This window comes from Spirillospora sp. NPDC052269 (assembly GCF_040679435.1).
Lineage (GTDB): Bacteria > Actinomycetota > Actinomycetes > Streptosporangiales > Streptosporangiaceae > Spirillospora.
This window is the reverse complement of the sequence record NZ_JBFAUU010000002.1, coordinates 284202-341872: the sequence shown is the minus strand read 5'-3', so window position 1 is coordinate 341872 and position 57671 is coordinate 284202. Positions and strand designations below refer to the sequence as shown.

At 71.7% G+C, this 57671-nt stretch carries 48 protein-coding genes (1 of these 48 only partly in view); 26 read left to right on the top strand and 22 right to left on the bottom strand.

The annotated features are described in order from the left end of the window. The 4 genes from AB0L06_RS04930 to tsaD form a co-directional block, all read left to right on the top strand. Positions 1 to 463, top strand: partial view of a hypothetical protein gene (locus AB0L06_RS04930; RefSeq protein ID WP_500229595.1) — the end only. Its footprint begins 788 nt before the window's first position; only the last 463 of its 1251 coding nucleotides appear in the window; its start codon lies beyond the left edge, outside the window; it ends in the stop codon at positions 461 to 463. An 83-nt stretch (positions 464 to 546) separates the two neighbouring features. Beyond that, positions 547 to 1218 (top strand): tRNA (adenosine(37)-N6)-threonylcarbamoyltransferase complex dimerization subunit type 1 TsaB, encoded by a 672-nt coding sequence (gene tsaB / locus AB0L06_RS04925; protein ID WP_500229594.1) that lies wholly within the window; start codon positions 547 to 549, stop codon positions 1216 to 1218. Positions 1219 to 1235: 17 nt separating this feature from the next. After that, positions 1236 to 1706 (top strand): ribosomal protein S18-alanine N-acetyltransferase, encoded by a 471-nt coding sequence (rimI, locus tag AB0L06_RS04920; protein ID WP_500229871.1) that lies wholly within the window; start codon positions 1236 to 1238, stop codon positions 1704 to 1706. Beyond that, a complete protein-coding gene (gene tsaD, locus AB0L06_RS04915) occupies positions 1703 to 2740 on the top strand; it encodes a tRNA (adenosine(37)-N6)-threonylcarbamoyltransferase complex transferase subunit TsaD (protein ID WP_500229593.1) in 1038 nt (345 codons plus the stop codon). The genes rimI and tsaD overlap by 4 nt, the downstream gene beginning before the upstream one ends. A 16-nt stretch (positions 2741 to 2756) precedes the next feature. Here the strand turns inward: tsaD and AB0L06_RS04910 are convergent, their stop codons facing one another. The 3 genes from AB0L06_RS04910 to AB0L06_RS04900 all read right to left on the bottom strand — a co-directional run bounded on the left by AB0L06_RS04910 (position 2757) and on the right by AB0L06_RS04900 (position 7295). Further along, on the bottom strand, positions 2757 to 3728 hold the full coding sequence (locus tag AB0L06_RS04910) for a phosphotransferase family protein (protein WP_500229592.1): 972 nt from the start codon (positions 3726 to 3728) through the stop codon (positions 2757 to 2759). A gap of 118 nt (positions 3729 to 3846) precedes the next feature. Next, a complete protein-coding gene (locus AB0L06_RS04905) occupies positions 3847 to 5466 on the bottom strand; it encodes an apolipoprotein A-IV repeat region-like domain-containing protein (RefSeq protein ID WP_500229591.1) in 1620 nt (539 codons plus the stop codon). 581 nt (positions 5467 to 6047) lie between these two features. Beyond that, positions 6048 to 7295 carry a class I SAM-dependent methyltransferase gene (locus AB0L06_RS04900; RefSeq protein WP_500229590.1) on the bottom strand — a complete coding sequence of 416 codons (1248 nt, stop codon included), beginning with the start codon at positions 7293 to 7295 and terminating at the stop codon, positions 6048 to 6050. 335 nt (positions 7296 to 7630) lie between these two features. Between AB0L06_RS04900 and groES the strand changes: the two genes are divergently transcribed. From groES to AB0L06_RS04880, 4 genes are all read left to right on the top strand, one after another. Continuing rightward, the gene (gene groES, locus AB0L06_RS04895) at positions 7631 to 7939 is read left to right on the top strand and encodes a co-chaperone GroES (protein ID WP_034487853.1); all 309 of its coding nucleotides are present in this window, start codon (positions 7631 to 7633) and stop codon (positions 7937 to 7939) included. Positions 7940 to 8023: 84 nt separating this feature from the next. Beyond that, positions 8024 to 9652: a chaperonin GroEL gene (gene groL, locus AB0L06_RS04890; RefSeq protein ID WP_500229589.1), complete on the top strand. Its 1629-nt coding sequence runs from the start codon at positions 8024 to 8026 to the stop codon at positions 9650 to 9652. A 650-nt stretch (positions 9653 to 10302) separates the two neighbouring features. After that, positions 10303 to 10851 (top strand): sigma-70 family RNA polymerase sigma factor, encoded by a 549-nt coding sequence (locus AB0L06_RS04885; RefSeq protein WP_117355923.1) that lies wholly within the window; start codon positions 10303 to 10305, stop codon positions 10849 to 10851. After that, positions 10848 to 11696: a hypothetical protein gene (locus AB0L06_RS04880; protein ID WP_500229588.1), complete on the top strand. Its 849-nt coding sequence runs from the start codon at positions 10848 to 10850 to the stop codon at positions 11694 to 11696. Before AB0L06_RS04885 ends, AB0L06_RS04880 begins: the two co-directional genes overlap by 4 nt. A gap of 87 nt (positions 11697 to 11783) precedes the next feature. On the opposite strand, the gene AB0L06_RS04875 is transcribed toward AB0L06_RS04880, so the two are convergent. Then, a complete protein-coding gene (locus AB0L06_RS04875; RefSeq protein WP_026415270.1) occupies positions 11784 to 12167 on the bottom strand; it encodes a DUF5319 domain-containing protein in 384 nt (127 codons plus the stop codon). Positions 12168 to 12461: 294 nt separating this feature from the next. Here AB0L06_RS04875 and guaB point away from each other — a divergent pair, with 294 nt between their 5' ends. From guaB to AB0L06_RS04855, 4 genes are all read left to right on the top strand, one after another. Further along, positions 12462 to 13961, top strand: coding sequence for an IMP dehydrogenase (gene guaB / locus AB0L06_RS04870; RefSeq protein ID WP_500229587.1), 1500 nt, complete (start codon positions 12462 to 12464; stop codon positions 13959 to 13961). Between the two features lie 132 nt (positions 13962 to 14093). Continuing rightward, on the top strand, positions 14094 to 15203 hold the full coding sequence (locus tag AB0L06_RS04865; RefSeq protein ID WP_500229870.1) for a GuaB3 family IMP dehydrogenase-related protein: 1110 nt from the start codon (positions 14094 to 14096) through the stop codon (positions 15201 to 15203). A 425-nt stretch (positions 15204 to 15628) separates the two neighbouring features. Continuing rightward, on the top strand, positions 15629 to 17368 hold the full coding sequence (locus tag AB0L06_RS04860; RefSeq protein ID WP_500229586.1) for a glycerol-3-phosphate dehydrogenase/oxidase: 1740 nt from the start codon (positions 15629 to 15631) through the stop codon (positions 17366 to 17368). Between the two features lie 455 nt (positions 17369 to 17823). Further along, on the top strand, positions 17824 to 18951 hold the full coding sequence (locus tag AB0L06_RS04855) for a phospholipase D-like domain-containing protein (protein WP_500229585.1): 1128 nt from the start codon (positions 17824 to 17826) through the stop codon (positions 18949 to 18951). A gap of 64 nt (positions 18952 to 19015) precedes the next feature. On the opposite strand, the gene AB0L06_RS04850 is transcribed toward AB0L06_RS04855, so the two are convergent. After that, positions 19016 to 19570, bottom strand: a complete 555-nt coding sequence (locus AB0L06_RS04850) for a TetR/AcrR family transcriptional regulator (protein WP_500229584.1) — start codon at positions 19568 to 19570, stop codon at positions 19016 to 19018. A gap of 411 nt (positions 19571 to 19981) precedes the next feature. Between AB0L06_RS04850 and AB0L06_RS04845 the strand changes: the two genes are divergently transcribed. The 3 genes from AB0L06_RS04845 (at position 19982) to AB0L06_RS04835 (ending at position 25114) form a co-directional block, all read left to right on the top strand. Further along, positions 19982 to 21565: a succinic semialdehyde dehydrogenase gene (locus AB0L06_RS04845; protein ID WP_500229583.1), complete on the top strand. Its 1584-nt coding sequence runs from the start codon at positions 19982 to 19984 to the stop codon at positions 21563 to 21565. 18 nt (positions 21566 to 21583) lie between these two features. Continuing rightward, positions 21584 to 23437, top strand: a complete 1854-nt coding sequence (locus AB0L06_RS04840; RefSeq protein ID WP_500229582.1) for a GMC oxidoreductase — start codon at positions 21584 to 21586, stop codon at positions 23435 to 23437. A 939-nt stretch (positions 23438 to 24376) separates the two neighbouring features. Beyond that, complete coding sequence (locus tag AB0L06_RS04835) at positions 24377 to 25114, top strand: DNA alkylation repair protein (RefSeq protein ID WP_500229581.1); 738 nt, start codon at positions 24377 to 24379, stop codon at positions 25112 to 25114. Between the two features lie 48 nt (positions 25115 to 25162). Here the strand turns inward: AB0L06_RS04835 and AB0L06_RS04830 are convergent, their stop codons facing one another. Next, positions 25163 to 26023 (bottom strand): zinc metalloprotease, encoded by an 861-nt coding sequence (locus tag AB0L06_RS04830; protein ID WP_500229580.1) that lies wholly within the window; start codon positions 26021 to 26023, stop codon positions 25163 to 25165. A gap of 996 nt (positions 26024 to 27019) precedes the next feature. Here AB0L06_RS04830 and guaA point away from each other — a divergent pair. Then, the gene (gene guaA, locus AB0L06_RS04825; protein ID WP_500229579.1) at positions 27020 to 28585 is read left to right on the top strand and encodes a glutamine-hydrolyzing GMP synthase; all 1566 of its coding nucleotides are present in this window, start codon (positions 27020 to 27022) and stop codon (positions 28583 to 28585) included. Between the two features lie 157 nt (positions 28586 to 28742). Further along, entirely contained in the window at positions 28743 to 30434 is a 1692-nt protein-coding gene (locus tag AB0L06_RS04820; RefSeq protein ID WP_500229578.1) for a cation:proton antiporter, read from the top strand. Positions 30435 to 30619: 185 nt separating this feature from the next. Here the strand turns inward: AB0L06_RS04820 and ahpD are convergent, their stop codons facing one another. Continuing rightward, complete coding sequence (gene ahpD, locus AB0L06_RS04815; protein WP_500229577.1) at positions 30620 to 31162, bottom strand: alkylhydroperoxidase, AhpD family; 543 nt, start codon at positions 31160 to 31162, stop codon at positions 30620 to 30622. Between the two features lie 101 nt (positions 31163 to 31263). Beyond that, on the bottom strand, positions 31264 to 31824 hold the full coding sequence (locus AB0L06_RS04810; protein WP_026415474.1) for a peroxiredoxin: 561 nt from the start codon (positions 31822 to 31824) through the stop codon (positions 31264 to 31266). A gap of 177 nt (positions 31825 to 32001) precedes the next feature. Between AB0L06_RS04810 and AB0L06_RS04805 the strand changes: the two genes are divergently transcribed. The 3 genes from AB0L06_RS04805 (at position 32002) to AB0L06_RS04795 (ending at position 40113) form a co-directional block, all read left to right on the top strand. Next, positions 32002 to 32928, top strand: a complete 927-nt coding sequence (locus AB0L06_RS04805) for a LysR substrate-binding domain-containing protein (protein WP_500229576.1) — start codon at positions 32002 to 32004, stop codon at positions 32926 to 32928. Between the two features lie 161 nt (positions 32929 to 33089). After that, a complete protein-coding gene (locus AB0L06_RS04800) occupies positions 33090 to 36458 on the top strand; it encodes a bifunctional glycosyltransferase/CDP-glycerol:glycerophosphate glycerophosphotransferase (RefSeq protein WP_500229575.1) in 3369 nt (1122 codons plus the stop codon). 145 nt (positions 36459 to 36603) lie between these two features. Beyond that, positions 36604 to 40113 (top strand): bifunctional glycosyltransferase/CDP-glycerol:glycerophosphate glycerophosphotransferase, encoded by a 3510-nt coding sequence (locus tag AB0L06_RS04795; RefSeq protein WP_500229574.1) that lies wholly within the window; start codon positions 36604 to 36606, stop codon positions 40111 to 40113. Positions 40114 to 40182: 69 nt separating this feature from the next. Here AB0L06_RS04795 and AB0L06_RS04790 read toward each other — a convergent pair whose 3' ends face one another. The 8 genes from AB0L06_RS04790 to AB0L06_RS04755 all read right to left on the bottom strand — a co-directional run bounded on the left by AB0L06_RS04790 (position 40183) and on the right by AB0L06_RS04755 (position 48982). Then, the gene (locus AB0L06_RS04790; RefSeq protein WP_500229573.1) at positions 40183 to 40923 is read right to left on the bottom strand and encodes a class I SAM-dependent methyltransferase; all 741 of its coding nucleotides are present in this window, start codon (positions 40921 to 40923) and stop codon (positions 40183 to 40185) included. A gap of 110 nt (positions 40924 to 41033) precedes the next feature. Beyond that, positions 41034 to 41867 (bottom strand): SRPBCC family protein, encoded by an 834-nt coding sequence (locus AB0L06_RS04785; protein WP_500229572.1) that lies wholly within the window; start codon positions 41865 to 41867, stop codon positions 41034 to 41036. A 155-nt stretch (positions 41868 to 42022) separates the two neighbouring features. Continuing rightward, complete coding sequence (locus AB0L06_RS04780) at positions 42023 to 42883, bottom strand: FAD binding domain-containing protein (RefSeq protein WP_500229571.1); 861 nt, start codon at positions 42881 to 42883, stop codon at positions 42023 to 42025. Beyond that, entirely contained in the window at positions 42880 to 45231 is a 2352-nt protein-coding gene (locus AB0L06_RS04775; RefSeq protein ID WP_500229570.1) for a xanthine dehydrogenase family protein molybdopterin-binding subunit, read from the bottom strand. The genes AB0L06_RS04780 and AB0L06_RS04775 overlap by 4 nt, the downstream gene beginning before the upstream one ends. Further along, entirely contained in the window at positions 45228 to 45713 is a 486-nt protein-coding gene (locus AB0L06_RS04770; RefSeq protein WP_500229569.1) for a (2Fe-2S)-binding protein, read from the bottom strand. The genes AB0L06_RS04775 and AB0L06_RS04770 overlap by 4 nt, the downstream gene beginning before the upstream one ends. 226 nt (positions 45714 to 45939) lie before the next feature. Beyond that, on the bottom strand, positions 45940 to 46590 hold the full coding sequence (locus tag AB0L06_RS04765) for a Type 1 glutamine amidotransferase-like domain-containing protein (protein ID WP_500229869.1): 651 nt from the start codon (positions 46588 to 46590) through the stop codon (positions 45940 to 45942). A 2-nt stretch (positions 46591 to 46592) separates the two neighbouring features. Then, on the bottom strand, positions 46593 to 47303 hold the full coding sequence (locus AB0L06_RS04760) for an alpha/beta hydrolase (RefSeq protein WP_500229568.1): 711 nt from the start codon (positions 47301 to 47303) through the stop codon (positions 46593 to 46595). Positions 47304 to 47464: 161 nt separating this feature from the next. Continuing rightward, a complete protein-coding gene (locus tag AB0L06_RS04755; RefSeq protein ID WP_500229567.1) occupies positions 47465 to 48982 on the bottom strand; it encodes an MFS transporter in 1518 nt (505 codons plus the stop codon). A 78-nt stretch (positions 48983 to 49060) separates the two neighbouring features. Here AB0L06_RS04755 and AB0L06_RS04750 point away from each other — a divergent pair, with 78 nt between their 5' ends. Next, positions 49061 to 49717: a TetR/AcrR family transcriptional regulator gene (locus AB0L06_RS04750; RefSeq protein ID WP_500229566.1), complete on the top strand. Its 657-nt coding sequence runs from the start codon at positions 49061 to 49063 to the stop codon at positions 49715 to 49717. A gap of 59 nt (positions 49718 to 49776) precedes the next feature. On the opposite strand, the gene AB0L06_RS04745 is transcribed toward AB0L06_RS04750, so the two are convergent. After that, positions 49777 to 50742 (bottom strand): helix-turn-helix transcriptional regulator, encoded by a 966-nt coding sequence (locus tag AB0L06_RS04745; RefSeq protein ID WP_500229565.1) that lies wholly within the window; start codon positions 50740 to 50742, stop codon positions 49777 to 49779. 80 nt (positions 50743 to 50822) lie between these two features. On the opposite strand from AB0L06_RS04745, the gene AB0L06_RS04740 reads away from it, so the two are divergent. Beyond that, complete coding sequence (locus AB0L06_RS04740; RefSeq protein ID WP_500229564.1) at positions 50823 to 51551, top strand: alpha/beta fold hydrolase; 729 nt, start codon at positions 50823 to 50825, stop codon at positions 51549 to 51551. Positions 51552 to 51657: 106 nt separating this feature from the next. On the opposite strand, the gene AB0L06_RS04735 is transcribed toward AB0L06_RS04740, so the two are convergent. Beyond that, positions 51658 to 52083, bottom strand: a complete 426-nt coding sequence (locus AB0L06_RS04735) for a hypothetical protein (protein ID WP_500229563.1) — start codon at positions 52081 to 52083, stop codon at positions 51658 to 51660. A gap of 194 nt (positions 52084 to 52277) precedes the next feature. Between AB0L06_RS04735 and AB0L06_RS04730 the strand changes: the two genes are divergently transcribed. Both AB0L06_RS04730 and AB0L06_RS04725 read left to right on the top strand, forming a co-directional pair. Beyond that, positions 52278 to 52808 (top strand): VOC family protein, encoded by a 531-nt coding sequence (locus AB0L06_RS04730; protein WP_500229562.1) that lies wholly within the window; start codon positions 52278 to 52280, stop codon positions 52806 to 52808. Continuing rightward, positions 52801 to 53595, top strand: coding sequence for a MerR family transcriptional regulator (locus AB0L06_RS04725; protein ID WP_500229561.1), 795 nt, complete (start codon positions 52801 to 52803; stop codon positions 53593 to 53595). Before AB0L06_RS04730 ends, AB0L06_RS04725 begins: the two co-directional genes overlap by 8 nt. A gap of 11 nt (positions 53596 to 53606) precedes the next feature. On the opposite strand, the gene AB0L06_RS04720 is transcribed toward AB0L06_RS04725, so the two are convergent. Then, the gene (locus tag AB0L06_RS04720) at positions 53607 to 54218 is read right to left on the bottom strand and encodes a dihydrofolate reductase family protein (protein ID WP_500229560.1); all 612 of its coding nucleotides are present in this window, start codon (positions 54216 to 54218) and stop codon (positions 53607 to 53609) included. 29 nt (positions 54219 to 54247) lie between these two features. Then, the gene (locus AB0L06_RS04715; RefSeq protein ID WP_500229559.1) at positions 54248 to 54790 is read right to left on the bottom strand and encodes a pyridoxamine 5'-phosphate oxidase family protein; all 543 of its coding nucleotides are present in this window, start codon (positions 54788 to 54790) and stop codon (positions 54248 to 54250) included. Between the two features lie 78 nt (positions 54791 to 54868). Between AB0L06_RS04715 and AB0L06_RS04710 the strand changes: the two genes are divergently transcribed. Next, on the top strand, positions 54869 to 55525 hold the full coding sequence (locus AB0L06_RS04710; RefSeq protein ID WP_500229558.1) for a winged helix-turn-helix transcriptional regulator: 657 nt from the start codon (positions 54869 to 54871) through the stop codon (positions 55523 to 55525). 190 nt (positions 55526 to 55715) lie between these two features. On the opposite strand, the gene AB0L06_RS04705 is transcribed toward AB0L06_RS04710, so the two are convergent. Together AB0L06_RS04705 and AB0L06_RS04700 are read right to left on the bottom strand one after the other, a co-directional pair. Beyond that, complete coding sequence (locus AB0L06_RS04705) at positions 55716 to 55916, bottom strand: hypothetical protein (RefSeq protein WP_500229557.1); 201 nt, start codon at positions 55914 to 55916, stop codon at positions 55716 to 55718. 199 nt (positions 55917 to 56115) lie between these two features. Further along, positions 56116 to 56355 (bottom strand): hypothetical protein, encoded by a 240-nt coding sequence (locus AB0L06_RS04700; RefSeq protein WP_500229556.1) that lies wholly within the window; start codon positions 56353 to 56355, stop codon positions 56116 to 56118. 857 nt (positions 56356 to 57212) lie between these two features. Here AB0L06_RS04700 and AB0L06_RS04695 point away from each other — a divergent pair. After that, entirely contained in the window at positions 57213 to 57566 is a 354-nt protein-coding gene (locus AB0L06_RS04695; protein WP_500229555.1) for a ClpX C4-type zinc finger protein, read from the top strand. Positions 57567 to 57671 lie beyond the last annotated feature (105 nt).

The following is a 57671-nucleotide window of genomic DNA, read 5'->3' as shown; positions in this document are numbered from 1 at the left end:
CCGGCTCGCGCCGCACGCCGAGCGCGGCCCCGCCGACAACTACGCCTCCAACGACCGCCAGAACCAGTGCGTCTGGGGCGTCTACAGCGGCAAGGACCAGCGGCAGCTCAGCGTCGAGATGCGCGCGATCGCCGGGACGCAGGCGCAGAGCCCGACCGACGCCGCCCGCGCCGCCTTCGTGTCCGAGCGGACCGCCGACGAGTCCGGCAAGGCGCTGCTCGGCGGCCAGGAGATCACCGACAAGAGCCGGGTGAACGGGCTCGGCGACGAGGCGTACGTCGTCTACAGCGTGGACAAGGACCAGGGCTCCGGCGCGGCCGTCACCAACGTCCGGGTCTCGAACGTGCTGGTCACCGTCCACTACTCCGGCTCGGACGGCAGCGACCCGCTCGCCACGGAATCCGCGCTCACCGGCGCCCGGGACGCCGCCCGCAGCGTCGTCGAGGCCCTCAACCAGGGCTGATCCGCCACGGATCCGCCGCCCGAGGCCGTGGCGGGCGGGGAATCAGCCTGACCACAGGTCGCACTCGACTACGCTTACAGTCCGTGCTGGTCCTGGCTTTCGACACCGCAACCGCCGCCGTCACCGTCGCGCTGACCGAGTGGACGCCGGGGGGCGAAGCACGTCCCCGCGCCGCCGTCGAGGCCATGGACGCGCGCAGACACACCGAGGTGCTGACCCCCGAGATCGCGCGGGTCCTCGGCGAGGCGGGCGCGACGCCCGCCGACCTGTCCGCGATCGTCGTGGGCGTCGGCCCCGGCCCCTACACGGGCCTGCGCGTCGGCCTGGTCACGGCGAACGCGATGGGCAAGGCGCTCGGCGTGCCCGTCCACGGCGTCTGCACGCTGGACGCCCTCGCCTGGGAGTCCCGCCGTGAGGAGCCCTTCGCCGTCGCCACCGACGCCCGCCGCCGCGAGGTGTACTGGGCCCACTACGACTCCTACGCCCGCCGCGTGACCGACCCCGCGGTCGGCCCCGCCGCCGACGTCCGCGCGAACGCGCCCGGCCTTCCGGTCATCGGCGAGGGCGCGGGCCTGTACGCCGAGGTCCTCGGCGACGCCGGGGGCCCGCTCGTGCCGTCCGCCGTCGCGATGGCCGAGCTCGCCGTCGAGCGCCTGGCCGGACGCCCCGGCCCCGCGCTGCTCCCGCCCGAGCCGCTCTACCTGCGCCGTCCGGACGCCAAGGAGCCCGGCCCCCGCAAGAAGGTGACCCGGTGAGCGCCGCGCTGCGCGGGATGACCGAGGGCGACCTGACCGCCGTCCACGTGCTCGAGCAGGCGCTGTTCCCCGAGGACGCCTGGAGCGAGGAGATGCTCCGCGAGGAGCTGGCCGACCAGCCGCGCACCCGCCACTACGTGGTCGCCGAGGACTCGGGGGAGATCATCGGCTACGCCGGGCTCGCCGCCGCGGCCGACCAGGCCGACGTGCAGACCATCGGCGTCCGCGAGGACCGGCGCGGTTCCGGCCTCGGCGCGGCGCTGCTCACCGAGCTGCTGGACGAGGCGTCCCGGCGCGGCAGCGGCCAGGTGTTCCTGGAGGTCCGCGCCGACAACGACCCCGCCCGGCGGCTCTACGAGCGGTTCGGGTTCGTCCGCGTGGGGGTGCGCAGGCGCTACTACCAGCCGTCCGGCGTGGACGCGGTCGTGATGTGCCGCGAGATGAGCCCGAAGAGGGGCCCGATCGGCTTCACCAGGGAGGAAGCATGATCCGCGACTCCGAGCCGCTGGTGCTCGGGATCGAGACGTCCTGCGACGAGACCGGGGTCGGGATCGTCCGGGGGCACACGCTGCTGGCCGACTCGATCGCCTCCAGCGTCGAGCAGCACGCCCGCTTCGGCGGGGTCGTGCCCGAGGTCGCCTCGCGCGCGCACCTGGAGGCGATGACCCCGACCGTCGAGCGGGCGCTCGAGGAGGCCGGGGTCACCTTCAAGGACATCGACGCGTTCGCGGTGACGGCCGGGCCGGGACTGCCGGGCGCGCTGATGGTCGGCGTCGCGGCGGCCAAGGCGTACGCGCTGTCGCTCGGCAAGCCGCTGTACGGCGTGAACCACCTCGCCGCGCACGTCTGCGTCGACCAGCTCGAACACGGCCCGCTGCCGAAGCCGTGCGTGGCGATGCTGGTGTCCGGCGGGCACTCGTCGCTGCTGCTCGTCCCGGACGTGTCGTCCGACGTCCGGTCCCTCGGCACCACCGTGGACGACGCGGCGGGCGAGGCGTTCGACAAGGTCGCCCGGGTGCTGGACCTCGGCTTCCCCGGCGGCCCGGTGATCGACCGGATGGCCCGCGAGGGCGACCCGGCGGCGATCGCGTTCCCGCGCGGCAAGTACGCCGACGGCACCTACGACTTCTCGTTCTCCGGCCTGAAGACGGCCGTGGCGCGCTGGGTCGAGGCGAAGGAGCGGGCCGGGGAGCCGGTCCCGGTCGCCGACGTCGCCGCGTCCTTCCAGGAGGCCGTCGTGGACGTGCTGACCCACAAGGCCCTCAAGGTCTGCAAGGACAACGGCGTCAAGGACCTGCTCATCGGCGGTGGCGTGGCGGCGAACTCGCGCCTGCGCGCGCTCGCGCAGGAGCGCTGCGACCGCGCCGGTGTCCGCCTGCGGGTGCCGCGGCCGAAGCTGTGCACCGACAACGGCGCGATGGTCGCCGCGCTCGGCTCCGAGCTGGTCGCGAACGGGCTCGCCCCGTCCGACCTGGGCCTGCCCGCCGACTCCAGCCTCCCGATCGACACCGTCACCCTCTGAACCCGGGCGGGACCCGCTAGAGCAGGGTCGCAAGGTAGGTCTCGGCCCGGATCGCGTCCCCTTCGGACAGGACGCGTCCGGGCTCCTCGGGCAGCAGGTCGAGCACGCAGGCCAGGTCCCAGTACGGGTCCTGGTCGTGGCCGCCCGCGACCTGGTCGAAGCACTCCCGGAAGCGGTCGGCGACGGCCACGCCGTAGCGCAGCGCGAGCCGCAGCCGCATCTGCCCGACGTCCACGCCGGCCGGGCCGGACGACGCGTCCGACCAGTCCACGACGCCGGTGAGCCTGCCGCGCGACCACAGCGTGTTGTCCGGGTGGTAGTCGCGGTGGACGAACCGGGACGGCGCGTCCGGCACGGGCCCGGACGCGACCTCGCACGCCCGCTCCCACAGCTCCGGACGCGTCGCGTGCTTCGGCGGACGCCGCAGGTCGGGCCGGTTGCGCGGGACGTACGGCGGCATCGAGGCCGCGCCGCGCAGCGCGTGCACCGGCAGCAGCGCCGCGGCCAGCTGGATCAGGACCTCCGGCAGGTCGTCCGGGACGGGCCGGGGCGGGTGCCCGGGAAGCCGGGTGAGCAGCAGCGCGGGCGCGTCGCAGTGCGCGCCCGCCGGGTCTGCGGCGACCAGCGACGGCGTCGGGATCTCGCAGGCGGCGAGCAGGGCCAGCGCGGCGATCTCGCGCTCGGGCGAGTACTCGCAGTCGGCGAAGGCCGCGCCGGGCCCGTCGGACGCGAGCGGGTCGCGCGGCAGCCAGCGGCGCAGCACCAGCCGGTGCTCGCTGCCCGAGCCGCTCTCCACCACCAGTGCGTGGTTGGCGTGCGCGGTTCCGCCGGGCAGCGGCCGGATCGCGCGGATCTCGGCGCCCCGGCCGAAGCACTCGCGCACCCAGCCGAGGGTGGCCGTGCTCGGCGGTGCGCCGACGAAGAGGCTGAGGGCCGGGGCGAGGGCCGGGGAGCGGGTCACGAGATCCATGAAAACGGATTCAGGCATGTATCGAGGGTGATTTGACGAAGGCGGAACGTGAGGACGCGCACGTCGCGGGGGCGGGGCGTCGCCGCGCGCGCCGTCCGTCCGCGCGTCCGGGACACCCCGCCCCCGGCGGTGCTGCTCAGTCCTTGCCCCCGTCGCGGCGCGGGCGCAGCAGCGCCTCGGCCAGGGCGAGCATGGTCTCCTCCAGCGTGGACAGCCGCTTGAGCACGTCCTCGTGCACCGCCGTCATCTGCTTGGTGACGTCGCCGTGCACGTTGTCGACCTTGCGGCCGACCTCGCCCTGGACGTCCTCGAACCGGCGGCCCAGCGCCTCCTGCACGGCCTCGGCGCGACGCGTGACCTCCTCCTGGACGCCGTCGACGCGGCGGGTGAACTCCTCCTGGACGCCGCCGACCCGGCGGGACACGTCCTCGTGGATCGAGTCGACCTGCTTGGTGACGTCCTCGTGGATGTCGTCGATCCGCTTGGACACGTCGTCGTGCACTCCGCTGACCTGCCGCGACACCTCGTTGTGGACGGACTCGACCTGCTTGGTGACGTCGGTGTGCACCGACTCGACCCGGCGGGACACGATGTCGACCTGGGTGGTGAACTCCAGCAGCGCGGAGTCGACCTTGCGGGTGACCTCCTCGTGGATGCCCTCGATCCGGTCGCGGACGTCCTCGTGGACGTTCTCGAACCGCCGGGAGAACTCGTCCATCCGCTTGGCGACGTCGCTGTAGGCCGTCCTGGCGATCTGCGACATGGTCGCCTTCACCTCGTCCCGGTCGGGCCGGGCGCGCAGCTCCTCGATCAGCGGGTCGACCGCGTCGGCGAGGTGCTTCTCCAGCGCGTCGAACCGGTCGCTGTGGTCCATGACCGGACGCTGCACCAGCTCGGCGACCTTGCGGTGCAGCTCGCCGGTCTCCAGCGTGGCGGGCAGCCGCCCGATCCGCTCGTTGACGCCGTCGATCCGGTCGTCCACGCCCTCGAACCGGCCGTCCAGGCCCTCGAGCTTGCCCGACAGCCCGGCGAGCCGGCCGTCGAGCCCGCCCAGCCGCCCGTCCAGGCCGTCGAGGCGTCCTCCGACGCCCTCGACGCGGCCGTTGACGGCCTCCAGGCCCTGCTCGACGCGATCGGCCATCTCACCGAGGGACTGGTCGACGCGGGTGGTCACGCCGTTGATGGAATGCTCCAGCCGCTCCGCCCGGTGCCCCATCTCCGCGAGGGACTTGTCCAGCCGGTTGAAGCGGACGGAGGCGGCCTCCATGCTTCCTTGCAGCTTGTCGAGCCGCTTGGCCATGTCCTCGATGCGTTGCGTCGCCTGCCGGGTGGCGTCGGCCATGTCCTGGGCGTTGTCGAGCACGGCCTGCATGCGGGTGAGGCCCTCGTCGACGTTCTCGGCGACCACGCCGACATCGGCCCACAGCGCCGGCAGTTCGGCGACCGGCTTGACCCGCTCGCCGACCGCCTCGATGTGCTCCGCGAGCCCCTCGGCCCACTCCGGAGGCTTGCTGGACAGGTCGTCGACCTGTCCGCGGACGCTGTCGAGCTGCCCGGTGAGGCCGCTGAGCTCGCGCTCGCGCACCTCGCGGAGCAACCACTCCATCCCCTCCAGGCGCTGCCGGATCTCGTCCAGGACCTGTCCCTGTGAACGCTGTTCGTAGACATGGTCCTGCGCCGCACGGGCGAGCAACTCCCGCATCCGGTCCGAGACCGGTTGACCCCCCGTCTGCAGGAAGTTGTGATTCGTTTCCACCCGATGCTCCTTCGTGTGCCGACGCGGCGAAATGGCGCAACGGCAGTGATTTCTGAACGCCTCACTGTAGTGCGTGCCGGGGGCGGCGATATGCACTAGCAAGGAAAATTACGAGTTCTGTGGAATGAGCTTTGTCGCCCTACTGGAGAGTTAGGTCACCGATCATCCCGGCCGGGGTTTTCTCCCCGGTTCGGTCAAGGTTCCGCCAGTTGCGGCGGCGCCGTCCCCGGTACGGACGGGCAAGCCGTCCGCGTGCGGGCCCGCCGGGGTGCGGCACAAGTCCGCACATCTCGCCGAACATCCTCGTCCCGGTAGTGGCGGGGATGGTCGGTCGGCGGGCCGCGCACCCGTACGGCGAGAAACCGTCACGTGCGTGGCCGACCATTCCAGGATGGCATTTCGAGGCGCTCTCGAAGGCAGGTGCGACGCGCCGATCAGGCCATTGTGTCAAATGACCTTGGCGGGCGCGCTGCAATCATTGGCTAACGCGATGCCGGAATGCGCGCACTATTTGCGTGATCGTGGTGCGCCGCGCGGTCCGGCTTGGCCGCCGGAAGCGATGTGAAGATCATTGGGCTGGATTAGCCCGCAGGACGCGCGAGGACGGCCACCGGGTCGTCGCCGACGCGGGTCAGCACGAGGACGACCTCGCCGCCGCCCGCGGCCCCCCGCCGGCCGCCGCCGAAGCCGAGATCGCGGCGCAGCCGCTCGACGTCCCCGGCGAAGCCGCGCTTCTTGATCGTCAGGATCCCGGCGCCGCGCCGTCGCAGCTCCGCCCGGAGCCGCTTGAGCGAGAACGGCAGCACGTCGTCGATCTCGTAGGACGCCCCGAACGGGGTCTCCTTCAGGGTGTCGGACGTGATGTACGCGATACGCGGGTCGACCAGCCCTCCGCCGACCATCGCCGCGACCTCCGCGACCAGATGCGCCCGGATGACCGCTCCGTCCGGCTCGTACAGATACCGTCCCCAGCCCCGGATCTCCGGCTCGCCGAGCCCGTCGTCCGGCACCAACGTCACCGTCCCGGCGTCCGCGTCCGCCGGGGAGTACGTGGATCCCTGCGCGGACGGGATGAGGGTCGCGCGGCGGCGGACGGTCCCGGCGAGGTCGCCGAGCCAGAGGGCGGCCTCCTTCACGTCCCCGCCGACCGAGATCCACTCGGCTTCCGCGCCGTCCGGCACGGCCTCGTGCGGGATGCCCGGCGCGACCTTCACGCACGCGGCCGGGACGCTCTGGGCCATCTCCAGGACGACGTCCAGCGGCGGCTCGTACGCGCGCGGGTCGAAGATTCGTCCGCGCGCGGTCCGTCGGCCGGGATCGGCGAACACCGCGCCGTGCCCGGACGGATCGGCCGCCGTCCCGTCGCCCACCCGGACGGAGGCCAGCTCGTCCACGCCGAAGGCCGCGAGGTTGGCCCGTGCGACCTCGGCCGTGAGCGGATCCAGCTCGACGCCGTCGCCCGGCACCCCGGCCAGGGCGCGCCCGACGAGATCGGCCCCGATCCCGCAACCGACTTCCAACGTGCGGTGAATCTTTGGCAAAGCCGCGAAGCGCCGGGCCCGGTGGGAGGCCACGCCGGCGCGCGTTGACTGCTCCAGTCCGGCCGGAGTGAAGAACATGCGGGACGCGTCGTCCCCGAACTTGGCGCGCGCCCGCTCCCGCAGCCGGAGCTGGGTCAGCGCGGCGTTGACCAGCTCGGCCGGGAACCGGCCGCGCAGCCGCGTGGCGGTCGCGAGCAGGCCCGCCTCGGTCAGGTCGGCGCCGTCCGCCTCGGCGAGCAGGTCCCGGCCGAGCGGTGTCAGCAGGTCGCGGAACGCCTCGGTGTCCATAGCCTGGACGGTAGCGCCCGCGCGGGAGCACCCGTGCGGCGCGACCATGGCAGACCAGGCGTCCGCCTGCTCCGAAGGGCCGTGCCGGAAGGCCGGGGGCCGCCCTGGGGGACCGGACGCGGAGGACGAAGGAACGGGCTCGGCGCGGTTCGTGTTGACGGCTTACCGGGTCGGGCATAGTCTCCATGACTGGCACTCTCAGTGTGAGAGTGCCAAACAGCGACAAGGTCGGTCTGGCACCCGCGACGACAGGCCGGTCCAGGGTCGCCTCTCTGTCATCTGTGCTGGTCGGCCCGTGAGGCCGGCCGAGGACCAATCGAAGGGGAGGTCTGATCGTGACGACCGCCACCAAGGTTGCTCTCAAGCCGCTTGAGGACCGCATCGTCGTCCAGCCGCTTGAGGCCGAGACCACCACCGCGTCGGGTCTGGTCATTCCGGACACCGCCAAGGAGAAGCCGCAGGAGGGCACCGTCCTCGCTGTGGGACCGGGTCGTGTCGACGACAAGGGCCAGCGCGTCGAGCTCGACGTGAAGGTCGGCGACGTCGTGCTGTACAGCAAGTACGGCGGCACCGAGGTCAAGTACAACAACGAGGAGTACCTCGTGCTCTCGGCTCGCGACGTTCTCGCGATCATCGAGAAGTAATCACCGAGACGTGATGCACCCGCCCCGTCCGGCCGCCGTTGGCGGGCGGTCGGGGCGGCGCGCTTGATAGAGGAGATCAACCGCATGGCGAAGATCCTGGAATTCGACGAGGACGCTCGCCGGGCTCTTGAGCGCGGCGTCAACGCTCTCGCGGACGCCGTCAAGGTGACGATCGGCCCGCGCGGCCGCAACGTCGTCATCGACAAGAAGTTCGGCGCGCCGACCATCACCAACGACGGCGTCACCATCGCCCGCGAGGTGGAGCTCGAGAACCCGTACGAGAACCTCGGGGCTCAGCTCGCCAAGGAAGTGGCGACCAAGACCAACGACATCGCCGGTGACGGCACCACCACCGCGACCGTGCTCGCCCAGGCGCTCGTGCGCGAGGGCCTGCGCAACGTCGCGGCCGGCGCGTCCCCGCTGTCGCTGAAGCGCGGCATGGACGCCGCCGCCCAGTACGTGTCCGACAAGCTCCTCAAGACCGCCCGCGAGGTGGAGGAGAAGAGCGAGATCGCGCACGTCGCGACCATCTCCGCGCAGGACGCCAAGATCGGCGAGCTGATCGCCGAGGCGTTCGAGAAGGTCGGCAAGGACGGCGTCATCACCGTCGAGGAGGCCCACACCATGGGCCTCGAGCTGGAGTTCACCGAGGGCCTCCAGTTCGACAAGGGCTACCTGTCCCCGCACATGGTGACCGACCCCGAGCGCATGGAGGCCGTCCTCGAGGACGCCTACGTGCTGATCGTGGACGGCAAGATCGGCAACGTGCAGGAGTTCCTGCCGCTGGCCGAGAAGGTCGCGCAGACCAAGAAGCCGCTGCTGGTCGTGGCCGAGGACGTCGAGGGCGAGGCCCTGGCGCTGCTCGTCGCCAACAAGATCCGCGGCACCTTCCTGTCCGTCGCGGTCAAGGCCCCCGGCTTCGGCGACCGCCGCAAGGCGATGCTCGGCGACATGGCCGTCCTCACCGGCGGCCAGGTCGTGTCCGAGGCGCTCGGCCTCAAGCTCGACACCATCGGCATCGAGGACCTCGGCCGCGCCCGCCGCATCACGGTGGACAAGGACGCCACCACCATCGTGGACGGCGAGGGCAGCGCCCAGGAGATCTCCGACCGGGTCAACCAGATCAAGGTCGAGATCGACAACTCCGACTCCGACTGGGACCGCGAGAAGCTCCAGGAGCGCCTCGCCAAGCTGTCCGGCGGCGTGTGCGTCCTGCGCGTCGGCGCCGCGACCGAGGTCGAGCTCAAGGAGAAGAAGCACCGCCTGGAGGACGCCATCTCGGCGACCCGCGCGGCCATCGAGGAGGGCATCGTCTCCGGCGGCGGCTCCGCCCTGGTGCACGTCGCCAAGGAGGGCTTCGAGGACCTCGGGCTCACCGGCGACGAGGCCACCGGCGCCGAGGCCGTCCGCCGCTCCCTGGTGGAGCCGCTGCGCTGGATCTCCGAGAACGCGGGCCAGGAAGGCTACGTCGTGGTCTCCAAGGTCCAGGAGCTCAACGCGGGCCACGGCTTCAACGCCGCGACCGGCGTCTACGGCGACCTGATCGCCGAGGGCGTCATCGACCCGGTCAAGGTCACCCGCTCCGCCGTCACCAACGCCGCGTCCATCGCCGGCATGCTCCTCACCACCGAGGTTCTCGTCGTCGAGAAGCCCGAGGAAGAGGAAGCCGCCACCGGCGGCGGTCACGGCCACGGCCACGGGCACGGCCACTGAATTTGATTGAACCTCAGGCTCCGCGTCCTCGCCTGGCGGCTCGGACACGGCCCTGAAGTTCGTGCGAGTGCGGCATCGCTTCGCGATCAACCGGGCGGGGGTTCGCCTTCGGCGTCGCCCCCGCCCGGTTGGTAACGCACTCGCGTGCGCATGCAGGTCCCCGTTCTCGGACGGGGACCTTTTGCGTTTCCCGGGGCGAGCAGCTTCCCGGGACGCGCAGCTTCTGGGGCGAGCAGCTCCTGGGACGAGTAGCTCCTGGCGTGTGCAGCCCACGTACTCGTCCTGATTCCGCACGGTTGTGGGGCTTTGCGGGTGCTCGTGCTGATTCATGTGCGGCTTCACGTGCGTATTCCCGTGCGCGCGAAAGGGGCACGGAGAGGGGTCGGCTGACCGCGTTTCGTGCTATTCGAGCGGCTCGTCCATGCACTGTGACCATTCCGTTGCCGTGGACAGTGGAGACAGGTCCGGGCCCGCTGGGCATCATGCTCTACGTGACCGAGGGAAGCTTCGCCGGGACGACGACCGCGCGCGCTACCGAACCCTCGGGGGGTCCTGCTCCGCCGGGACCCGCCGACGGCGGGCACGAGGGGCGGCTGCTGAGGTCCGTCCCGGGCCGGGTGCCACGCCCGGCGAGTCCGCCGGACGGCGACATGCGGGAGCTGACCAGCCTCGCCGTGCAGGGGGATCCGGCCGCGATCGAGGTGCTGATCGCGGAGGTGCGGCCGATGGTCGTGCGGTACTGCCGGGCCCGGCTCGGACGGGTCTCGGGGCAGTACCACATCGCCGACGACGTGGCCCAGGAGGTCTGCATCGCGGTGCTGTCGGCGCTGCCGCGCTACCGCGACATGGGACGCCCGTTCGCCTCGTTCGTGTTCGGCATCGCCGCGCACAAGATCGCCGACGCGCTGCGCAGCGCGGTGCGCGCCGCCGTCCCGACCGAGGACCTGCCGGACGGTCCGGACGAGGGGCCCGGCCCGGAGGAGACGGTCGTCCGCTACATCGAGGCGCAGCGCGCCCGCGACCTGCTCACGCGGCTCCCCGACCACCAGCGCGAACTGGTGCTGCTGCGGGTCGTCGCCGGGCTGTCGGCGGAGGAGACCGGTAATGTGCTCGGCATGTCCGCGGGGGCCGTCCGGGTCGCCCAGCACCGTGCCCTCGCCCGGCTGCGCGCGATGGCACGAGAGGAGTCGATCGCTTGACGGAACGGAGCCGTGGCGCCCCGGATCCGGCCGAGCCCCCCTGTCGGGACGACGCCCCCACCGGCTCGGCCGACCTGTCCGCGCTGTACGGCACCGACGCGCTGATCGACGCCCTCGCGGCGCGCGCCCCTCTGTCCCCGGTCTCGGATCGGCGGTTCCCGTCCGGCCCGGACCCCGTGTTGGGCCTGCTCGGCGCGTTGATCGCCGAGGTGGACGAAGGGCTGCCGTCCACGCCCGGCGTCCGGCCGACCGTTGAGACCCGCCATGGGGCGGATGCCCTGTCCGGCGAGAGCGGCCGTTCCGGGGCGGACGGCGTGTCCGGCCGGGACGGCGACGGGGACGTGCCCGACCAGCAGGGGAGCGGGGCGTCGAGGCGGGCGCCGCGCACGATCGTGGCGCTCGGAGTCGTGGGCGCGGTCCTGGCCACGACCGGCGTCGCGGCGGCGGGCGGTGGGCTGACGGGGAGTCCGACGGCCACGTCCGCGGCCCGGATCGCCGGGGAGCCCGGGGCGTCCCGGCAGATGAAGAGCGATGAGCACGGCGTCTCGTCCGCCAAGCCGAAGGCGCCTGCCGGACGCGGTCCGGGGAGGACGCCGCGGAAGCGCGCGCACGAGGAGAAGCTCCGTGCCGGACGATCCGGTACGGAGGCGTCTGGGAAGCGTGGGCCGTCGGACGAGGAACGGCTCAGGAAGCGGCTGGACGAGCTGCTGCACGCGCACCCACCGCAGCGTCCTCAGGCGCATCCCGATCCGGCCGAGCAGCTGCGGCGTCGACTGGAGGAGCTCCGTCGGCGTGTCGAACGCGGGATCGACGAGCAGTCGCGGGACCGGCGGCGGCGCCCGTGAACTCCCGCCCCTGGTCTCAGGGGCGGGTGGTCGAGGTGGTCCTCGTGCCGCCGATGGGACGCGGGGCGGTCGTGGCGCCGGCGGGCGTCAGGAGTTGCCCTCCTCGCTGTCGATCACGCCGTCCACGTAGCCGCGGGCGTACTCCCAGCTGACGTAGTCGACGGGGTCGGGTGCGAGGGCCGGCTCGTGGACCCGCGGGAGGCCCTCGTCCAGCAGGTGGCGCAGGTTGCCGTGCAGCAGATCCCAGTCGATGTAGTGGATCTTGCCGCAGTCACCGCAGTCCACGGTCAGGCCGCGGACGCCGAGCGGCTCCAGCAGAGCGCGAAAGACCTCCAGGTCGGCGAGGTCGGCGAGCACGTCCTCGCGCTCCGCCACACTGAGCGGAGCGACGTCCTCCCCGGGGTCGCCGAGCGAGGCGGCCGGATCCTCCGGGTCGCCGGCGAACGGGTCGAGCGGGGCATCGTCGTGCACGACTCCACGCTACTGCGCCGCCCCCGCCGAGGTGCACCCCCCGGTCTCCTCTGAGCGCGAACGCCTGCCGCGCGTGGAGCCCGGGACGCGTGGGAAGGGCCGTTCGGAAGGGAATGCGAAGGCGGCCCGAGTCGTTGCACACCGTAATCGGGGCGCGGTGGACGTGTCGCGAAAACCACCCTCGGCGTGCCGGGAACGGGCCGGGCGGGCGGGCGGCACGCCTTACCATGGATGGCACACCGCCGTGACCCGCGTGCCACGTTGACCTGGTCGGATACCGCGCAAGGAGCCGTCATGAACCCCGCAGCAGAGCCCGCCAAATTCCTCCCGACGGGGCTGACCTTCGACGACGTGCTCCTGCTTCCGGGGTATTCGGACCTGCAGCCCGGCGAGGCCGACACGACGACCCGGCTGACCCGCGACATCTCGCTGCGCATCCCGCTGATCTCGGCCGCGATGGACACCGTCACCGAGGCGCGCACCGCGATCGCGATGGCCCGCCAGGGCGGTATCGGCGTGCTGCACCGCAACATGTCGATCGAGGAGCAGGCGAGCGAGGCCGACAAGGTCAAGCGGTCCGAGGCCGGGATGATCACCAATCCGGTGACCTGCCTGCCAGACGCGACGCTCGCCGACGTCGAGGAGATGTGCGCCCGGTACCGGATCTCCGGCGTTCCGGTGACCGACGTGCGGGGCGTCCTGGTAGGCATCGTGACGAACCGGGACATGCGGTTCGAGACGGACCTGGCCCGGCCCGTCCGCGAGGTGATGACGGCGATGCCGCTGATCACCGCGCCCGTCGACGTGGCCAAGGACGAGGCGTTCCGGCTGCTCGCCACCAACAAGATCGAGAAGCTGCCGCTGGTGGACGACCAGAACCGGCTGCGCGGCCTGATCACGGTCAAGGACTTCACCAAGAGCGAGCAGTACCCCGTGTCCAGCAAGGACGCCGGGGGCCGGCTGCTGGTCGCCGCCGCGGTCGGCGTCGGCGAGGACGCGGTCCGGCGCGCGGACGCGCTGATCGAGGCCGGCACCGACGTGGTCATCGTGGACACCGCGCACGGCCACTCCAAGGGCGTCGCCGACACCATCGCCACGATCAAGGCGAACGCCGGGCACGTCCAGGTCGTCGGCGGCAACATCGCCACCTACGCGGGCGCGAAGGCGCTGGCCGAGGCGGGCGCGGACGCGGTGAAGGTCGGCGTCGGGCCCGGCTCGATCTGCACCACCCGCGTGGTCGCCGGGGTCGGCGTCCCGCAGATCACCGCCATCTTCGAGGCGGCCCGGGCGGCCAAGGAGGCCGGGATCCCGGTGATCGGCGACGGCGGCATCCAGTACTCCGGCGACATCGCCAAGGCGATCGTCGCGGGCGCCGACACGGTCATGCTCGGTAGCCTGCTCGCGGGCATCGAGGAGTCGCCCGGCGAGCTGATCTTCGTCCACGGCAAGCAGTACAAGTCGTACCGCGGCATGGGCTCGCTCGGCGCGATGCGCAACCGCGAGCGCGGCGGCTCGTTCTCCAAGGACCGGTACGCCCAGGCGGACGTGTCGTCCGAGGAGAAGCTGATCCCCGAGGGCGTCGAGGGCCAGGTGCCCTACCGCGGCCCGCTCGCGAACGTCGCGCACCAGCTGGTCGGCGGCCTGCACCAGTCGATGTGGTACGCGGGCACCCGTACCATCCCCGAGCTCCAGCGCGGCGGGCAGCTGATGCGGATCTCCAGCGCAGGCCTGCGGGAGAGCCACCCGCACGACATCCAGATGACCGTCGAGGCCCCGAACTACCAGGGCCGCTGACCGGCGGTAGTCTCACGGGCGTGTTCTCCGGTCTCGCGGGGAATGCCGTAGACCATGGCGTCCGCCGCTCGCGCGACGGACGCCGCCAAGCGACACCAAGACTGGGGAAAAGGAACCGCTGTGGCTGCTGAGGTGGAGATCGGCCGGGGGAAGAGCGGCCGCCGGGCCTATGCGTTCGACGAGATCGGAATCGTGCCGTCCCGCCGGACGCGCGACCCCGAGGAGGTCAGCGTCGCCTGGCAGATCGACGCCTACCGGTTCGAGATGCCGCTGGTCGTGGCACCGATGGACAGCGTCGTCTCGCCCGCGACGGCGATCGCGGTGGGCCGCCTCGGCGGCCTGGCCGTGCTCGACCTCGAGGGCCTGTGGACCCGCTATGAGAACCCCGAGCCGCTGCTGGCCGAGATCGCGTCGCTGGACGACGTCCGCGCCACCCAGCGGCTGCAGGAGATCTACTCCGCGCCGATCAAGGAGGAGCTGATCGGCCGCCGGATCGCCGAGGTCCGCGAGGCGGGCGTGACGGTCGCGGCGCGGCTGTCCCCGCAGCGCACGGCGCAGTTCCACAAGGCCGTGATCGACGCCGGGGTCGACCTGTTCGTGATCCGCGGCACCACGGTCTCGGCCGAGCACGTGTCCGGGCGCGCCGAGCCGCTGAACCTCAAGCAGTTCATCTACGACCTGGACGTCCCGGTCATCGTCGGCGGCTGCTCCACCTACACCGCCGCCCTGCACCTGATGCGGACGGGCGCGGCGGGCGTGCTGGTCGGCTTCGGCGGCGGCTCGGGCCACACCACCCGCACGGTGCTGGGCGTGGCCGTCCCCATGGCGACCGCGGTGGCCGACGTCGCCGCCGCGCGCCGCGACTACATGGACGAGTCGGGCGGCCGCTACGTCCATGTCATCGCGGACGGCGGCATGACCAACTCGGGCGAGATCGCCAAGGCGTTCGCCTGCGGCTCGGACGCCGTGATGGTCGGCTCCCCGTTCGCCCGCTCGACCGAGGCCCCCGGCCGCGGCTACCACTGGGGCTCCGAGGCGCACCACGGCGACGTCCCGCGCGGCACCCGCCTCGACCTCGGCACGATCGGCACCCTGGAGCAGATCCTGCACGGCCCGTCCCACGTGGCGGACGGCTCGATGAACCTCATCGGAGCCCTCCGCCGCTCGATGGCCACGGCCGGCTACACCGAGCTGAAGGACTTCCAGCGCGTCCAGGTCGTGGTCGCGCCGCACGGTCACTGACGCTTCTCAGATTTTTTCGCATTCGAGCGGCCTCGCCCCCAACGGGCGGGGCCGCTCGCACGTTGTTAAGGGTGAGGGGCGCGGGGAGGACGGTGCGCGGGCCGTCACGGAGGCGGGGGTGATGTCGGGGGCGCGTGCGGGGGACGGAGAGCGCTGGTCGTTGTGGGGTGTTCGGTGGCGAGTTGGGGAGAGGGGTGAGAATTTCAAGATTTGTCAGGAGTGTGGCGGGACGGTGCTGGAGGGCGGTCAGTCGAAGGATCTTTGCAGGTCGGAGCAGGTGTGGCCGCTCTCGGGGTGCGCCGATGCCGGCGTGATGGGCGCCGGTGAGCCGGGCTCGGACGTGGGTGGCGGTGGCTCGCGGGTGGGACGCTCCTTACTGTTGGGTAGGAAACGGTGCTGATGACCGGGTGCAAGGGGGAGACGCGATGACGGGATCACCGGTGACCGCTCTCGGGAGCTCACGACTAGGGCCCGCCGAGCGTGCGGCGGCCCTGGACGAGATGGTCCGCGAGGAGTACGACGTCGTGGTGGTCGGCGGTGGGATCGTCGGCGCGGGCGCGGCGCTGGACGCCGCCACCCGCGGCCTGTCGGTCGCCGTGGTCGAGGCGCGCGACTTCGCCTCGGGCACCTCGTCCCGGTCGTCCAAGCTGATCCACGGCGGGCTGCGGTACCTGGAGCAGTACAACTTCGAGCTGGTCCGCGAGGCGCTGACCGAGCGCAGCCTGCTGCTCCAGCAGATCGCGCCGCACCTGGTGCGGCCGGTGCCGTTCCTGCTGCCGACCACGCACCGGGTGTGGGAGCGCGGGTACTTCGGCGCGGGCGTGGCGCTGTACGACGCACTGTCGTTCCAGATGGGCAGCACCCGGGGCGTCCCGGGGCACCGGCACCTGACCCGGCGCGGTGCGCTGAAACTGGCCCCGTCGCTGCGCAAGGACTCGTTCGTTGGAGCGATCCAGTACTGGGACGCCCAGATGGACGACGCCCGCTACGTGATGATGGTGCTGCGCACGGCCGCCGAGTACGGCGCGCGGATCGCCTCGCGCACCCAGGTCACCGGCTTCCTGCGGGAGGGGGAGCGGGTCACCGGCGTGAAGATCCGCGACCTGGAGTCCGGCACCACCGGTGAGGTGCGCGCGAAGCAGGTCGTCAACGCCACCGGGGTGTGGACCGACGACATCCAGGAGCTGGTCGGCGGGCGCGGGCAGATCCACGTCAAGGCGTCCAAGGGCATCCACCTGGTGGTGCCGAAGGACCGGATCCACTCGGCGACCGGGATCATTCTGCGCACCGAGAAGTCCGTGCTGTTCGTCATCCCGTGGGGACGCCACTGGATCATCGGCACCACCGACACCGCCTGGGACCTGGACCGCGCGCACCCCGCCGCGTCCAAGGCCGACATCGACTACGTCCTCGACCACGTCAACTCCGTCCTGAACACGCCGCTCACGCACGACGACGTGGAGGGCGTGTACGCGGGGCTGCGGCCGCTGCTGACCGGCGAGACCGAGGAGACGTCCAAGCTGTCGCGCGAGCACGTCGTCGCGCACCCGGTGCCGGGGCTGGTGCTGGTCGCGGGCGGCAAGTTCACCACCTACCGGGTGATGGCCAAGGACGCCATCGACGCGGTCGTCCACGGCCTGGACGGCCGGATCGCCGAGTCCTGCACCGACCGGGTCGCGCTCGTGGGCGGGGACGGGTTCGTCCCGATGTGGAACGCGCGGCACCGGCTCGCGGCGCGGTCCGGGCTGCACGTCGCGCGGATCGAGCACCTGCTGCACCGCCACGGCACGCTGACCGACGACCTGCTCCGGCTGATCGCCGAGAAGCCCGACCTCGGCCGTCCGCTGGCCGGCGCGGACGACTACCTGCGCGCCGAGATCGTCTACTCCGCGACCCACGAGGGCGCCCGCCACCTGAACGACGTCCTGGCCCGCCGCACCCGCATCTCCATCGAGACCTGGGACCGCGGCGTCGGCGTCGCCGAGGAGGCCGCCGACCTGCTCGCCCCCGTCCTCGGCTGGTCCGAGGCCCAGCGCGACCGCGAGATCGAGTACTACCGCAAGCGCATCGAGGCCGAACGCGACTCCCAGACCCAGGACGGCGACCAGGAGGCCGACGCCCGCCGCCGGGGCGCCCCCGACATCGTCCCCGTCACCGCCCCCTGACCTCCCGCCCGCCCCACGTCACGCACCTCAGCCCCAGGCCAGGCCAGGCCTGGGGCTGAGGTGGTTCCGGGAGCTGGTCGAGGCCGTGTCGGTGTCCTGTGTGATTTCGGCTGCTCCGGGTGGGGCGGGACGGCGGGCCGCGTGGGCCTGTTGGGGGAGTTTGTCTGGGTTTCTGGGGTGGATTGTTGGCGGGCTGGGACGGCGGGTGGTCTTGGCGGCGAGAAGTGTCGCTTCGGGGGATTTTCGAGGGGGTGGATTGTTGGTAATGTCCCGATCTCGTCGTGTTCGATTGACGGGGGAGTCTCTTGCGACGTGTCGCTCTTGGTTTGAGTGGGCTGGTCGTTGCGGGCGCGTTGACGGGGTTGGGCACCGCTTCCGCCGCGGCGGAGGGGGTGCGTCCGGCGGCCACCTCGGGGGGTGGGTCGCGGGTCGCGGCTCCAACCCGGGAGGTGCCCGTGACCGGCGCCCGGCGCGTGTACGTCACGCAGGGGCCGCGGTTCAATCTGCCCAGCAAGGACAAGCTGAAGGCCGGAGCGCTCGACCTCTACTTCAAGAGCCTGATCCAGCACACGCCCGCGAAAGAGGAGATCGACGTCTCCCTGTTCCGGCTGCGTGAGTTGAGCATGGCGAAGGAACTCGTCGCGGCGAAGAAGCGCAACGTGCGGGTGCGGGTCGTCATCGACAACGACTCGCTCTCCCAGGACCGGAACGTGTACGACTACCTGGCCAAGAACCTGGGGACGAACACGAGCGCGTCGTCCTGGATCGTGGTGTGTCCGAAGGGGCGGGGCTGCATCGCGCCGTCCGAACAGGGCGTCTGGGCCAAGAACCACAACAAGTTCTACGCGTTCTCGCGCACGTACGACTCGCGGAACGTGGTCGTGCAGACGTCCGGGAACGCGACCGGCGGCATGTACGCGGACTACAACGACGCCTACACGCTCGTCGACACCAAGCTCTACGCGACGTACCGCAGCTACTTCTACGCGCTGGCCAGGCGCCAGGCGAACGGGGACTACTACCGGCAGACCTGGTCGGGCAAGCGCGCGGTCGCGTTCTTCCCGAAGGCGTCCGGTGACCCGGTCCTGGACGTCCTGAACCGGGTGCGGTGCTCGGCGGGGACGAAGATCCGGCTGTCCAGCGGCATCTTCAACCGCACCGAGGTCGCCAGGACGCTGTCGCGGCTGGACGACCAGGGCTGCGACGTGCAGGTGGTCGCCACGACCTTCGGGACCAGCGCACTGAAGGAGCTCAGCAAGGCCGGGGCCCACGGCGGGCCGAACGTGCACTACTTCACCGGCGAGGCGGCGGGCAAGGCCCACTCCAAGTACCTGCTGATCGACGGGTACTACAACGGCGGCCGCCACCGCATCATCCTCACCGGTAGCCACAGCTACACGTGGGACGCGCTGCGGCACAACGACGAGGCGATGCTGAGCCTCATGGACAGTTCGGCGTTCCCCGCCTACACCTCCAACTTCGGGACGGTCTTCGGCGCGGCCACGGGCACGTTGTCGATCTTGCCGGGTGTCCAGGCGACGGGCAACGCCCCGATCGCGGCGGCCGGCGCGTCCGACGACTGAGGCTCGGCCGGCAGGCGGAATCCGGGCCGCGTCCGAGCAGTGCGGACGCGGCCCGGACCTGTGATCAGTCCTCGCCGAGGATGAGGCGCATCGCCGTCCCGTACAGCTCGGCCGGGACGCGGTCGGGGTCCAGCAGGTGCTGGAGGGACAGGCCCGCGTCGAGGGCGATGGCGAGGGTCGCGCGGTCCCGCGGGGACAGCCCGCCGGACTCGGGGAGATCGCGGGCCAGGTCGTCGCGGCACTCGTCGTACCAGTCGGCGACCCGCCAGCCCGCCGCGTAGTCCCGCATCCCGAACAGCCAGAACTCGATGAGCAGCAGGGCGGTCAGGCGGGCCTTCCCGCCCTCGTGGCGGCGGCGGAAGGCGAGCCCGGCCCGTGCGAAGCGCTCCGCGGGTGGACGGCTCGCGTCGTGTGGTTCCGCGCAGGTCAGGACGCCGACGCGGTCCCGCGTGCAGTGCTCCAGCAGGGCGAGCAGCAGGTCGGTCTTGCCCGCGAAGTTCGAGTACACCGCGCCCTTCGTCAGCCCCGCCGCGGACGCCACGTCGTCCAGGGACGCGCCGTGGACGCCGTTCTCCGCCCACAACCGCTCGGCCGCCTCCAGCAGCGCCGTCCGCGTCATCTCCCGTCGTTCCCGCCGGGTCATCTCCCGCTGCCTCGCCGCCCTTTCCGCGCCAGGGCGCGGTGGAAGTCCGGGGTCCTGCGGGGGGTCGGTCTCCTGGTCGGTCGTTCGGTCCCGTCCCGTCGCGCCGCCCGCGAAGGTCATGTAGGGGTTCCCCTTTCGTCGGGCACGCTGCCGCCTGGCCCGGGGCGGGCGGCAGCGATACGGCCCGGGCGGCGCGACGGCGACGCGCCTGGTGTCTCCTCCTGGTTCCGGCTTACACCGCGGGGACGCGCCGGATCCCGGCAACCGACCAAGTCGGTCAATCTGGAACGTTCCGTTTCTTCGCAGGTGAGATGTGCGGTAATTCACGGAAAGCAAGTCGTTACTGGTGGGTAGCCACCGGCGGGCGGGGAGTCATAGTCTGCACGCATGGCATCTCCGACGGTCCCCGCCCCGGGGGCGGCCGCGCACCGGTTGCCGCAACAGAAGATCGACCGGTTGGCCTCGCACATCGCGTCCGGTGAGGACGCGCCCACCGTGACCATCCCGACCCCCTTCACCGGTGAACCCCTCGCGACCCTGCCGCTGACCACGGCCGGCGACATCGCGCGCGCGTACGAGCGCGCCCGGCGTGCCCAGCGGAAATGGGCCGCGCTGCCCGTCCACGACCGGGTCAAGCCGTTCCTCGCGCTGCCGGACGCGCTGGTGGCCCGGCGCTCGGAGATCCTCGACGTCATCCAGCTGGAGACGGGCAAGGCCCGGCGGCACGCGATGGAGGAGTTCCTCGACGTCGCGCTCTGCTCGCTGCACTACGCGCGCCGTGCCGAGAAGCTGCTGAGGCCGCAGCGGCGCCGCAGCACGATGCCCGGCCTCACGCGCGTGCAGGAGCTGCGCCACCCGAAGGGTGTCGTCGCGCTCATCTCGCCGTGGAACTACCCGTTCTCGCTCGGCGCGTCCGACATCGTGCCCGCGCTCCTGGCCGGGAACGCCGTCCTGCACAAGCCGGACACCCAGACCTGCCTGTCCAGCCTGTGGGTGCTGGACCTGCTGGTCTCCCTCGGCCTGCCGCGCGACCTGTGGCAGGTCGTGATCGGCGACCCGGCGGAGATCGGCGACCCGCTGCTGGACGCCGCCGACTACGTGTCGTTCACCGGGTCCACGCGCGGCGGCAAGGCGATCGCCGAGCGGGTCGCGCCCCGCCTGGTGTCGTACTCGCTGGAGCTCGGCGGCAAGAACCCGATGATCGTCCTGGACGACGCGGACGTGGAGCGGGCCGCGCGCGGGGCCGTCCGGGCGTGCTTCACCAACGCCGGCCAGCTGTGCATCTCGATCGAGCGCCTGTACGTCCACGAGGCGATCCACGACCGGTTCGTCGCGCGGTTCGTCCGGCTGGTCAACGACATGCGGCTCGGGACCGGCCTGGACTTCGAGGCGTCCATGGGGTCGCTGACCTTCCAACGGCAGCTCGACAACGTCACGGCGCACGTCGACCAGGCCGTCCGGGAGGGCGCGACGGTCCTCGCGGGCGGGAAGGCGCGTCCGGACATCGGGCCGCTGTTCTACGAGCCGACCGTCCTCACCGGCGTCACGTCCGACATGGACCTTTGCGCCAGCGAGACGTTCGGCCCCGTCGTCTCGGTCTACAAGTACTCGGACGTCGACGAGGTCATCGACCGCGCGAACGACACGCCCTACGGGCTCAACGCGTCCGTCTGGACCAGGGACGTGGCGCGCGGCCGCCGCGTCGCCGCGCGCCTCCAGGCCGGGACGGTCAACGTGAACGACGGCTACGGCGCCGCGTTCATCTCCTACGACGCGCCGATGGGCGGGTTCAAGCAGTCCGGCGTCGGACGGCGGCACGGTTCCGAGGGCCTGCTGAAGTTCACCGAGGCGCAGACGGTCGCCAGCCAGCACTGGATGGACCTCGAACCGCCCAGTGGGCTCGGCTACGACACGTTCGCCGACCTGCTGGCGAACAGCGTGAAGGTCATGAAGAAGCTCCGGATCAAGTAGACGGGACGGGCGCGGGCGATGCACGACCAGGACCACCAGACGCACGGCCGGGACGACCAGGCGCACGACCAGGACGATCGGGCGCGGGGCCGGGATGACCGGGTGCGGGGCCGGGATGACCGGGCGCATGATTACGACGTCCTGGTCATCGGGTCGGGGTTCGGCGGCAGCGTGAGCGCGCTGCGGCTGACCGAGAAGGGGTACCGGGTCGGCGTGATCGAGGCGGGGCGCCGCTTCGACAGCGGGCAGGCGGCGACCGGGGGCGCGCGGCATCCGGGCCTGCCGAAGACCAACTGGCGCGTCGCCCGGTACATCTGGGCGCCCGCGCTCGGCCTCACCGGCATGCAGCGCATCCACCTGATCCGGGGCCACTCGTCCAGCCGCGTCATGGTGCTCGCGGGGGCCGGCGTCGGCGGCGGGTCGCTGAACTACGCCAACACCCTGTACGTCCCGCCGGAGCCGTTCTTCAAGGACCGGCAGTGGGCGCACATCACCGACTGGCAGGCCGAGCTCACCCCCTACTACGACCAGGCGAAGCGGATGCTCGGGGTCGTCCAGAACCCGACGATCACGGCCGCGGACAAGGTGATGCGCAGCGTCGCCGACCGGATGGGCAAGGGCGACACGTTCGTCCGGACCCCGGTCGGGGTCTTCTTCGGGGACGGCCCGGGGCGGGCGTCCGACGACCCGTACTTCGGAGGCGCGGGCCCGCAGCGGCGCGGCTGCACCGAGTGCGGCGAGTGCATGGTCGGCTGCCGGCACGGCGCGAAGAACATGCTCACCGAGAACTACCTGTACCTCGCGGAGAAGGCCGGCGCGCGGATCATGCCGCTCAGCCGGGTCACGCAGGTCACGCCGCTCACCGGCGGCGGGTACGCGGTCGAGATCGTCCGGACGGGGTCGTTCGGGCGCAACCGCAAGACGCTGACGGCCGGCCAGGTCGTGTTCGCCGCCGGGACGTACGGGACGCAGAAGCTCCTCCACAAGCTCAGGACGACCGGCCGGCTGCCGCGTCTCTCCGACCGGCTGGGGCACCTGACCAGGACGAACTCCGAGGCGATCCTCGGCGCCGGACGGCGCAACGGGCACGCCGGGGAGGACTTCTCGCGCGGCGTCGCGATCACCTCGTCGTTCCACCCGACGTCCGACACGCACATCGAGCCCGTCCGGTACGGGAAGGGCTCGAACCTGATGGCGGCCCTCCAGACGCTGCTCGTGGACGGCGACCAGCCCGGCGAGAAGCACCGTCCGCGGCTGGCGAAGTTCCTGCGGGAGACGGTGCGGCGCCCGGCCGACCTCGTCCAGCTGCTCGACGTGCGCCACTGGTCGGAGCGGACGGTCATCGCGCTGGTCATGCAGACCCGGGACAACTCGATCACGCTGCGCCCGAAGCGCGGCCCGCTCGGCTGGGACGTCCGCGCCGAGGCCGGGCACGGCGAGCCGAACCCGACCTGGATCCCGGACGGGCACACCGCCGCGCGCGAGATCGCCGAGGAGATCGGCGGGATCGCGGGCGGCTCCTGGGGCGACCTGTTCGACGTCCCGATGACCGCGCACTTCCTCGGCGGCTGCGTGATCGGCGACTCCCCGGAGTCCGGCGTCATCGACCCGTACCACCGCGTCTACGGCCACCCCGGCCTGCACGTGGTGGACGGCTCGGCGGTCTCGGCGAACCTGGGCGTCAACCCGTCCCTGACGATCACCGCGCAGGCGGAGCGGGCGATGTCGCTGTGGCCGAACAAGGGCGAGGACGACCGGCGTCCGGCGCTCGGCACGTCCTACCAGCGTCTTTCGGCCGTCACACCGAAGAACCCGGTCGTCCCGGCGGCCGCCCCGGCCGCGCTGCGCCTGCCGATCGTGGACATCACCTGACCTTCCACCTCCGAAATGCCCGGATGCCCCGAAGCGGCCGCGCATCCGGAGCGGTTGGGTGTCCCCGGAGCAACTGACCGCCCGGCCCGACCCAGGCGCCCAGTCCGACCGCACACCCCGCACACCCAGCGCTGCGCGCTCCTGCGCCCTGCGCGGCCCTGCGCCTTTTGTGGCGGTGCGCCCTGCATTGCCCTGCGCCATGCGTGGCCGTGCGCCCAACGCGGCGATGCGCCTTGCGTGGCCGTGCGCTGTCCGCTGTCCGCTGTCCGCTGTCCGCTGTCCGCTGTCCGTTCTGCGCTCTGCGCTCTGCGCTCTGCGCTCTGCGCTCTGCGCTCTGCGCTCTGCGCCGTGCGCTCTGCGCTCTGCGCTCTGCGCCGTGCGCTCTGCGCTCTGCGCTCTGCGCTCTGCGCCCTGCGTGGCGGCGCCGCCCTGGGTGGTGGTGCGCCTTGCGTGGCGAGCGTCCGGAACGGGCGGGCCGCGCGAGGGTCTGGAGGGCCCCGGATTCAGCCAGGGCTGGGCGTCTGGAGCGATGGGCCGCTGGGGAATTCTGGCGCGGCACGGATGCGCGGACAGCCTGGCGTGGCCAGGTGCCCGGCGTGGCCGAATGCGCGGAGGCCCTGGCGTCGCCGGGTGCGCGGAGGGCCTGGCGCGGCTAGGTGCCTAGCGTGGCCTGGATGCCGGGCGTGGCCTGGATGCGTGGAGAGCCTGGCGGGGTTGGGTGCCCCGGGCGGGGCTGGGTGTGCGGAGCCCGGCGGAGCTGGGGGGCGGAGGCTTGGCGTGGCTGGGGGCGTGGAGGGCTTCGGGTGGCTGGGGGCGCGGAGTCCGGCGGGGTTGGGTGCGTGGAGCCCGGCGTGGCGGGGGACGTGGAGGGCTGAGGAGTTTCGGGTGGTTCGTGTGATCGCGTGTTTGGGGTCAGGTATCGCGCGTTAGGGTGCGGGCGTGGACGTGTCTGACGAGGTCGCCCGGATCGTTCGCGAGTTGCGCGCGCACGGGGATCCAGCGCGCTCGGAGGCTGAGAAGCGCTACCTGAAGAGCTCCTTCACGCATATCGGGGTGCCGGTGCCCACGGTGCGTCGCATAGCGGTCGCGTCCGTGCGGGTCCGGCCGTCCCGGGACGACCTGCTGGCGCTGGTGGACGCATTGTGGGCGTTCAGCGAGTCCGGGCGTCCGGTGCATGAGGTGCGCCTCGCCGCCGTCGAGGTGCTGGCCCGGCGGGCGGACGTCCTGGAGGCGTGCGACCTCGGGGCCGTCGAGCGGCTTGTGCGCGATTCCAGTACGTGGGCGCTGGTGGACATCCTGGCCGAGAAGGTCGTCGGAGTGATGGCGCTGAGTTATCCACAGGTCGTGGACGCGCTCGATAACTGGGTCGGCGACGAGTACATGTGGATACGGCGCACGGCGATCCTGGCGCTGCTGGCCGGAATCAGGCGGGAGACCCCCGACCTGGCACGCATCGATCACTACGGGGAGGTGTTGCTCGACGAGAAGGAGTTCTTCATCCGCAAGGCCATCGGCTGGGTCCTGCGCGAACTGTCCAAGAGAGATCCTGCCTGGGTCACCGACTGGACGTCCCGCCATCTCGCACGCATGTCGGGCGTGACCTTCCGCGAGGCCGTCCGCCGCCTTCCCCCCGACACCACCGCGAGTCTCACCCGGGCCCGCGCCGCCATCTCCTGACCACCCGCCCAGGCGGGGGCGGGAGTCCCCTCGGGCGGCTCGGGCGGGTCAGGCGCGGTAGGCGGTGTACTCCTCGTGGGCGCGGACGCCCTGGCCGTGGGTGAACTGGGTCATACAGGCGTCCCAGGAGTAGTCCATGAAGTTGTGGATGGGGTCGGTGCCGGGCCTCGGGCAGGTGTTCTTGCTCGCCGGGCACCCGTTGGTGGCCTCGCGCTCGGGCGGGGTGTCGTCGACGTAGTCGCCGGGCCCGCTACAGCCGCCCTCGAACGGGTGGAACAGGCCCAGCCAGTGCCCCGTCTCATGGACGGCGCTGAACCCGCGGTTGAAGTGGTCGACCGTTCCGCCCGGCATGCTCCCGACGTGGACCACGACGCCGTCCATCTGCGGGGCGCCCTTGAACAGCCACGGGAAGGTGGACCAGCCGAGCAGGTCGTCGCCGAGATCGGCGCTGTAGAGGTTGAGCGCGCCCGCTCCGCCGCGGCGGAGCCGGGGCTTGAAGTCCCGCTCGGTCGCCTCCGGGTTGGAGTACCAGGACGCGTTGTCGGAACGACTGATCGATTGGAGGTCGAAGGAGAATCCGGTGTCGGCTCCGCCGTACCGTCCGCCGTAGGCCGAGTTCAGCGCGGCGATCTGCTTGCGGACGAGCGCGGCGGAGACGTTGCCGAGGCTTCCGTTGTGCAACACGTGGAAGTACACGGGGATCCGTACCTCCTCGGACAGCCTCCGCCGCGCCCCGGACCCCGGGATCGCCGACGGCCGTGGCAGGGCGGTCACCGGCATGCCCAACTGCGCCAGCAGCCCGTCCAACTGCCGCTCCGCGGCCGCCGACTCGTCCGCCCCGGCGATGTTCCGCTCCGGAACGTGGCTCCCCGGCCGAACCCGCGCCTCCGCCCCGTCCAGCAGGCTCACCCCGCGCGTCCCCCCTTCCCGTCCGCCCCCTCGCGGGACGACGCTCGAACCTGCCACACCCGCCAAGGCAAAGGGCAGAACAGCGCTCGGTTGCGCCACGCCTGCTGGGGTGCGGGGAGGAGTGGCGCCTGGTTGTGCCGTGCCTGCTGAGGCGCGAGCCGGGACGGCGTCCGGTTGTGCGGTGCTAGCTGGGGTGCGGAGCGGGAGGGCGGCTGGTTGTTCCAGGGCCCATGCCGCGCCCGCCGGGGCGAGGGGCGGGATGGCGTCTGGGCGTGCTGCGCCTGCCGGGGTGAGGGGCGAGGCGATGCCCGGTTGCGCCACGTCTGCTGGGGTGCGGGGAGGAATGGCGCCTGGTTGTGCTGGGGTGCGGAGCGGGAGGGGGGCTGGTCGTGCCAGGACCCATGCCGTGCCTGCTGGGGTGTGAGGTGGGGTGGTGGCTGGTTGTGCTGCGGCCTGTGGCACGTCCGCCGGGGCGTGGGGTGGGAGGGGGCTCGGTTGGGCCACGTTCGCTGGGGTGGTGTTTGGTCTTGCGGCGTTCGTTGGGGTGCTTGGGGGTGTGGCTGGTCGCGCGATGGCCTGCTGGGCGTGGGGTGGGGGGGCTGGGGCGTCCTTGTCCGGGGTGAGGGGTGTCGTGCGGTTGATCAAGGGCGGGTGGCGGGTGGGTGGGGATTGGGGGGTGGTGCAGGGGGAGGCGGAGTGGGAGAGGAGGGGGGAGGCGAGGGGTGGGGTGAGGGGGGTGGTGGCTAGGAGAATGGCGGCGAGGAGGGGTTTCACGGGGGCTCCTTGCGGGACGGGCCTGGAATGGCCACGGTGTGTCGTCAAGACGTATCAGAGGGTGGCCGAATGTGCTTGGAGTGCGGGGGATTCGGTGCCGTCCGTTATCGGACCGGGGCGCAGCGTGGCGGGGGACACCCCGGGGCGGGGCATCGGCGCAGGCAGCGGGCCCCTAAACTGAAAGGACTCTCCGCCTCGTCCGTACCGCGAAAGGCGCTGTTGGTGGCAGTAGACCAGTCCTTTGACACCGTTCTCGTCGTCGACTTCGGCGCGCAGTACGCGCAGCTGATCGCACGACGCGTCCGCGAGTGCCATGTGTTCTCCGAGATCGTCCCGTCGACCATGTCGGCGGCGGAGATGCTCGCGAAGAAGCCGAAGGCGATCATCCTGTCCGGCGGCCCTGCCTCGGTGTACGAGGAAGGGGCCCCGGCGGCGCCGGACGGCCTGTTCGACATCGGCGTTCCGACGCTGGGCATCTGCTACGGCCACCAGGTGATGGCCCAGGAGCTCGGCGGCACGGTCGCCAACTCCGAGATCGCCGAGTACGGCGGGGCCGAGATCGCGGTCACCACGCCGGGCATGCTGCTCGAGGGCCTGCCCCAGCGGCAGGCGGTGTGGATGTCCCACCGCGACTTCGTGTCCGCCGCGCCCGAGGGCTTCACGGTCACGGCGTCCACCGACGTCACGCCGGTCGCGGGCATGGAGGACCGGGAGCGCGGCTTCTACGGCGTCCAGTTCCACCCCGAGGTGCTGCACACCGAGCACGGGATGGAGGTGCTCCGCCGGTTCCTCTACGAGGGCGCGGGCTGCCGTCCCGGGTGGACCATGGTCAACATCGCCGAGGAGTCGATCGAGGAGGTCCGCAAGCAGGTCGGGGACAAGCGGGCGATCTGCGGGCTGTCGGGCGGCGTGGACTCCGCGGTCGCGGCGGCGCTCGTCCAGCGCGCCATCGGATCCCAGCTGACCTGCGTGTTCGTCGACCACGGGCTGCTGCGCAAGGGCGAGGCCGAGCAGGTCGAGAAGGACTTCGTCGCCGCCACCGGCGTCAACCTGCACGTCGTGGACGCCCAGGAGCGGTTCCTCACCGCGCTGGAGGGCGTCACCGACCCGGAGACCAAGCGGAAGATCATCGGCCGCGAGTTCATCCGGGTGTTCGAGGAGGCCGCGCGGGAGATCGTCGGCACCTCGGCCGAGGAGGTCGAGTTCCTCGTCCAGGGCACCCTGTACCCGGACGTGGTGGAGTCGGGCGGCGGCACCGGCGCGGCCAACATCAAGTCCCACCACAACGTCGGCGGCCTGCCCGAGGACCTGCAGTTCACCCTGGTCGAGCCGCTGCGCACGCTGTTCAAGGACGAGGTCCGCGCGCTCGGCGAGCAGCTCGGACTGCCCGCCGAGATCGTCTGGCGCCAGCCGTTCCCCGGCCCCGGCCTCGGCATCCGGATCATCGGCGCCGTGAACCGCGAGCGGCTGGACATCCTGCGCGACGCCGACGCGATCGCCCGCGAGGAGCTGACCCGCGCCGGGCTCGACCGCGAGATCTGGCAGTTCCCGGTCGTCCTGCTCGCCGACGTGCGGTCGGTGGGCGTCCAGGGCGACAGCCGCACCTACGGCCACCCGGTCGTGCTGCGCCCGGTGACCAGCGAGGACGCCATGACCGCCGACTGGGCCCGGCTGCCCTACGACGTCCTGTCGAGGATCTCCACGCGGATCACCAACGAGGTCCGCGAGGTCAACCGCGTCGTCGTCGACATCACCAGCAAGCCCCCGGGCACCATCGAGTGGGAGTAGGCCTCTCCGGAGGCTGAGCCGCCGGGAGGCGGCCGGTGTTCGAGCTCGTGGGGGAAGGCCCCGGACGGTCTGTCCGGGGTCTTTCTGCGTTCATGGGTTGGGTAGGAGGCCGGGCGGCGCGTGGACGGGGGCGTGACGCGGCCGGAGGCTGCGGGGCATGGCAGGTGCGCTCGTCGCCGTGGTCGGGGTCATCAGTCTGGTCGCGGTGGCGGCGTTCGCCGAGCGGCTGGGGCTGGCGGCGCCGCTGGCGTTGGTGGTGGTCGGGGGCGTGCTCGGGTTCGTGCCGGGGGTGCCGCGGCCGGACGTCCCGCCTGAGCTGGTGCTCGCCGGGGTCCTGCCGCCGCTGATGTACGCGGCGGCCGTGAGCATGCCGGCGGCCGACTTCCGGCGGAACCGGCGGCTGATCTTCGGGCTGGCCGTCCTGCTGGTGGTGGCGACGATGCTGCTGGTCGGGTGGCTGCTGAACTGGCTGATCCCCGAGATTCCGCTGCCGGTGGCGTTCGCGGTGGGCGCGGTGGTGAGCCCGACGGACGCGGTGGCGGCGACGTCGGTGGGACGGCGGCTCGGGCTGCCGTCCCGGCTGCTGACCATCCTGGAGGGCGAGGGGCTGGTCAACGACGCGACGTCCCTGGTGCTGCTCCGGTCGGCGGTCGCGGCGATCGCGGCGTCGGTGTCGATCGGCTGGGTGGCGGCCGAGTTCGTCTACTCGGTGGTCATGGCGTCCATTGTGGGATGGATCGTCGGGAACGTGGTCCTGCTGGTGCGGGCCCGGCTGAACGACCCGGTGATGGGGACGGCGCTGTCGTTCGTGGTGCCGTTCGTGGCGTTCCTCCCGGCCGAGGAGCTGGAGGCGTCCGGGATCCTCGCGGTCGTGGTGACCGGGCTGATCACCGGGGCGCGGGCGCCGGGCCTGCTCAGCGCGGCGGACCGGCTGACCGAGCAGACCAACTGGCGGACGATCGCGTTCCTGCTGGAGAGCGGGATCTTCCTGTTCATGGGGCTCGGCCTGCACGGCCTGGTGGACGAGGTAGGACGGCACCATCTGAGCGTCGGGCACGCGCTGGTACTGGGGCTGGTGGCGTCCGCGGCGGTGATCCTGGTGCGGATCGTCTTCCTGCCGTTCCTGATGGTGACCGTCCGGCGGGAGGAGCAGCGCGCGGAGCGGGCCGTCCCGAGGCTGCGCGAGTGGCGTTCGCGGCTGGACGAGCGGCCCGACGACCGGCGCAAGGGGCAGGTCGAGCGGCGGCTGACGCGGGCGTCCGCGGACGCCCGGTTCGCGCTGGAGGACACGCTCGGCTGGCGCGGGGGCGCGGTGCTCGCCTGGTCCGGGATGCGCGGCGCGATCACGGTCGCGGCGGTGCAGGCCCTGCCGGAGGACACCCCGCTGCGTCCGGAGCTGGTGCTGATCGCGTTCGTCGTCGCGGCGACCACGCTGCTGCTCCAGGGGCTCACCCTGCCCTCGGTGATCAAGGCCGCGAAGGTCCCGCCGGACGACCCGGACCGGCTGCGGGACGACTACCGTTCGCTGGTCCGCGAGCTGAACGCGCGGGGCGCGGAGGTCCTGGACCGGGTCGAGCGCGACGGATCCTTCCCGCCCGACGTGATCGCCAAGGTCCGCGCGGACGAGCGGATCCCGGCCGTCCCGCCCGCGGAGCCCGCGCCCGACTACGACAGGGCCCGCGAGCAGTACCGGGACCTGCGGTTGCGGGTCGTGGAGGCCGAGCGGACGGCGCTCCTCGAAGCCCACCGCACCGGCACCCACCGCTCGTCCTCGCTGAGCCGCGCCCAGCGCCGCCTGGACGCCGAGGAGATCACCCTCCCCCAACCCCCGTCCTCCGCCTCCCACTGACCCGCGAACGTGCCCGGCGGCATGCCTGCGGGCGCGCCCGTGGGCCTGTCTGCGGACATGCCTGCGGGCGGGCCGTGGAAGGGCTGCGGACCGGCCTGCGGGCGGGGGTTTGGTGCGCGAGAGCCCGGCTCGGAGGGGCTCCGTACCGGGCTCTGGTGGCGCGTGGTGTTCTTCGCGGGGTGGTGTCAGACCGTGGCGGGGGCCAGGGCCTCTTCGGCCTCGAGGGTGAGGGCGGCGGCGTGGACGACGGCGGCGATCTTCACGGCCTCCTGGACCTGCTCGCGCGGCATGCCCGCGTCCCGCAGGACCTTCTCGTGGGAGTCCAGGCACTGCCCGCAGCCGTTGACCGCGGAGACCGCGAGGCACCACAGCTCGAAGTCGGTCTTCTCGACGCCCGGCTTGCCGATGACGCTCATCCGCAGGCCCGCGCGGAGCGTCCCGTAGGTGTCGTCGCTCAGCAGGTGCGTGGAGCGGTAGTAGACGTTGTTCATCGCCATGATGGACGCGGCGGCCTTGGCGGCCGTGAACGCCTCGGCCGACAGGTAGTCGGCGGCGTCGTCGGCGATCTCGCGGACGACGCGGGCGTTGCGGGAGGCCAGGGCGGAGACGAGCATCGTGCCCCAGAGCTGCTGCTCGGAGAGCGACGAGGTGGTCGTCACCGAGCCCAGGTTCAGCTTGGTGTCCTTGGCGTAGTCGGGGAGGGCGGCCTTCAGCGCGTCGACGCTCATGTCGGGTTCCTTTCGGGACGGCTGCGGCCGGCCGCGGTCGTCCGCGACCGGCCGCTTCCTCGGGCGCCGCGGTCAGGCGGCGGGGTGGATCAGGGGGACGCTCAGGCGTCGGCGCCGGCCATCAGCTTGGCGGCGTCGAGGGTGTCCTCGCCCTTGTTCCAGTTGCAGGGGCACAGCTCGTCGCTCTGCAGGGCGTCGAGGACCCGGAGGACCTCCTTGACGTTCCGGCCGACCGAGCCCGCGGTGACCATCGAGAACTGGATCTCGTTGTTCGGGTCCACGATGAAGGTGGCGCGCTGGGCGACGCCGTCCGGGGTGAGGATGCCGAGCTCGGAGGTGAGCTCGCGGTTCAGGTCCGACAGCATCGGGAACGGCAGCTCGCGCAGGTCCGGGTGGTCCTTGCGCCACGCGAAGTGGACGAACTCGTTGTCGACGGACGCGCCGAGGACCTGGGCGTCACGGTCGGCGAACTCCTCGTTGAGACGGCCGAACTCGGCGATCTCGGTCGGACAGATGAAGGTGAAGTCCTTCGGCCAGAAGAACACCACGCGCCACTTGCCCTCGTAGGTCTTGTGGTTGATCGTCTCGAAGGCGTTGTCAGCGTCGAGCGAGACGCAGGCGGTCAGCTCGTACTCGGGGAACTGGTCTCCGACGGTAAGCACGCAAGGCTCCTTTGGTTGCGACTCCGAAAGGACGGCCACGCGCGGCGGCGGGACACGTCCTGGCAGGTCAGCCCGCGGGGGAGCCACCTCGGTCGCCCCCCGTTGACCGACGTCCACCAGGGTGCACCAGGTACGGTGAAAAGAGAAATCGGATCAATGGGGATCGAGTGATAGGAGTTGGCTATCAGCCGTCCGTCCGTCGCCCAGCTGCGCGCGTTCCTGGCGCTGGCCGAGCATCTGCACTTCCGGGACGCGGCCGCCGCGCTGCGGATGAGCCAGCCCGCGCTGTCGGGGGCCGTCGCCGCGCTGGAGGAGACGCTGAACACCCGGCTGGTGGAGCGTACGACACGGCGCGTCCTCCTGACGCCCGCCGGGGAGCGGGTCGCGCGGCGCGCCGAGACCGTCATGGCCGAGCTGGACAGGCTGGTCGAGGACGTGGAGGCGGTGCGGGGGCCGCTGGTCGGGCCGCTTCGGCTCGGCGTGATCCCGACCGTCGCGCCGTACCTGCTGCCGGTCGTCCTGCCGCACCTGGCCGCGCGGTTCCCCGAGCTGGAGCTGTCGGTGCACGAGGAGCAGACCGGCGAGATCACCGCCGAACTGCTCGCCGGACGGCTGGACGTGATCTTGCTGGCGCTGCCCGTCCCGGCGACCGGGGTGACCGAACTCACCCTCTACGACGAGGACTTCGCGCTGGTCGCGCCCGTGGAGGCGGAGCTGCCGCCGCTGGTCGAGCGGCACACGCTGAACGACCTGGACGTGATCCTGCTGAACGAGGGCCATTGCCTGCGCGACCAGGCGCTGGACGTGTGCCGGGAGGTCGGCGCGCGCGCCGGGTCCGCGACGTACGCGACGAGCCTGTCCACGCTCGTCCAGCTGGTGGCGGGCGGGCTGGGCGTGACGCTCGTGCCGGAGACCGCGCTCGCCGTCGAGACGCGCCGGGCGCCGGGCCTGGCCGAGCACCGCTTCGCCGCGCCCGCGCCGTCCCGGCGGATCGGGCTGGCGTACCGGGCCACGTCGGCCCGCGCGGACGACTACGAGGCGCTCGCCGAGGCGCTCCGTGACGCCGCCGCGAAGGAGTGGCCGGGGCTGCGGACCGGAGCCTGACCACCGGCGCGATTCCGGGCGCGGGACGGTGATGTAGCGGCTGAGCTGGGGCGATGGACGCGCTCAGGCCGCGCCACGGACGGGTCAAGTCTGCGTCAGGGGGCGGCCTGGCGATGACGATCCGGGCCTTGGTGATCACCGGGTGTGACCATCCTGGAGGCATGTCCCCGAAGCTCAGCGTCGTCGTCCCGTTCCGCAACGCCGAGGAACGCCTCGGCGCCTGCCTGACGGCGCTCGCGGAGCAGCGGCTGCACGACCTGGAGGTCGTCCTGGTGGACGCCGGGTCGGACGACGGGGGCGCGGTCGTGGCGAAGGAGATGGCCAGGCGGGACCCCCGGTTCAGGCTGGTCGAGCAGCCCCTCCCGGACGATCCGGACGCCGGCGAGCCACGGCCCCCGGGGGGATCGGACGCCGAGCGGGTATCGCCGGGAGGGGTGGACGCGGCGCGGGACGTGGGGGTCGCGGCGGCGTCCGGCCGGTTTCTCGCCTTCGTGGACGCCGGTGAGATCGTCCCGGCGGCGTTCTTCGCCGTCCTCGCGGCGTCCCTGGACCGCACCGGGGCCGACGTCGCCGCGTCCGGACCGGCGAACGCCGAGTGCACGAGCCTCGTCCAGAGCCCCGGGCTCCTGCGCGATCCGGGCCTCGCCGGGAAGGTCTTCCGGCGGGGTTTCTGGCGGCGCTGCGACCTGACGCGCGCGAACGGGGAGCGCTCGACGGCCGTCCGGGCCCTCGCGCTCGCCGAGAAGATCGACGTTCTGGACGTCCCGTATCCGTCCGCGCCCACGCCCGACCGGGGGTGCCGCGCCCTGATCGACCGGCTGGCCGCGGCGAGCGCCGACCGCGACTTCCTGACCTGCGAGGCTCCGGACGTCGTCCGGTTCTACGACGAGCACGTGCTGGTCCGGATCGAGCTGGCCGGGCTGATGACCGCCCTGGCCCGCGCGGACGAGGCGGAGCGGGCCGAGCTGACGGCGCTCGGCGCGGAGATCGCCGGACGGCTCACCTCGTCCGTTCCGGCCGGGCAGCCCGCGCTGACCCGCCTCAAGCTGCACCTGCTCACCCGCGGGCTGGGCGGCGAGCTGCTGGAGGTCGTCCGGCACGAGCTCGCGGGCGAGGCCGTGAACGTGCCGGTGGTGCGGCGCGGCCGCCGGGCCCGCTGGTTCGCCTGCCACCCCTACTTCGAGGACGCGTCGCTCGGCGTCCCCGCGCACGTGTACGACGTGACCGACGAGATGCGGCCGGTCGCGCGCGTGGACCGCGCCGCCTGGGCCGGGGACCGGCTGCGTGTCGAAGGCCACGCCTACATCCCGCTGCTGGACTCCGAGGGCAGCCGCATCAGGCTCTGGCTCCTCGCGAGCGGACGGCCCGGACTGGTGCGCCTCCCCGTCCGGCGGACGCGCCGCCCCGACGTGACCGCCGCGTCCGGGCAGTCGGCGGCCTGCTACGACGACTCGGGGTTCACCGCGGAGATCGATCCCGCGGCGCTGAAGCTGCTCGGCCGCTGGCGCACCGGCGACTGGCGGTTCTGCGTGGAGATCACGACGCAGGGCGTGCACCGGCGGCGGACGCTCGCGCCCCCGAGGGCGGGCGTCCGGTGGCCGCTGGACCGCGTGCTGTCTTCCGGCCTCCGGCTCCAGACGGTCGCGGCCGAAGGGCGCCAGCTGCTGCGCGTCCGGACGAGCGACGCCGTCCTGACCGGGCACGGCCGGAGCGGCGACCACCTGGAGATCCGGGGCGTGCTGCTCGACGACCCCGGTCCGAAGGCGTGCCTGACGGCGACCGCGCGCGGTCTCGCCAAGATCCGCACGAAGATCGACCGACTCGACGAGGAGGACGCCGAGGGCGTCGCGTTCCGCGCGCGCCTGCCGTTCGCCGACCTCACCGCCGTCCGGGCCGACTGGTCGTTCGCGGTCACCGGCGGGCTGAGGGTGGCCTTCCCGGAGGACGTCCCCGAGGGCCGGTACGCGTGGGACGGCACCGAGGTCGCGCTGGCCGTGTCCCGCTCCGGCGACCTCTGCGGGGCCAGCCGCGCGCCGCGGCACGTCCTGACCGAGGCGTTCTGGCGTGCCGACGGCACCCTGCACCTGGCCGGGACCTGCGCCGATCCCGGGGCAGGCGTGGACGGCCTGACGATCCGGCGGCGCGATTCGGGGGAGCGGTACACGATCCCGCTGAGCTGGCAGGGACGGCTGTTCGTCGGGACGCTGACGCCGTGCCGGATGCGGTCGCTCGGGCTGGAGCGTCCGCTCGTCCCGGGGCGCTGGGAGCTGCTCGCGGGCGATCGTCCGCTGCTCGCCGAACGCCGTCCGGCCGCCGGGTTCCCCGGGCCGCGGGTCGGCGGACGGCACGAGCTGACGCTGCTCGTGGGCCGGGACGGAGCCGTCCTGCTCAAGGTCCGGACGGCGCTGGGCGAGGAGGAGCGCGGGGCGTACCGGCAGGCCCGGATCCAGCGCCGCCACTACGCCGCCCAGCGCGTCCGTCCCGTCCGCGACCTGGTCGTCTTCGACTCCTACCGGGGACGCCAGTACTCCTGCAATCCGCGCGGCCTGCACGACGAGCTCCGCCGCCGGCGCAGCGACCTCGACTGCGTCTGGGTGACGCGGAACGCCGACTTCGGCACCCCCACCGGCGCCCGGACGGTCCTGGCCGGGAGCCGCGAGCACTACGAGGTGATGGCCGGCGCCCGCTACCTGTTCGGGAACTGGTCGCAGCCGGAGTGGTTCGCGAAGCGCGACGGCCAGACCTACGTGCAGTGCTGGCACGGGACGCCGCTCAAGAAGATGGGCTGGGACGTCGCCGACCGGCCCGAGCGGTGCGCCGGGAAGCGGCCCTGGATGGAGTACGACGTCCCGCAGTGGGACCTGCTGCTCGCCCAGAACTGGTTCTCCGTGCCGCTGTTCCGCCGCGCGTTCGGCTACGACGGTGAGGTGCTGGTCAGCGGGTATCCGCGCAACGACATCTTCGCCAACGCGCACCGCGAGCGGATGGCCGCCGCCGTCCGGCTGCGGCTCGGCATCTCGCCCGGCGAGCGCGTCGTCATGTACGCGCCGGCCCGGCGGAAGGACCCGCGCGGGTTCCGGCCCGCGCTCGACCTCGCCCGCATGTCCGCCGCGCTCGGCCCGGACCACGTCCTGCTGCTGCGCACCGACCACCCGGGCGCCGGGTCGACGCCCGTCCCGGCGGACGGGACCGTCCTGGACGTCTCCGCCTACCCGGACGTCGCCGAGCTGTACCTGATCGCGGACGTGCTGGTCACCGACCACTCGTCGGCGATGTTCGACTTCGCCGTGACCGGCAGGCCGATCCTGTTCTTCCCGCAGGAGGCCGAGCAGGGGAGCGGCCTCTACATCGACCTGGACGCCGAGGCCCCGGGCCCGGTGCTGCGCACCCAGGACGACCTGACCGACGCCCTGCGCACGCTCGACGTGCTCGTCCCCGCCTACGCGCACCGCTACGCGGCCTTCCAGGACCGTTACTGCCCCCACGATGACGGACGCGCCGCCGCGCGCGTCCTCGACGCCGTCCTCTGAGCCGCGCCCATGCCCTCGCGCCCCGTGCTCCCGCCCCCCAGACCCTCGCACCCCATGCCTCCGCTCCCCGTGCCCCCGCTCCCCGTGCCCCGTGATCCCGACCGCCGACGTCCGTCGTCCGGCCCGCCTCACCCTGGAGCGCCCTGTGGCACCGAAGATCAGCATCGTCGTCCCGTTCTACGACGTGGAGGAGTACCTGGAGGAGTGCCTGGTCTCGCTCGCCCGGCAGACCCTCGACGACCTCGAGGTCGTCATGGTGGACGACGGGTCGCCGGACAACTGCGCGGTCATCGCCAAGGCGTTCGCCGACCGGGATCCGCGGTTCCGGCTCGTCCAGCAGGAGAACCAGGGGCTCGGGCCGGCGCGCAACACCGGCCTCCGGCACGCGACCGGTGAGTACCTCGCGTTCGTCGACAGCGACGACGTGGTCGCCCGGTACGCCTACGAGCTGATGACCGAGAGCCTGGACCGGACGGGCTCGGACATGGCGTGCGGGAACGTCCGCCGCTTCAACGGCGCGCGCACCTGGCAGTGCTGGGCGCACCAGGAGCCGTGCGAGCGGAGCGTCGAGCGGACGCACGTGTCCTGGCAGCACAACCTCATGCAGGACCGGATGGTCTGGAACAAGGTGTTCCGGCGCTCGTTCTGGGACGAGAGTGAGCTGAGCTTCCCCGGGATCCTCTACGAGGACTCGCCGGTCATGGTAGCCGCGCACGTCCTTGCGGAGTCCGTGGACGTGTTCTCGCAGCCCGTCTACTACTGGCGTGAACGTCCGGGTTCCATCACCAAGCGGAAGGCGGAGCTGTCCAACCTGGAGGACCGCATGACGTCGGTCCGCCTGGTGCACGCCTTCCTGGACGAGCACGACCCGGCACTCAAGGTCGCCTACGACCGGTACGCGCTGGACGTGGACCTCGGCGTCCTCACCGAGAACCTCGTCCTCGCGACCGACGAGGAGCGCGAGCGCATCGTCGAGCTCGGCGTCGGCTGCCTGCGGGACGCGGCGCCCGGCGCGCGCGCGATGCTGCCGATGCGCAAGCGCCTCCGGCTCCACCTGCTGGAACGCCGGATGGTGCCGGAGCTGCTGGAGGTCCTGCGGTTCGAGAGGACCGGCGACCGGAACGCGGCGGCCGTCCGGCGCGGCCTGTTCCGGCACCGCTGGCACATGGACTACCCGTTCTTCGGGGACGTCGCGCGCGGCGTCCCGGACGAGGTGTACGACGTCACCGACGAGCTGAGGCTCTGGGCGTACGTGGACGACGTCCGCTGGGAGGGCGAGGGGCTCCGGATCGACGGGCACGCCCACTTCTCGCGGATCCCGGCGGCCTCCCCGCGCGACCTCAGGATGCGCGTCTGGCTCCAGGACCGGCGCGGACGCAGGCGGATCGACCTTTCGCACGAGCGGGTCGTCCGGCCCGACGTGACCGCCACGTCCGGGCAGTCGGCGGCGGACTACGCGCACTCGGGCTTCACCCTCCTGGTGGACCCGGACCGCCTCAAGAGGGCCGGCCGCTGGCGCGGGATGACCTGGGAACTGCACGTCGCCGTGGACGCGCAGGGCATGCGCGGCGAGCGGCGCGTCGGCTCGCCCAGGCTTCCGCGCGCGGGCTGGGCGCCCGCGCGGACGGTCGCCGAGGGCGTCAAGGTGCAGCCGAGCTTCGACCCGGACGGGTTCGTCCTGCAGGTGAAGCCGGAGCGGGCGCTCGTCCTCGGCCACCGGATCACCGAGGACGGCGCGCTGCGCCTGGACGGCTGGACGTCCCTCGCCCTCGGCGACGCGCCGGTCGTCCGGGTGCAGCGGCAGCACGGGCAGGGGCTGGTCGAGGGGACCCTCCAGGACGTGGCGGCCGAGGGCGGCGGGAAGCGGTTCACGGTCGAACTGCCGCTGGACGAGCTGCTCTCCGACCCGTCCGCCGAGGACCGCGTCGCCCGCGCGACCCGCATCAGCGACGGCGTGAACTGGGAGTTCAGGCTGTGCGTCGCGGGCAAGCCGGTCCGGATGATGTTCGCCGACGGGGTGGGCGAGGCACGCTACCCGGTCGGGGCGCAGGACTTCACGCTGACCCGCACGCGGTACGGCAACGTCCGGGGCGTCGAGCGGTTCCGGCGTCCGGTGGTCACGGGCGCCCGCTGGACCGGCGGCGACCGGCTCGTCCTGACCGGCGCGATGTCGGCGGGGCCCGTTCCGGACGAGCTGATCGTCCGGCGGCGGCGGTCGAGCGAGGAGTACCGCGTCCCGCTGACCTGGGACGATCACGGGTTCCACGCCGATCTGACCCCCGGCCGGATGACGCTGTTCGGCTCCGGGCGTCCGCTCGGCAGTGGCCTCTGGGACCTCGTCGTCGACTCCGAGGCCGGCGAGACCATGGTCGTGATGGAGCGCTCCGCCATCGCCGGGCTGCCCGAGCCGAGGCTCGTCGGGTGGCACGAGATCGCGTTCGGCCTGCACCAGGGCGACGCGCTCGCCTTCAGCGTCCGGCCGGACCTCGCGGACGACGAGCGCGGCCACCACGCGCAGCTGCGCATCCAGGAGGACGAGTACCCGCGCATGCGCGAGCGTCCACTGCGCGACCTGGCCGTGTTCGACTCCTATGAGGGCGTCCAGTACTCGTGCAGCCCGCGCGCGGTGTTCGAGGAGCTGCGGCGGCGCCGTCCGGACGTCGAGTGCGTGTGGGTCACCCGGGACGGGCAGTTCGACGTGCCCGAGGGCGCCCGCGCGGTGCTGATGGAAAGCCGCGAGCACTACGAGGTCATGGCGCGGGCGCGCTGGGTCGTCGGGAACTACGGCCAGCTGCCGTGGTTCGTGAAGCGCGAGGGCCAGACCTACCTGCAGACCTGGCACGGGACGCCGCTGAAGCGGCTCGCCCACGACCTGCGCGACATGCCGTACAAGCGCACCGAGACGCTCGACTGGATGGTGCGCGAGGTGCCGCGCTGGGACGTCCTGATCTCGCCGAACCCGTTCACCACGCCGATCATGCGGCGCGCGTTCCGGTACGACGGCGAGATCCTGGAGACCGGGTACCCGCGCAACGACGTGCTCGATTCGCCGGACAGGGACGGGATCGCGGCGCGCGTCCGGGAACGGCTCGGAATTCCGGACGGGAAGCGGGTCGTCCTTTACGCCCCCACCTGGCGGGACGACCACCACCTCGCCCCCGGCCGCCGCGCGTTCTCGCTCGAACTCGACCTCGACCTGCTGCGCGAGCGGCTCGGCGACGACCACGTCGTGCTCGTCCGGGCGCACTACCTGATCACCGACCGGACCTGGTCGGACTCCGACGGGTTCGTGATCGACGTGTCCCGGTACGGCGAGATCGCCGAGCTGTACCTCGCCGCGGACGTCCTGGTCACCGACTACTCGTCGGCGATGTTCGACTTCGCGGTCACCAGGAAGCCGATGGTCTTCTTCGCCTACGACCTGGAGGCGTACCGCGACACCGTCCGCGGCTTCTACCTCGACTACGACGCCGAGGCCCCGGGCCCGATCGTCCGGACGTCCGAGGAGGTCGCGGGCGCCCTCGCGGCCCTCGCCGAGAACGACGCGGCGCGCCTGCCCTACGCCCCGGCCTACGCGTCCTTCCGTGCCACGTACTGCCCGTACGACGACGGGAACGCCGCGTCCCGCGCGGTCGACCGCCTTCTCGCCGACTGACCGTCCCGCTCGGTGGGCCGCCTCCTCACGGACTGGGTTTCCGCGGGGAGGCGGCTTCGTTCTGTCTGGTCAGGCCTGTTCTAGCTCGACGGCGTCGACCTCCGAGGTGTCGTGGTCGTCCGGCGGACGGTGCGCACGCGCGATGAGGGTCGTGCCGGACAGGCTGTGCAGCGGCAGGAGGTCCTCGGCCTGGACGATCCAGCCGAGGACGCGGTCGGCGGCCGGGTGGCGCGCCCGGGTCTCCCAGCCCGCGACATTGTGGCGGCGCAGGCGGGCGAGCGGCCGCAGCAGCACGTTCCAGTTCCACAGCCGGTCGATGACCAGGCCCGCCCCGGTCAGCAGTGCCGAGAACGCGTCGCCGGTGTAGCGGCGGACGTGTCCGCAGGACAGGTCGTGCGCCGACCACAGCCGCATGTCGTGCGGGACGGTCACCAGGGCCGTTCCGCCCGGACGCAGCACGCGGGCGATCTCGGCGGCGGCGCGGTGGTCGTCCTCGACGCGGGCGAGGGAGTCGAAGGCGACCGCGAGGTCGAAGCCGCCGGACTGCAGTGGCAGGTGGCACAGGTCGGCCCGCAGCGCGTCCACTCCGAGGGCGAGCGCGGCGGACGGGTCGGGGTCGAGCGCGGTCGCGCGCCAGCCGTGCCGGTTCAGGTGGAGGGTGTCCCCGCCGTCGCCGCAGCCCAGGTGCGCGGCGTGTCCGGGCGGGCCGAGGCGGCGCAGCTCACGCGACAGGATCGCCCGCCGCTCCCGGTACCACCAGGCGTCACGGGGACGCGCCGGTCCGCCGGGCCGTCCATCGAGGGTGTGCACGGGTCAACCCGACCGGAACCCGCCCGCGCACCGCCATCGTCACGACCGGAGCGCGGACGATCATTGACCCCCCCTTGGCGATCCGATCGGGATGCGCGCCCGCTCGGCCGTCAGTGGCGGCGACGGCGCAGCAGGTAGATCAGCGCCAGCAGGAACGCGACGGCCCCGGCGACCGGGAGGACCCGCTTGGCGACGGACGGGCCGGCGACCTCCAGCAGGTCGATCGCGTCGTCCTCGCGGCGCGGGTGGATCCGGGTGACCGGCGCGGGCACGGCGTCCTGCCGGCCGCTGTCCGACTCGGCCCGGTTCCCGGGGACGTCCTGCTCGACGGGGCTGACCGGACGCGGACGCGGCACGGTCGGCACCTGCGGCACCTCACCAGGAGCCTCGGCAGGCACTTCGGCAGGGGTCTCGTCGGCCGGAGCGGTGGGCTGCTCGACGGCCTCCAGACGCTTCACCTCGGCGACCTGTGCGACTTCGACCGGCGCGGTGTCGGCCTCTGAGGCCGCGAGCTCCTCGGCGAGGGCCTTGGCGAAGCGGCCGATGAGCTTCCCGCCCACCTCGGACAGGATGTTCCGGCCGAACTGCGCCGGACGGCCCGTCACGTTCAGCTTGGTGTGGACGGTCACGCGGGTCGTGCCGTCCTCCTCGCGCAGCCGGGCCTGGACGGTCGCGTTGGCGGTGCCGGATCCGCGCGCCTCCTTGCCGCGCGCGTCGATCGTGAGGGTGCGGGAGCCCTCGTCCGCGACGACGATCCGGGCGACGCCCCGGTAGGTGATCGTCATGGCGCCGACCCGCACCCGGAGCCGTCCCTGGTACTCCTCGTCCGCCGCCGAGTCGAGGGTCGCGCCCGGCATGCACAGCGCGACGCGCTCCACGTCGAGCAGCACCGACCAGGCTTGCTCCACCGGTACCGGGACGGTGAATTCGTGGTCGAGCTCCATGGTTTCGGGTCCTTCTCTCGTCCGGGGGTTGACGTGACCCTACGTTCCCCCGGTCGGTCCCCGCCAGACGAGGACGTGCGGTGCGCGCGGTGGAGCGCACGGCCGGTGAGGGTGGGGGACCCGGCCGTGCGCCCGGTCCGGTGACGGCGCGCGGATCAGCGGGTGGTCGCGGCGCTCAGCGCGCGCCGGGTGAGGACGCGCGCCAGGTGTCTCCGGTAGTCGGCGGATCCGTGCAGGTCAGCGGGCGGTTCGCAGCCGTCGGCGGCGTGCTCGGACGCCTCCCGCAGCGCGCCGTCCGACAGCGTGCCCCCGCCGAGCCGCTCCTCGACGGCGGACGCGCGGACCGGCACCGAGCCCATGTTGGTGAGACCGATCCGGACGTCCTCCACCGCGCCCTGGACGCGCCGGACCCCGCACGCGACCCCGACGATCGCCCACGCCTGCGCCGTCCGGTGGAACTTCTCGTAGTGGAAGCCCCAGCCCGGCCCCGGCTTCGGGACGCGGACGCCGGTGAGCAGCTCGTCCGGTTCCAGCGCGGTGGTCATCCAGTCCACGAAGAACTCGCGCGCGGGGATCTCGCGCTCGCCGCCCGACGCCGAGCGTGCGAGCATCACCGCGTCCAGCGCGAGCGCCACGGCGGGCAGGTCACCCGCCGGATCGGCATGCGCGAGCGAGCCGCCGAACGTGCCGCGATGCCGGACGGCCGGGTCCGCGACGGTCGCGGTCGCGGCGGCGACCAGCGGCGCGTGCTCCCGGACGAGCGGATCGTGCACGACCTGGTGGTGCGTCGCGGTCGCGCCGATGACGATCGCGTCGCCGTCGTCGCGGATCTCGCGCAGCGCCGCGACCCGGTCGAGGTCGACGAGGGCGTCGGGGTAGGCGAGGCGCAGGCGCAGCAGCGGCATGAGCGACTGCCCGCCGGCGAGGACCTTGGCGTCCTCGCCCGCGTCGGGCAGCATCCGGACGGCCTCGTCCAGCGACTCCGGACGCAGGTACTCGAAGGTCGGGGGGATCACAGGGCGCCTCCCTCGCGCAGCGCCGTCCAGACGCGTTCGGGCGTGCAGGGCATCGGGACGTCGCGGACGCCGAACGGGCGCAGCGCGTCCACGATCGCGTTCACCACGGCGGGGGTCGAGGCGATCGTGCCCGCCTCGCCCACGCCCTTCACGCCGAGCGGGTTCCCGGCCGCGGGGGTCTCGGTGCGGTCGGTCGTGAAGGACGGCAGGTCGGCCGCCGAGGGCAGCAGGTAGTCGGCCATCGTGGTCGTCGTGAGGTTGCCGTCCGCGTCGTACACGGCCTCCTCGTAGAGGGCCTGCGCGATGCCCTGGGCGAGCCCGCCGTGCACCTGCCCCTCCACGATCATCGGGTTCACGACCGTCCCGACGTCGTCCACGGCCACGTACTTGCGGATCCTCGTGAAGCCGGTCTCGGTGTCGACCTCGACGGCGCACAGGTGGGTGCCGTGCGGGAACGAGAAGTTCTCCGGGTCGTGCGTGACGTCGGAGTCGAGCGATGGTTCGACGCCATCCGGGAGGTCGTGCGCGGCGAACGCGGCCTGCGTGATCTCCTGGATCGTCAGGCCCGCGGCCTCGACGCCCCGGACGCTGAACCGGCCGCCGCCGAACTCCAGGTCGTCCTCGGACGCCTCCAGCAGGTGCGCCGCGATGGCCCGCGCCTTCTCCACGACCTTGTCGCAGGCCCGGAACAGCGCGACACCGCCGACCGCGAGCGACCGCGACCCGTAGGTGTCCATGCCCTTCGGCGACACCGCGGTGTCACCGTGCAGCACCTTCACGTCCTCGAACGGGACGCCGAGCCGGTCCGACGCGATCTGCGCCCAGGCCGTCTCGTGCCCCTGCCCGTGCGCGGACGACCCGGTCACGACCTCGACCTTCCCGGACGGCAGGACCCGCACCGACGCGTGCTCCCAGCCGCCGGCGCCGTACGACAGCGAGCCGAGCACCCGGGACGGCGCGAGCCCGCACATCTCGGTGTACGTCGAGACGCCGATGCCGAGCTGCACCGGATCCCGCCGGTCGCGCCGGTCGCTCTGCTCGGCGCGCAGCTTGTCGTACTCGAACAGCGCGAGGGCCTTCTCGGTCGCGGCCTCGTAGTTGCCCGTGTCGTACGTCAGCCCCGCGATCGACTCGTACGGGAACTCCTCGTGCCGGATCCAGTTGCGGCGGCGCACCTCGAGCGGGTCGACGCCGAGCTCGTCGGCCAGATCGTCCATGAGGCGCTCGATCGCGAACGTCGCCTCGGGACGTCCCGCGCCGCGGTAGGCGTCCGTCGGCGTCTTGTTGGTGAACACGCCCGTGCAGGTGAACGAGTACGCGTCCATCTTGTAGATGCCGGGGAACATGAACGCGCCGAGCAGCGGGACGCCGGGCGTGACCAGCATCAGGTACGCGCCCATGTCCGCGAGCAGCTCGACCTTGAGGCCCTTGACCAGCCCGTCACGGTCGGCGGCGAGCGTCACCTTCTGGATCTGGTCGCGTCCGTGGTGGACGGCCATGTTGCCCTCGCTGCGCGACTCCGTCCACTTCACCGGACGGCCGAGCCGCCGCGCGAGCAGCAGCGCGAGCACCTCCTCGCCGTACACCTGGAGCTTCGAGCCGAACCCGCCGCCGACGTCCGGCGCGATGACCCGGATCCGGTGCTCGGGGATCTCGGTGACGACCGCCAGCATCAGCCGCAGGATGTGCGGGATCTGCGTGGCCGAGTAGAGCGTGAAGTCCATGTTGGGGCCTGAGCCGTCCGGCTCGCAGAGCACGGCGCGCGGCTCCATCGCCGTCGGGATCAGCCTCTGCTGCACGAACCGCCGCTCCAGCAGGACGGGCGCGTCCCGCATCGCGGCGTCCAGGTCGCCCTGCTCGAACACCCACGTGTAGGACGCGTTCGTGCCCATGTCGGAGTGGACGAGGTCCGCGCCGTCCTGGACGGCCCGTTCCATGTCGACCACCGGGGGGAGGGGGGTGTAGTCGACGTCGATGTCTTCGAGTGCGTCCACGGCCGAGTACCGGTCGCGTGCCACCACGCACGCGACGGGCTCGCCCGCGTAGCGGACCTCGTCGACCGCCATCGGGGGATGCGCGGGGAGCTTCATGTCCTCGGTGACCTGCCACGCGCACGGCAGCGCGCCCTGCTCCTCGGCGAAGTCCTTTCCCGACAGGACGGCCACGACGTTCGGCCTGTCCTTGGCGGCCTCGACGTCGACGTTGTCGATCCGGGCGTGCGCGTGCGGGCTGCGCAGGTACGCGACGTGCAGCGTCCCGGCGGGGGTGAGGTTGTCGGTCCAGCGCGTCCGGCCGGTGACCAGGCGCGTGTCCTCGGTCCGGAGCCTTGCCCGTCCGATCTCGGTCACGATGTCACCTCGCGTCCGCGCATCTCGGTGGCCGCGCTCCGGACGGCCCGCACGATGTTCTGGTAGCCCGTGCAGCGGCAGAGGTTGCCCTCCAGGCCGTTCCGGACCTCCTGCTCGGACGGGTCGGGGTTGTCCCGCAGGAGGTCGAGCGAAGCCATGATCATTCCGGGGGTGCAGTACCCGCACTGGAGCGCGTGCGTCCGGTGGAACGCCTGCTGGAGCGGGTGGTCGCCGGTGCCGTCCAGGCTCAGCCCCTCGACGGTCGTGACCGAGCGCCCGTCCGCCTGGACGGCCAGGACCGAGCAGCTCTTGACGCTCAGCCCGTCCAGCAGGACCGTGCACGCGCCGCAGTTGGTGGTGTCGCAGCCGACCGGGGTTCCGACCTTCCCCAGCCGTTCACGCAGATAGTGGACCAGCAGGACCCGCGGTTCGACGTCGTCCTCGAACGTCTCACCGTCGACCTCGACACGGATTCGTGGCATGCGGAGTCACTCCCTCCGGGACGTGCGGCTCCACGAACGTATGTCGCGCCGAACCCGCCGACCACCCCTTCACGTGATCTGACTCACACGGATTTCCATGGTGGGGACTCGGGAGTCCGGCTCGGTCCATCGCCGCCGCCCTGCCTCCTACGCCTTCCCGACCAGGGTGTTCTACGTCGTCCTGACCGACACTGGGCAGGCGAACGCGACCATCGCCGCAGACGGACTAACCGTCCGCTGTCCCTGATGTGCCGGTGACGGTCTCCGATGTGCCGTCGATGACCAGCACCTGGCCGTCGCGCAGCGCCCGGTGCGGCACACCGTTCGCGCGGTAGTCGGCGGCGACCCGCGTGAGGACCTCGGACTCGGGATGTCCGGGGGTGTCCACGTGCGGGACGAACGCGAAGCCGAGGATGCCGAGGCCGTCCCAGATGGCCTCGGGCGCGGCGTCCGGATCGTCGCACGCCTCCAGCCCGCGCAGGCTGGGCGCGAGCACGCAGGCCCCGGCGCTGTACCCGGCGTAGACGATCGCGTCGTCCTGGACGAGCTTCGTCAGCAGGACGTCGGCCCCGCTGCGCGCCATCGCGTACCGCAGCGGGAACACGTTCCCGCCCCGCACCCACACGACGGGGAAGCGTCCCAGTTCGTCCGCGAGCTCCCCGGGGCGTCCGGCGAACTCACGAAGATCGATCTCAGTGCCCTTCAGTCCGAGGTCGTCCAACGCCGAGATCTCCCGCCGGACGCCTTCCCGCCGGGTCTCCTCGGGCGCGGCATCGATCGCGTTCGCGATGACGGCGACCTCCCGATGCCCGCCGCACAACCCGAGCAGCAGGTCCGGACGATCACCCGTCCGGAAGGACGACAGATAGAGACGCATCGTCACCCCAACGCCTTCTTGAGGAAGGCGTCGATCGCGGGATGCGCCTTGTCCTGGAGCATCACCAGCGAATACCCGTGGTCGTTTCCGGCGAAGAACAGGCTCTCCGCCCCGCCCGGATGCCTCCCGACCAGCGCCTTGACGGTACTCACCGGCGCGTCGTTGTCGGACTTGGACTCCAGCAGCAGCATCGGGCCGCGGAACCCTTCCGGCCCCGGCCGCTGCGGCCACACCTCGACGGGGCTGACCGCGATCACGCCCGCGGGCGCCGGGCTGATCGCCCCCGCCTGGTCGACGACGAGCCCGCCCCCGGCGGACGCCCCCATCAGCACGATCTTCGTGGCCCCCTGCGAGGCCAGGACCCGCACCGCCGCCGGGAGCGACTTCGACCGATCGTCCTCGTAGCTGACGGCCGCCACCCGGTATCCGGCCTTGGCGAGCCGGTGCATCTCGTCCGTCCAGCTGCAGGCGTTCCCGTCGGTCTGCGGCGCGAGGACGACGCCCTTGGCGCCGGAGCCGAGCAGCACCACCTGCGTGTCCCCGGCCCACACGGCTGAGCCGCCCGAGTCGCCGATCAGGCACGTGGGACGAGCCGTCGAGTGCACCTTCGGAGGCGTCGTCGCGGCGACCGGCTCCCTGCCTCCGGAGCCTCCGCATCCCGCCGCGAGCAGAGCCGCGGCCACCCCGACCCCAGCCGACCTGAGACCCCGCACGTCAGCCCCTTCCGCGATGATGCCCGGAATCATGACGGAAGGGAGGACGCCCGAACAAGCCTCCAGGTCCTCCACACAAGCCACTGATCGCCACGACCGGGGGAGCGTTGCTCCGCGCGGTCGTGGCGATCAGTGGCTCGTGTTCTCCTCCCACATGCGGCCTAGCTGCCGGCCGGGACCATGTCGGCGTGCTGCTGCTGCGGCTCCGGCTCCGGCTCTGCCGAGCCGGTCTTCTTCGGCAGCAGGAGGGACAGGAGCAGGGCGAGCGCCATCGCGCCGGCCGCGCAGAGGAAGACCCAGTGGGTCGCCGTGACGAAGCCGCTGATCGCCGCCGTGTGCGCCGCGCCCTGGAGGTGGGCGATCGCGCTCGTCGTCGAGCCGGGCACCTGCGTCTCGTACACCCGGGCCAGCACCGTGCCGAAGATCGCCGTGCCCAGCGCGCCGCCGAAGGTCTGGAAGAACCGGGTGGCGGTGGTGGCCACCCCGAGCTGGTGCTGCGGGGCGGTCTCCTGGGCGAGCTGGATGAGCTGGCCGAGGAGCTGCCCGAGGCCGATGCCGAGCAGCAGCATCTCGCCGCAGATGAGCAGCATGCTGGTGCCGGTGCCGCTCATCCCCAGCAGGGCCAGGGCGAGGGTCACGGTCGCCGTGCCCGACACCACGAAGGACCGGGTGGTCCAGCCGCGGTGGGTCAGCCGTCCGGAGACGAGGCTGATGACGGCCATGCCGATCGCCATGGGGATCAGGAACAGGCTCGCCTGGGTCGCGGCGACGCCGCGGGCGATCTGCAGGTACATGAGGATGTAGACGATCGAGCCGGTCAGGGCGATGCCGAGCAGGGTCTGGAGGGCGAAGGCGCTGCGCAGCGCCGGGTGCCGGAAGAGCGACAGCGGCAGGATCGGCTCCGGCGCGGTCGCCTGTCGCCAGATGAAGAGCGCGAGGAGCAGGACCGCGGCGCCGATCAGCCCGAGGATCGTGGCCGAGGACCAGGCGTACTCGGTGCCGCCCCACTGGGTCACCAGCAGCAGCGTGCTCGCGAAGGCGGCCACGAGGGCGGCGCCCAGGAAGTCGATCCGGCGGGCGACGGTCTGGCGGGGCAGGCGCATGCTCCAGACGGCGGCGGCGATGATGGCGACGCCGAGCGGCAGGTTGATGTAGAAGATCCAGCGCCAGTCGGCGTGGTCGGCGAGGGTGCCGCCGATGACCGGGCCCAGTGCCATGCCGACGCCGGCGATCAGGCCGCCGATGTTGCCGCCCTTCGAGCCCTTCTCCTCCCCGGAGGCGGCCTTGAGGTGGGCCATGACGACCAGGGTGACGCTCATCAGGCCGCCGCCGCCGATGCCCTGGACCGCCCGGAAGGCGATGAGCTGGTCCATGCTCTGGGCGGCGCCGCAGAGTCCGGAGCCGGCGAGGAAGAGGCCCACGGAGCCGAGGAAGACGAGCTTGGCGCCGATGACGTCGCAGAGCTTGCCGTACAGCGGCAGGACGGCGGTGGCCGCCAGGCTGTACGCGCTGATCAGCCAGGGGATGCGGTCCATTCCGTGGACGGGGTCGAGATCGCGGACGATCGGCACGGTCGCCGCCGAGACGATCTGCATGTCCAGGACGGCGAGGATCACGGTCGCCAGGCAGGCGATGAAGGCGATCTTCCGCTGCAGCGGAGTCATGGGGGAGGAAGGCATGGCCCAACTGTGGCAGACAAACATGTACCGAGTCAATCTTTCATCCAGGACTAATTTTGATCCTGGTACAGTCGAGCCATGACCGAAGCCATGGGACTGCGTGAGCGCAAGAAGCGGGAAACCGCGCTGAGGATCTGGCGGACCGCGATCGGGCTCTTCGTCGAGCGGGGCTTCGACAAGGTGTCGGTGGCCGAGATCGCCGAGGCCGCGGACGTCTCGAAGATGACGGTCTTCAACTACTTCGGGAACAAGGAGGACCTGGTCTTCAAGCCCATGGAGGAGCACACCGACGACCTGGCCCGCGCGGTGCGCGAACGGCCGTCGGGGGAGTCCGCCGTGTCGGCCGTCCACAGGGAGTTCCTTGGTCGGCTGGCGGCTCGCGACGCGTCGATCGGGATGAACCCCGATCCGATGACCCTGCATGTCCGCGAACTGATCCAGGCGACACCGGCGCTGCTGACCCGGACGCACGCCTGGAGCGCCAGGGGCACGAGCCTGCTCGCGGACGAGCTCGTCGCCGAGGCGGGCGGGGAGCCGGGAAGCACGGACGAGGTGGTCGCGCGATGCGCGGCCATGCAGATCGCCGCGGCCCGCATCTCCCTCTACGACGAGATCCACCGGCGCCGGAGCGAGGGCGAGGACGTCGACGACATCTACCCGGCCATGGTCGCGCTAGCACAGGAGGTCTTCGGGCTCGTGGAGAACGGGCTGGGCGAGTACGCCGTCCGCAGCTAACGGACGGGCGTGGCGAGGGCGGCCGCTAACGGACGGGCGTGCGGGTACGCGGTCTGCAGCTAGCGGTCGGGTGTGGCGAGGGCGGTTGCGGCGAGCCGGTCGGCCAGGTTCTTGAGGGCTCCTCGCAGTTCGTCGGGCTGATGGATGGTGAAGGGCCATTCCAGGGAGGCGAGCATGTGCGCCATGCCGTCCAGCCGTTCCTCCTGGACGCGCATGAGGACACCGTCGGGCCGCGGAGTGAGGGTCACCCCCGAGTTGGGCAGTCGGCGGGCGATCGCGTCGAGCGGGCCGTGGATCATCACCTCGACCTGCCAGCGATACGGGCCCTCGGCCAAGGTCGAGGTCAGGTGGACGACGGGGTCGAAGTCGTCCGGTGCGGTGAAGCGGTGGTCCCGGGGAACGAGGGACGTGATGCGGTCGACGCGGAAGGTTCGCAGGTCGTCGCGGAGATGGTCGTGGCCGCTGACGTACCAGCGGCCCCTGTGGAAGACCACGCCGTAGGGGTCGATGTCGCGTTCGGTGTGTTCCTGGCGTCCGGAGCGGTGACTGATGCCGACGGTCGTGCGCGCGCGGGACGCCTGGGCCAGGGCCAGCAGGACGCTGGTCTCGGGCGCTTCACCGCTCACGGCGTGGGCGGTGAACGAGAGGGTCTCCCGCATGGCGGCGAGCGGTTCGCGCAGGGCGTTCGGGAGCACCCGCTCGATCTTGACCAGGGCGCCCGCATTGGCCGGCGCGGCCGTGCCCATGCCCAGGCGTTCCGCCGCGAGCAGGCCGAGGACGACGGCGAGGGCCTCGTCGTTGGTGAGGACCAGAGGCGGCATCCGGTACCCGCGGGCCAGGCGGTAGCCGCCGTGACGGCCGCGCTCGGCCTCCACGGGGATGCCCAGATCCCGCAGGTGGGCGATGTACCGGCGCACCGTGCGGACGTCGGTGTCCAGGCGGCCCGCCAGCTCGGCCCCGGTGAGCCGGGCGTTCGACTGGAGGAGTTCCAGCAGGGTCAGCACACGGGTGAGGGGATGTGACATGGATCACTCGCCATCTCAGGGCGGATTCTGTCCTGTATTGATCCTACGCTCCCCGAACCACCTCACTTCTGGGAGATGACATGGCCACCTTCGTACTCGTCCCCGGCGCCTGGATCGGGGCGTGGGCCTGGGAAGACACCGCCCGCGCGCTGCGCGACCAGGGCCACACCGTGCTGCCGATCACGCTGACGGGCCTGGCCGAGCGCGCCGGCGAGGGCGGACCGCAGACGAACCTGGACACGCACATCGCGGACATCACCGAATACGTCGAAAGCAACGATCTGCGCGACGTCACGCTGGTCGCCCACAGCTACTCGGCCGCCCCTGTGACGGGCGCGGCCGGACGTCTCGGTGACCGGCTGGAGCGCGTGGTCTACGTGGACGGCGCCCCGTACGCCGAAGGCATGTGCATGCTGGACGTCATGCCGCCGCAGGCTGCGGACGAACTGCGCGGGCGGGTCGACGCGTCCGGTGACGGCTGGCAGATGCACCTGCCGCCCTACGACGCCCTGGGCGCCAGCCTCGACGGACTCGACGAGCACCAGCTGGACGACCTGCGCGAACGCGCCACCCCTCACCCGTTCGCCACCTACACCCAGCCCCTGACCGGCCCGGTCGAGCTCGCCGACGGTGTGGACCGCGTCCTGATCACCTGCCACGACTTCACGGGCCTGCTGAACGCCGGAATCCCGATGCTGGCCTACCTGAACCAGCCCCCGTGGCGACGCTTCGAACTGTCCACGGGCCACTGGCCGATGCTGTCGACACCCAAGGACCTCGCCGACGCCCTCAACAAAACCGCCTCCTGACCCGGAGACCGTCCACCGGCCGCCCGCCCCTCAGGCCGGTGGACGCCCACGTCGCCGACTCAGTGGTACGCGGTGATCAGAGGCGATGGTCCACCCGGTCTGGTGGTCAGTGGTCGTGCCTGAGTGAGACGAAGAGGGGGACGCAGACGACGAAGGAGACGAACGCCGACATCGACCCCAAAGCCACGCCCCACGGGCCGAGCGTCATCGCTGCGAGTCCGGACGCGCCGAGGACGATTTCGCTGATCAACGCGGCCGGGTAGCCGAGACGGGTCCGCAAGCCGACCGCGATCGCGATTCCCGCCAGCAGCACCGCCGCCACGCCACAGGTCAGGGCGGCGACGTCGAACAGGCGTGCCAGGTGCAGCCGCTCGGGGGTCGGCTCATCCACGAAGTTGCCGACGAAGAAGAGGACAGGGGCGAAGAGCCCGAGCAAGGCGGCATGACAGGCCGAGCCCGCCGTCGCGAGCGCGGTGGCGGCGCGGTGCCCACGGGACGGGGCGGGCCGGGGCTGGAACGCGATGTCGCTCATCGATGCTCCTGCGTTCGGGTCGGGCCAACGTGATCGAACCTAAAACTCCAGGTGGCGCCAGGGCATGAGTACGCCTACTCATCCCGACCCGAGTTCTTCGCTGGGCACGAGAAGCGCTGGTGGTCGCATGGGGTGGGGCGAGGTGTGCGGCCGGGCTTGACCCTCACGTTGCGTGAGGCTGGAGGGTGGCGTGCATGAGCGACTACTACAACGCGTTCGAGATCAGCCCTGTCCCCACTCCCGGCCCGGACGCGGTTCCGCCGGAGCCGTTCCACGGCATTTACGGAATGCCCGCGTTCGTGGCGATCCCGACCACCGATCTGGCGGCGTCGGTGGACTTCTGGACGCGCGGGCTCGGGTTCTTCGAGTTGTTCGGCATCCCCGGCACGCTCGTGCATCTGCGCCGTTGGGCGTTCCAGGACGTCCTGCTCGTCTCGTCCGAGAGCGTCCCGGAGCAGGCACCGGCGATGAGCGCCAGCTTCTCGTGCGTGCTCAGCGAGGTCGATTCCGTTGTCGAGGCGTGCCGTGCGCTGCGTCCGGACTCGGTCGAAGGTCCGCGGGACACCCCCTGGAACACCCGCGACGTGGAGGTGATCACCCCCGAGAACGCGCGGATCGTCTTCACCGCGGCGAAGGTCCTCGATCCGGCCGGTGAGGAGGCACGGAACCTTGAGGCCATCGGGATCACCGCACCAGGGCACGGCGACAATGGGGAACATGCCTGACGCCCATGGCCTGACCGTCGGCCAGGTCTCGACGCGCGTGGGCGTGACCGTCCGCGCGCTGCACCACTGGGATGAGATCGACCTGGCGCGGCCGTCCCTGCGTACGGCCGCCGGATACCGGCTCTACACCGCCGGTGACCTGGAGCGACTCCACCGCATCGTCATCTACCGCGAACTCGGTCTCGGCCTTGACAGGATCCGGGCCATCCTGGACGACTCGACCGCGGACGTGCCCGCTGCCTTGCGGGCGCAGCGCACCCAGATCGCCGAACGGATCGACCGCCTCCAGCAGCTCAGCGCCGGACTGGGGCGGATGATCGACGCCCACGAACGCGGCCTGCTGCTGACCGTCGAGCAGCAGGCCGCGATCTTCGGCCCGGAGTGGAACCCGGACTGGCCCGTCCAAGCCCGTGAGCTCTATGGAGACACGGACCAATGGCTGCAGTTCGCCGAACGCTCGGCCTCGCGCGGTCCGGACGAGTGGCAGGCCATCGCCGACGCCATCGCCGACTTCGAGCGTGCCCTCGGGGACGCGATGGACGCCGGCGTCACACCCGGCAGCCCGGAGGCGAACCGACTCGTCGAGCGGCATCGGGAGGTCTTCGCCTCGAACTTCCCTCTCACCAGGCAGATGCAGGTCTGCCTCGGCCGCAGGTTCGAAGCCGACCCGGCTTTCGCCGCCCACTACGACGGCATTCGTCCCGGTCTGGCCACCTGGTTCCGTCAGATCATCGACGCCGACGCCCGCGCCCACGACATCGACCCCGACACCGCGACCTGGCAGTAGAGCCCGCGCGGCTACGAGGCGTTCCGTCCGCCGAGCGGGAAGGGACTCGCCCGGTGATAGGTGGAGATGATCACGCCGGAGTCCGAGGCCGCCGTGTGGGCCAACCGCAGCCCGAGCGGGGTGCCGCCGCTGAACAGCCTCTTTCCGCCGCCGACCACGATGGGGAAGGTCATCACCACGAACTCGTCGATCAGGTCTTCGCGCAGCAGGACGGGGATCAGGCCGGTGCTGCCCCAGACGCTGATCTGGTCGTACCGGTCTTTCAGGCGGACGATCTGCCCGGCGATGTCCTCTCCGTTGAGCACCGTCGAGTTCGTCCACGATGCCGTCCGCAGCGTCCGTGACACGACGTACTTGGGCTGGTCGTTCAGTCTGGCCGTTCGAGGATCTGCCGGATCGGCTTCAGGCCAGTAGCTGCAGAAGAGTTGATAGGTCCTTCGGCCGAGCAGGAGGGCGTCCGCGCTCAACACCGACTCAGTGGTCTGCTGGTCGACCGCCGGGTCCGCGTACGGCTGCGTCCAGCCGCCGAACTCGAACCCGCCGTCACGGTCCTCGTCCTGGAGGCCGGGCGCCTGAACCACGCCGTCGAGGGTGACGAACGCCGTCACCACGATCTTTCCCATTTCGGCTCTTTCGGGACGTGTCGTCTGCTTCAACGGGTCTTGGCGGCGTCGCCGGACGGCACTCCGAAGGCGGCCAGGACCGGGGCCGGCGTCCGTTCGGCGAACCGCTCCTGGAAGTCGAGCACGCCGACCCAGGCCGGTCGCAGGGCGATGCGCACCATGCGCAGTCCGGGCTGGTCGATCGCTTCGATGTAGGCCGCTCCGGCCTCCTCGCCCATCATCGTGCGCTGCGTCGTCGCGTACTCCGAGAGGACGCCCTCGACCTCGTCCAGGGTGACCTGTCCGCGAAGCATGAGCACCTGCGGAGGGGGCCCGACGGTGTCGATGCAGACGGCGACGTCCGGATGTGTGCGCAGGTCACGGACCTTGTAGGTGCCGGCGAACGCGGGGACGACCAGTTCGTCCCCGGTCCAGAGGAAGTTGACCGGGATCAGCCGTGGCGTTCCGTCCTTGCCGGTGTAGGCCAGGCGCGCCACGGGGGCGGTGGTGAGCAGGTGCTGTGCCGTGGGGGTGTCCAGCAGCCGCAGGTCGCCCTGGGGCAGGTCCGTGGTTTCGGTGCCGAGGAGGCTCATGACGACCCAACGTAGGATCGGTACTCCTAAAAAACAAGCTCTAGTCCTAAATTAGGATCACCATCCTATGATGGCGGCATGAGCCGTAGCTATGGCGATCTGTGTGGTGTGGCCCGCGGACTGGACGTCGTCGGTGAACGATGGGCGCTGCTGGTCGTGCGAGACCTCCTGCTCGGCCCCAAGCGCTTCGGCGACCTGCTCAGCGGCCTGCCCGGCGTGAGCCCCAACGTGCTGAGCCAACGGCTGCGCGACCTGGCCGAGCACGGCGTCGTCCAGCGCTACGACCTCGGGCCACCGGCCCGGGTCCACCTCTACGAGCTCACCGAGTGGGGACGCGGCCTGGAGCCCGTCCTGCTCGCGCTCGGCCGCTGGGGCAACGACGCGTCGTCCCCGCCTGAGGGCGTCCTCGGCATCGACTCCCTTCTGCTGGGCATCAAGGCGAGCTTCGACCCGGCACGAGCGGCCGAGCTGCGCGGTGTCTACGAGCTCCGAATCGGCGCGGACACCTACGTCGCCGAGGTCGCCGACGACGCCGTCCAGGTCGACCGCCGACCGGCGACCGGAACCCCCGACGCCGTCCTCGCCACGGACCTGGACACTCTCCGCGCGATGCACGACCACCAGATGTCCGTCCAGGACGCCGTCCACTCCGGCCTAGTCCAACTGACCGGCAACGAAGCCGCCCAGCAGCACCTCACCGACCTACTCGTGGCGTCCTTCCCGGTTGCTGACTAGGCGCCAGGAGCGCCTCAACGTCCGACGCAAGCGGCCGACTCTCCCTGACCGACCAAGCGGACGGTGGACCGGCGCTGTGCAGGTGGCTCGTCCAGCGCGCGAAGCATTGACGTGAACCATCGGCATGGCGGACGAAACTCCGCACGGTGCTCTGTCATGAGTCTGCGGCGATCGCGCGCGGGTGAGTACCTCAATCGCGTGGCAGTTGGGCCTCGTGGAGCCGTAGGACCTCTTGCGCGTAGCGGTCCAGGTCGCGCGCCGACTTCAGCAACTCGGCCTCGTTGTGGCCGTGCTTGGCCTGGTTGGCCTTCTCCTGATCACGGTGACGCCGCACATGTAGTTCGTCCTGGGCGTGTTCGATGAGCTTCTCGAGCGCCGTTTCGATGTCCATGTCCGCACACCTGCCCACGGCAGGCAGTGGGTCTGGCCAATGCCTCGTCAAGACTCTCCATGGCCCGTCCTGATGTCGCGGAGCGTGCCCCGGTGCCGACTCGAAGGTAGGAGTCCCGACCCGCTGGCGCCCGTGGACTGCGTCCTGCACTGGGCGGCTGTTTCCCCTTGTCAGAGGCGCTTGGTCGCGATGGCCGGTCTCACCCGGTCGACCGAGGCCGCCCGGGTGACAACGAGGCGGTCACGCGCTCTGGCGAGTCCATGATTTGCGAGTCCATAGCCGCAACACCCCACGTCGCGTGGAAGTATTGCTTCAAGGATTCCCTGAAAGTATCCACGTGCAGAATGTAGCAATGAAAGTCATTGTCCAGCTCTTGCTGTGCCTCGATCTCATGCATGACGTGTGAAGATATGCGCTGAACCAGTTCTTGCTCGGTCATCGACAAGTCCTCATTCTTGGTCGGTGGAGCCACTTCACAGTGTGCTCAAGATATTTCTGTCGCCTCCTGGACGTCGCTGCCCCGACCTGCGCCGATGGCCCCGTGCAGGCCCGTCGACCTCGATCGCGTCCATCCGCAGGAATGGACGGCGCAGTCCATGCCGTCGCAGGCCATTCACCCCGCCTGCACCCTCAGGGATGGATGAATCGGCCTTCAAGACATGGCTCGTCGTGGGACGCCGCGACGAGCAGTGCGTCATTCAGCATCGGTAGAACTGGCAAGGCAAGGGTCCCTTCTGGTTGGTCTCACGGGTACTCCGGTCCGCCGCGAGGAACCCTTTGGTGTGAATCCGGAAATCTTCTCGTGTGCACGCGAGCATCGCACTCAGCACGGCACGAGGCGCGAGGCGCATCGTCCTGCTGCCACGTCCCCACCGGCGCCCTGTCCGCCGTGCTCAACACTGTCAACCAGATCACCGACGGCCACCCCGATCTGGGCAGGTCCGTGGCGGGCTTGAGTGTCGATGAACGCCCTGGTGAGTGGATCTATCCGGATGCTAGCGGCGGACTCTCTCCTCGCCGATCAGGCGCGCTGATCGGAGGGCGAACCAGCGCTGTGGGGCAGTTCGGCCAGCGCACGAAGCGCAATCTCGCAGGCCCTCATCGCCCTGCCAATCCGGTGGCTCTTCGAGTCGCCTGGTGTGAGTCAGGCCCGCTGACCTCCGCTCAGGAGCGTGTCTCAGCAGTCGCAAATCATTGGCCAGTTGTCAGGATGGCCCTGACAGGCCTAGGGTCGTCAGGGCCATCCTGACAACTTAGGAGCGTGCTGTGGCCGTGGCCGCGACATCGCCTGACACCGTGACTGAACTCGCCCGGTGCTCCTTCTGCGGCAAGCCGGACACCGAGGTCGACAAGTTGGTCGCCGGTGCTGGAGTCCACATCTGCAACGAGTGCGTCGCCCTGGCCGCCTCGATCATCGAAGCCAGCCCCGGCAGCCCGGCGAAACCGCGTGTGCCGGTCTGGGAGTCGCTGACGGACGAGGAGATGCTGAGCCACATTCCGCGCGTCGCCGCGCACATCGACCAGGCCGAGGCCGACCTGCGCGCGTGGGTCCAAGAACTGCGCCGACGCCGAGTCACCTGGGCCAGGATCGGCGAAAGCCTCGGAATTTCCCGCCAGTCCGCCTGGGAACGCTTCTCCGGCGAGGAGTAACCCACCCGTCCACCCGAATCGAGGGAGGAGCGGCAGACCACCCGCCGCACGACGAGGTCTTCGGAAGCACGGCCCTCACGCATCGGCGTCTTGTCGCCTCATCAC

Excerpts from the sequence above, each read along its gene's own strand:
- AB0L06_RS04785 (WP_500229572.1), bottom strand. The coding sequence starts at position 41,867 with ATGGAGCTCGACCACGAATTCACCGTCCCGGTACCGGTGGAGCAAGCC.
- AB0L06_RS04850 (WP_500229584.1), bottom strand. The coding sequence starts at position 19,570 with ATGACGCGGACGGCGCTGCTGGAGGCGGCCGAGCGGTTGTGGGCGGAG.
- AB0L06_RS04860 (WP_500229586.1), top strand. The coding sequence starts at position 15,629 with ATGACGGGATCACCGGTGACCGCTCTCGGGAGCTCACGACTAGGGCCC.
- AB0L06_RS04840 (WP_500229582.1), top strand. The coding sequence starts at position 21,584 with ATGCACGACCAGGACCACCAGACGCACGGCCGGGACGACCAGGCGCAC.
- AB0L06_RS04820 (WP_500229578.1), top strand. The coding sequence starts at position 28,743 with ATGGCAGGTGCGCTCGTCGCCGTGGTCGGGGTCATCAGTCTGGTCGCG.
- AB0L06_RS04730 (WP_500229562.1), top strand. The coding sequence starts at position 52,278 with ATGAGCGACTACTACAACGCGTTCGAGATCAGCCCTGTCCCCACTCCC.
- AB0L06_RS04910 (WP_500229592.1), bottom strand. The coding sequence starts at position 3,728 with ATGCCTGAATCCGTTTTCATGGATCTCGTGACCCGCTCCCCGGCCCTC.
- guaB (WP_500229587.1), top strand. The coding sequence starts at position 12,462 with ATGAACCCCGCAGCAGAGCCCGCCAAATTCCTCCCGACGGGGCTGACC.
- AB0L06_RS04900 (WP_500229590.1), bottom strand. The coding sequence starts at position 7,295 with ATGGACACCGAGGCGTTCCGCGACCTGCTGACACCGCTCGGCCGGGAC.
- AB0L06_RS04750 (WP_500229566.1), top strand. The coding sequence starts at position 49,061 with ATGACCGAAGCCATGGGACTGCGTGAGCGCAAGAAGCGGGAAACCGCG.
- groL (WP_500229589.1), top strand. The coding sequence starts at position 8,024 with ATGGCGAAGATCCTGGAATTCGACGAGGACGCTCGCCGGGCTCTTGAG.
- AB0L06_RS04725 (WP_500229561.1), top strand. The coding sequence starts at position 52,801 with ATGCCTGACGCCCATGGCCTGACCGTCGGCCAGGTCTCGACGCGCGTG.
- AB0L06_RS04755 (WP_500229567.1), bottom strand. The coding sequence starts at position 48,982 with ATGCCTTCCTCCCCCATGACTCCGCTGCAGCGGAAGATCGCCTTCATC.
- tsaD (WP_500229593.1), top strand. The coding sequence starts at position 1,703 with ATGATCCGCGACTCCGAGCCGCTGGTGCTCGGGATCGAGACGTCCTGC.
- AB0L06_RS04705 (WP_500229557.1), bottom strand. The coding sequence starts at position 55,916 with ATGGACATCGAAACGGCGCTCGAGAAGCTCATCGAACACGCCCAGGAC.
- AB0L06_RS04845 (WP_500229583.1), top strand. The coding sequence starts at position 19,982 with ATGGCATCTCCGACGGTCCCCGCCCCGGGGGCGGCCGCGCACCGGTTG.
- AB0L06_RS04710 (WP_500229558.1), top strand. The coding sequence starts at position 54,869 with ATGAGCCGTAGCTATGGCGATCTGTGTGGTGTGGCCCGCGGACTGGAC.
- AB0L06_RS04765 (WP_500229869.1), bottom strand. The coding sequence starts at position 46,590 with ATGCGTCTCTATCTGTCGTCCTTCCGGACGGGTGATCGTCCGGACCTG.
- rimI (WP_500229871.1), top strand. The coding sequence starts at position 1,236 with ATGACCGAGGGCGACCTGACCGCCGTCCACGTGCTCGAGCAGGCGCTG.
- AB0L06_RS04800 (WP_500229575.1), top strand. The coding sequence starts at position 33,090 with ATGTCCCCGAAGCTCAGCGTCGTCGTCCCGTTCCGCAACGCCGAGGAA.
- ahpD (WP_500229577.1), bottom strand. The coding sequence starts at position 31,162 with ATGAGCGTCGACGCGCTGAAGGCCGCCCTCCCCGACTACGCCAAGGAC.
- AB0L06_RS04885 (WP_117355923.1), top strand. The coding sequence starts at position 10,303 with ATGCGGGAGCTGACCAGCCTCGCCGTGCAGGGGGATCCGGCCGCGATC.
- AB0L06_RS04735 (WP_500229563.1), bottom strand. The coding sequence starts at position 52,083 with ATGAGCGACATCGCGTTCCAGCCCCGGCCCGCCCCGTCCCGTGGGCAC.
- AB0L06_RS04745 (WP_500229565.1), bottom strand. The coding sequence starts at position 50,742 with ATGTCACATCCCCTCACCCGTGTGCTGACCCTGCTGGAACTCCTCCAG.
- AB0L06_RS04715 (WP_500229559.1), bottom strand. The coding sequence starts at position 54,790 with ATGAGCCTCCTCGGCACCGAAACCACGGACCTGCCCCAGGGCGACCTG.
- AB0L06_RS04700 (WP_500229556.1), bottom strand. The coding sequence starts at position 56,355 with ATGACCGAGCAAGAACTGGTTCAGCGCATATCTTCACACGTCATGCAT.
- AB0L06_RS04770 (WP_500229569.1), bottom strand. The coding sequence starts at position 45,713 with ATGCCACGAATCCGTGTCGAGGTCGACGGTGAGACGTTCGAGGACGAC.
- AB0L06_RS04720 (WP_500229560.1), bottom strand. The coding sequence starts at position 54,218 with ATGGGAAAGATCGTGGTGACGGCGTTCGTCACCCTCGACGGCGTGGTT.
- AB0L06_RS04740 (WP_500229564.1), top strand. The coding sequence starts at position 50,823 with ATGGCCACCTTCGTACTCGTCCCCGGCGCCTGGATCGGGGCGTGGGCC.